The organism is Dialister hominis, assembly GCF_007164725.1.
Taxonomy (GTDB): domain Bacteria; phylum Bacillota; class Negativicutes; order Veillonellales; family Dialisteraceae; genus Dialister; species Dialister hominis.
In genome coordinates, this window is record NZ_AP019697.1 from 943,701 (window position 1) to 998,746 (window position 55,046).

The 55,046-nt window shown below is 44.7% G+C and carries 70 protein-coding genes and 1 riboswitch (2 of these 71 cut by a window edge); of the genes, 6 read left to right on the forward strand and 64 right to left on the reverse strand.

All coding sequences use genetic code 11. The features are described 5' to 3' along the window. From Dia5BBH33_RS04355 to Dia5BBH33_RS04540, 42 genes are all read right to left on the reverse strand, one after another. Window positions 1-1,004, reverse strand: partial view of a gp53-like domain-containing protein gene (locus tag Dia5BBH33_RS04355; protein WP_143332278.1) — the 5' portion only. It extends 40 nt beyond the left edge of the window; the window shows 1,004 of its 1,044 coding nt (coding positions 1-1,004); its start codon is at window positions 1,002-1,004; its stop codon lies beyond the left edge, outside the window. After that, window positions 997-1,647, reverse strand: coding sequence for a putative phage tail protein (locus tag Dia5BBH33_RS04360; protein WP_143332450.1), 651 nt, complete (start codon window positions 1,645-1,647; stop codon window positions 997-999). Before Dia5BBH33_RS04360 ends, Dia5BBH33_RS04355 begins: the two co-directional genes overlap by 8 nt. Beyond that, window positions 1,648-2,712: a baseplate J/gp47 family protein gene (locus Dia5BBH33_RS04365; protein WP_143332276.1), complete on the reverse strand. Its 1,065-nt coding sequence runs from the start codon at window positions 2,710-2,712 to the stop codon at window positions 1,648-1,650. A 1-nt stretch (window position 2,713) separates the two neighbouring features. Then, complete coding sequence (locus Dia5BBH33_RS04370; protein WP_143332275.1) at window positions 2,714-3,139, reverse strand: DUF2634 domain-containing protein; 426 nt, start codon at window positions 3,137-3,139, stop codon at window positions 2,714-2,716. Between the two features lie 2 nt (window positions 3,140-3,141). Then, on the reverse strand, window positions 3,142-3,573 hold the full coding sequence (locus Dia5BBH33_RS04375; protein WP_143332274.1) for a DUF2577 family protein: 432 nt from the start codon (window positions 3,571-3,573) through the stop codon (window positions 3,142-3,144). Further along, entirely contained in the window at window positions 3,570-4,571 is a 1,002-nt protein-coding gene (locus Dia5BBH33_RS04380) for an XkdQ/YqbQ family protein (protein ID WP_143332273.1), read from the reverse strand. The genes Dia5BBH33_RS04375 and Dia5BBH33_RS04380 overlap by 4 nt, the downstream gene beginning before the upstream one ends. 1 nt (window position 4,572) lies before the next feature. Then, a complete protein-coding gene (locus tag Dia5BBH33_RS04385; RefSeq protein ID WP_143332272.1) occupies window positions 4,573-5,316 on the reverse strand; it encodes a hypothetical protein in 744 nt (247 codons plus the stop codon). Then, window positions 5,316-7,460, reverse strand: coding sequence for a phage tail tape measure protein (locus tag Dia5BBH33_RS04390; protein ID WP_143332271.1), 2,145 nt, complete (start codon window positions 7,458-7,460; stop codon window positions 5,316-5,318). The genes Dia5BBH33_RS04385 and Dia5BBH33_RS04390 overlap by 1 nt, the downstream gene beginning before the upstream one ends. Before the next feature lie 4 nt (window positions 7,461-7,464). After that, window positions 7,465-7,617, reverse strand: coding sequence for a hypothetical protein (locus tag Dia5BBH33_RS11020; RefSeq protein ID WP_162501746.1), 153 nt, complete (start codon window positions 7,615-7,617; stop codon window positions 7,465-7,467). Window positions 7,618-7,643: 26 nt separating this feature from the next. After that, window positions 7,644-8,060, reverse strand: coding sequence for a phage tail assembly chaperone (locus Dia5BBH33_RS04395; protein WP_143332270.1), 417 nt, complete (start codon window positions 8,058-8,060; stop codon window positions 7,644-7,646). Window positions 8,061-8,068: 8 nt separating this feature from the next. After that, window positions 8,069-8,506: a phage tail tube protein gene (locus Dia5BBH33_RS04400; RefSeq protein ID WP_143332269.1), complete on the reverse strand. Its 438-nt coding sequence runs from the start codon at window positions 8,504-8,506 to the stop codon at window positions 8,069-8,071. Between the two features lie 13 nt (window positions 8,507-8,519). After that, a complete protein-coding gene (locus tag Dia5BBH33_RS04405) occupies window positions 8,520-9,680 on the reverse strand; it encodes a phage tail sheath subtilisin-like domain-containing protein (RefSeq protein ID WP_143332451.1) in 1,161 nt (386 codons plus the stop codon). A 13-nt stretch (window positions 9,681-9,693) separates the two neighbouring features. Then, window positions 9,694-10,179: a phage tail terminator family protein gene (locus tag Dia5BBH33_RS04410; protein ID WP_143332452.1), complete on the reverse strand. Its 486-nt coding sequence runs from the start codon at window positions 10,177-10,179 to the stop codon at window positions 9,694-9,696. Next, a complete protein-coding gene (locus tag Dia5BBH33_RS04415; RefSeq protein ID WP_143332453.1) occupies window positions 10,172-10,570 on the reverse strand; it encodes an HK97 gp10 family phage protein in 399 nt (132 codons plus the stop codon). The genes Dia5BBH33_RS04410 and Dia5BBH33_RS04415 overlap by 8 nt, the downstream gene beginning before the upstream one ends. Further along, window positions 10,560-10,913 carry a phage head closure protein gene (locus Dia5BBH33_RS04420; protein WP_143332454.1) on the reverse strand — a complete coding sequence of 118 codons (354 nt, stop codon included), beginning with the start codon at window positions 10,911-10,913 and terminating at the stop codon, window positions 10,560-10,562. Before Dia5BBH33_RS04420 ends, Dia5BBH33_RS04415 begins: the two co-directional genes overlap by 11 nt. Further along, window positions 10,910-11,215: a head-tail connector protein gene (locus tag Dia5BBH33_RS04425; RefSeq protein WP_143332455.1), complete on the reverse strand. Its 306-nt coding sequence runs from the start codon at window positions 11,213-11,215 to the stop codon at window positions 10,910-10,912. The genes Dia5BBH33_RS04420 and Dia5BBH33_RS04425 overlap by 4 nt, the downstream gene beginning before the upstream one ends. A gap of 18 nt (window positions 11,216-11,233) precedes the next feature. Next, window positions 11,234-12,394, reverse strand: coding sequence for a phage major capsid protein (locus tag Dia5BBH33_RS04430; protein ID WP_143332456.1), 1,161 nt, complete (start codon window positions 12,392-12,394; stop codon window positions 11,234-11,236). Window positions 12,395-12,412: 18 nt separating this feature from the next. Next, on the reverse strand, window positions 12,413-13,015 hold the full coding sequence (locus Dia5BBH33_RS04435; RefSeq protein ID WP_198419629.1) for an HK97 family phage prohead protease: 603 nt from the start codon (window positions 13,013-13,015) through the stop codon (window positions 12,413-12,415). Continuing rightward, window positions 12,999-14,252 (reverse strand): phage portal protein, encoded by a 1,254-nt coding sequence (locus Dia5BBH33_RS04440; RefSeq protein ID WP_143332458.1) that lies wholly within the window; start codon window positions 14,250-14,252, stop codon window positions 12,999-13,001. Before Dia5BBH33_RS04440 ends, Dia5BBH33_RS04435 begins: the two co-directional genes overlap by 17 nt. A gap of 14 nt (window positions 14,253-14,266) precedes the next feature. After that, entirely contained in the window at window positions 14,267-15,931 is a 1,665-nt protein-coding gene (locus Dia5BBH33_RS04445) for a terminase large subunit (protein ID WP_143332459.1), read from the reverse strand. Next, the gene (locus Dia5BBH33_RS04450) at window positions 15,928-16,290 is read right to left on the reverse strand and encodes a hypothetical protein (RefSeq protein ID WP_143332460.1); all 363 of its coding nucleotides are present in this window, start codon (window positions 16,288-16,290) and stop codon (window positions 15,928-15,930) included. The genes Dia5BBH33_RS04445 and Dia5BBH33_RS04450 overlap by 4 nt, the downstream gene beginning before the upstream one ends. A 159-nt stretch (window positions 16,291-16,449) precedes the next feature. Beyond that, complete coding sequence (locus tag Dia5BBH33_RS11470; RefSeq protein ID WP_198419623.1) at window positions 16,450-16,863, reverse strand: HNH endonuclease; 414 nt, start codon at window positions 16,861-16,863, stop codon at window positions 16,450-16,452. 128 nt (window positions 16,864-16,991) lie between these two features. After that, window positions 16,992-17,168, reverse strand: coding sequence for a hypothetical protein (locus Dia5BBH33_RS11155; RefSeq protein ID WP_162849333.1), 177 nt, complete (start codon window positions 17,166-17,168; stop codon window positions 16,992-16,994). Further along, entirely contained in the window at window positions 17,155-17,346 is a 192-nt protein-coding gene (locus tag Dia5BBH33_RS04460; RefSeq protein WP_143332461.1) for a hypothetical protein, read from the reverse strand. The genes Dia5BBH33_RS11155 and Dia5BBH33_RS04460 overlap by 14 nt, the downstream gene beginning before the upstream one ends. Before the next feature lie 125 nt (window positions 17,347-17,471). Further along, entirely contained in the window at window positions 17,472-17,909 is a 438-nt protein-coding gene (locus Dia5BBH33_RS04465; protein ID WP_143332462.1) for a DUF1492 domain-containing protein, read from the reverse strand. Window positions 17,910-18,022: 113 nt separating this feature from the next. Then, on the reverse strand, window positions 18,023-18,409 hold the full coding sequence (locus tag Dia5BBH33_RS04470) for a hypothetical protein (RefSeq protein WP_143332463.1): 387 nt from the start codon (window positions 18,407-18,409) through the stop codon (window positions 18,023-18,025). A gap of 3 nt (window positions 18,410-18,412) precedes the next feature. Continuing rightward, window positions 18,413-18,718 carry a hypothetical protein gene (locus tag Dia5BBH33_RS04475; protein WP_143332464.1) on the reverse strand — a complete coding sequence of 102 codons (306 nt, stop codon included), beginning with the start codon at window positions 18,716-18,718 and terminating at the stop codon, window positions 18,413-18,415. After that, the gene (locus Dia5BBH33_RS04480; protein ID WP_143332465.1) at window positions 18,702-19,091 is read right to left on the reverse strand and encodes a hypothetical protein; all 390 of its coding nucleotides are present in this window, start codon (window positions 19,089-19,091) and stop codon (window positions 18,702-18,704) included. The genes Dia5BBH33_RS04475 and Dia5BBH33_RS04480 overlap by 17 nt, the downstream gene beginning before the upstream one ends. 246 nt (window positions 19,092-19,337) lie before the next feature. Further along, window positions 19,338-19,535 (reverse strand): hypothetical protein, encoded by a 198-nt coding sequence (locus Dia5BBH33_RS11025; protein WP_162501759.1) that lies wholly within the window; start codon window positions 19,533-19,535, stop codon window positions 19,338-19,340. Window positions 19,536-19,832: 297 nt separating this feature from the next. Continuing rightward, a complete protein-coding gene (locus Dia5BBH33_RS04485; RefSeq protein ID WP_143332466.1) occupies window positions 19,833-20,333 on the reverse strand; it encodes a single-stranded DNA-binding protein in 501 nt (166 codons plus the stop codon). A gap of 1 nt (window position 20,334) precedes the next feature. Continuing rightward, on the reverse strand, window positions 20,335-20,550 hold the full coding sequence (locus tag Dia5BBH33_RS04490) for a hypothetical protein (RefSeq protein ID WP_143332467.1): 216 nt from the start codon (window positions 20,548-20,550) through the stop codon (window positions 20,335-20,337). Window positions 20,551-20,567: 17 nt separating this feature from the next. After that, a complete protein-coding gene (locus tag Dia5BBH33_RS04495) occupies window positions 20,568-21,377 on the reverse strand; it encodes a rolling circle replication-associated protein (protein ID WP_143332468.1) in 810 nt (269 codons plus the stop codon). Between the two features lie 230 nt (window positions 21,378-21,607). Next, window positions 21,608-22,048, reverse strand: a complete 441-nt coding sequence (locus Dia5BBH33_RS04500) for a hypothetical protein (protein WP_143332469.1) — start codon at window positions 22,046-22,048, stop codon at window positions 21,608-21,610. Beyond that, entirely contained in the window at window positions 22,033-22,449 is a 417-nt protein-coding gene (locus Dia5BBH33_RS04505; protein WP_143332470.1) for an HNH endonuclease, read from the reverse strand. Before Dia5BBH33_RS04505 ends, Dia5BBH33_RS04500 begins: the two co-directional genes overlap by 16 nt. 25 nt (window positions 22,450-22,474) lie before the next feature. Beyond that, entirely contained in the window at window positions 22,475-22,711 is a 237-nt protein-coding gene (locus Dia5BBH33_RS04510; RefSeq protein WP_162501760.1) for a hypothetical protein, read from the reverse strand. Then, on the reverse strand, window positions 22,708-23,124 hold the full coding sequence (locus tag Dia5BBH33_RS04515) for a hypothetical protein (protein WP_143332472.1): 417 nt from the start codon (window positions 23,122-23,124) through the stop codon (window positions 22,708-22,710). The genes Dia5BBH33_RS04510 and Dia5BBH33_RS04515 overlap by 4 nt, the downstream gene beginning before the upstream one ends. Window positions 23,125-23,313: 189 nt before the next feature. Then, window positions 23,314-23,553, reverse strand: coding sequence for a hypothetical protein (locus tag Dia5BBH33_RS04520; RefSeq protein WP_143332473.1), 240 nt, complete (start codon window positions 23,551-23,553; stop codon window positions 23,314-23,316). Next, the gene (locus Dia5BBH33_RS11030) at window positions 23,537-23,713 is read right to left on the reverse strand and encodes a hypothetical protein (RefSeq protein ID WP_162501761.1); all 177 of its coding nucleotides are present in this window, start codon (window positions 23,711-23,713) and stop codon (window positions 23,537-23,539) included. The genes Dia5BBH33_RS04520 and Dia5BBH33_RS11030 overlap by 17 nt, the downstream gene beginning before the upstream one ends. Window position 23,714: 1 nt before the next feature. Then, the gene (locus Dia5BBH33_RS04525; protein ID WP_143332474.1) at window positions 23,715-23,975 is read right to left on the reverse strand and encodes a hypothetical protein; all 261 of its coding nucleotides are present in this window, start codon (window positions 23,973-23,975) and stop codon (window positions 23,715-23,717) included. Next, entirely contained in the window at window positions 23,975-24,280 is a 306-nt protein-coding gene (locus Dia5BBH33_RS04530) for a LysM peptidoglycan-binding domain-containing protein (protein ID WP_143332475.1), read from the reverse strand. Before Dia5BBH33_RS04530 ends, Dia5BBH33_RS04525 begins: the two co-directional genes overlap by 1 nt. A 112-nt stretch (window positions 24,281-24,392) precedes the next feature. Continuing rightward, on the reverse strand, window positions 24,393-24,635 hold the full coding sequence (locus Dia5BBH33_RS04535; protein ID WP_143332476.1) for a helix-turn-helix domain-containing protein: 243 nt from the start codon (window positions 24,633-24,635) through the stop codon (window positions 24,393-24,395). 14 nt (window positions 24,636-24,649) lie between these two features. After that, complete coding sequence (locus Dia5BBH33_RS04540; protein WP_143332477.1) at window positions 24,650-24,895, reverse strand: helix-turn-helix domain-containing protein; 246 nt, start codon at window positions 24,893-24,895, stop codon at window positions 24,650-24,652. 160 nt (window positions 24,896-25,055) lie between these two features. Between Dia5BBH33_RS04540 and Dia5BBH33_RS04545 the strand changes: the two genes are divergently transcribed. From Dia5BBH33_RS04545 to Dia5BBH33_RS04560, 4 genes are all read left to right on the forward strand, one after another. Next, window positions 25,056-25,517, forward strand: coding sequence for a helix-turn-helix domain-containing protein (locus tag Dia5BBH33_RS04545; RefSeq protein ID WP_143332478.1), 462 nt, complete (start codon window positions 25,056-25,058; stop codon window positions 25,515-25,517). 5 nt (window positions 25,518-25,522) lie between these two features. Beyond that, window positions 25,523-25,951, forward strand: a complete 429-nt coding sequence (locus tag Dia5BBH33_RS04550) for an ImmA/IrrE family metallo-endopeptidase (protein WP_143332479.1) — start codon at window positions 25,523-25,525, stop codon at window positions 25,949-25,951. A gap of 21 nt (window positions 25,952-25,972) precedes the next feature. Further along, window positions 25,973-26,950 carry an exonuclease domain-containing protein gene (locus Dia5BBH33_RS04555; protein ID WP_162501762.1) on the forward strand — a complete coding sequence of 326 codons (978 nt, stop codon included), beginning with the start codon at window positions 25,973-25,975 and terminating at the stop codon, window positions 26,948-26,950. 97 nt (window positions 26,951-27,047) lie between these two features. Continuing rightward, window positions 27,048-28,163 carry a tyrosine-type recombinase/integrase gene (locus Dia5BBH33_RS04560; RefSeq protein ID WP_143332481.1) on the forward strand — a complete coding sequence of 372 codons (1,116 nt, stop codon included), beginning with the start codon at window positions 27,048-27,050 and terminating at the stop codon, window positions 28,161-28,163. A 145-nt stretch (window positions 28,164-28,308) separates the two neighbouring features. On the opposite strand, the gene Dia5BBH33_RS04565 is transcribed toward Dia5BBH33_RS04560, so the two are convergent. The 21 genes from Dia5BBH33_RS04565 to dapF form a co-directional block, all read right to left on the reverse strand. After that, window positions 28,309-29,592, reverse strand: coding sequence for an amidohydrolase (locus tag Dia5BBH33_RS04565; RefSeq protein ID WP_108849751.1), 1,284 nt, complete (start codon window positions 29,590-29,592; stop codon window positions 28,309-28,311). 8 nt (window positions 29,593-29,600) lie between these two features. Beyond that, window positions 29,601-30,845: an adenosylhomocysteinase gene (locus Dia5BBH33_RS04570; protein ID WP_143332482.1), complete on the reverse strand. Its 1,245-nt coding sequence runs from the start codon at window positions 30,843-30,845 to the stop codon at window positions 29,601-29,603. A 4-nt stretch (window positions 30,846-30,849) separates the two neighbouring features. Then, window positions 30,850-31,902 (reverse strand): S-methyl-5-thioribose-1-phosphate isomerase, encoded by a 1,053-nt coding sequence (mtnA, locus tag Dia5BBH33_RS04575; RefSeq protein ID WP_108849749.1) that lies wholly within the window; start codon window positions 31,900-31,902, stop codon window positions 30,850-30,852. Continuing rightward, window positions 31,899-32,693 carry an S-methyl-5'-thioadenosine phosphorylase gene (mtnP, locus tag Dia5BBH33_RS04580; RefSeq protein WP_108849748.1) on the reverse strand — a complete coding sequence of 265 codons (795 nt, stop codon included), beginning with the start codon at window positions 32,691-32,693 and terminating at the stop codon, window positions 31,899-31,901. The genes mtnA and mtnP overlap by 4 nt, the downstream gene beginning before the upstream one ends. Then, window positions 32,690-33,568, reverse strand: coding sequence for an Hsp33 family molecular chaperone HslO (locus Dia5BBH33_RS04585; RefSeq protein ID WP_022382257.1), 879 nt, complete (start codon window positions 33,566-33,568; stop codon window positions 32,690-32,692). Before Dia5BBH33_RS04585 ends, mtnP begins: the two co-directional genes overlap by 4 nt. A gap of 171 nt (window positions 33,569-33,739) precedes the next feature. Beyond that, window positions 33,740-34,381: a ribulose-phosphate 3-epimerase gene (rpe, locus tag Dia5BBH33_RS04590; protein WP_108849747.1), complete on the reverse strand. Its 642-nt coding sequence runs from the start codon at window positions 34,379-34,381 to the stop codon at window positions 33,740-33,742. A 5-nt stretch (window positions 34,382-34,386) separates the two neighbouring features. Then, window positions 34,387-35,256, reverse strand: coding sequence for a ribosome small subunit-dependent GTPase A (rsgA, locus tag Dia5BBH33_RS04595; protein WP_108849746.1), 870 nt, complete (start codon window positions 35,254-35,256; stop codon window positions 34,387-34,389). A 6-nt stretch (window positions 35,257-35,262) separates the two neighbouring features. After that, on the reverse strand, window positions 35,263-37,122 hold the full coding sequence (gene pknB / locus Dia5BBH33_RS04600) for a Stk1 family PASTA domain-containing Ser/Thr kinase (protein WP_022382254.1): 1,860 nt from the start codon (window positions 37,120-37,122) through the stop codon (window positions 35,263-35,265). A 3-nt stretch (window positions 37,123-37,125) separates the two neighbouring features. Then, on the reverse strand, window positions 37,126-37,866 hold the full coding sequence (locus tag Dia5BBH33_RS04605) for a Stp1/IreP family PP2C-type Ser/Thr phosphatase (protein WP_022382253.1): 741 nt from the start codon (window positions 37,864-37,866) through the stop codon (window positions 37,126-37,128). A gap of 187 nt (window positions 37,867-38,053) precedes the next feature. Next, entirely contained in the window at window positions 38,054-39,085 is a 1,032-nt protein-coding gene (gene rlmN, locus Dia5BBH33_RS04610) for a 23S rRNA (adenine(2503)-C(2))-methyltransferase RlmN (protein ID WP_022382252.1), read from the reverse strand. Window position 39,086: 1 nt separating this feature from the next. Further along, entirely contained in the window at window positions 39,087-40,442 is a 1,356-nt protein-coding gene (gene rsmB, locus Dia5BBH33_RS04615) for a 16S rRNA (cytosine(967)-C(5))-methyltransferase RsmB (RefSeq protein WP_108849745.1), read from the reverse strand. After that, complete coding sequence (gene fmt / locus Dia5BBH33_RS04620; protein ID WP_231939222.1) at window positions 40,423-41,418, reverse strand: methionyl-tRNA formyltransferase; 996 nt, start codon at window positions 41,416-41,418, stop codon at window positions 40,423-40,425. The genes rsmB and fmt overlap by 20 nt, the downstream gene beginning before the upstream one ends. After that, window positions 41,357-41,824, reverse strand: a complete 468-nt coding sequence (def, locus tag Dia5BBH33_RS04625) for a peptide deformylase (RefSeq protein WP_231939221.1) — start codon at window positions 41,822-41,824, stop codon at window positions 41,357-41,359. The genes fmt and def overlap by 62 nt, the downstream gene beginning before the upstream one ends. Window positions 41,825-41,877: 53 nt before the next feature. Next, window positions 41,878-44,250: a replication restart helicase PriA gene (gene priA / locus Dia5BBH33_RS04630; RefSeq protein ID WP_108849742.1), complete on the reverse strand. Its 2,373-nt coding sequence runs from the start codon at window positions 44,248-44,250 to the stop codon at window positions 41,878-41,880. 95 nt (window positions 44,251-44,345) lie between these two features. Then, a complete protein-coding gene (gene metK, locus Dia5BBH33_RS04635; protein ID WP_108849741.1) occupies window positions 44,346-45,530 on the reverse strand; it encodes a methionine adenosyltransferase in 1,185 nt (394 codons plus the stop codon). A 76-nt stretch (window positions 45,531-45,606) separates the two neighbouring features. Next, window positions 45,607-45,708, reverse strand: a riboswitch (SAM riboswitch). A 123-nt stretch (window positions 45,709-45,831) separates the two neighbouring features. Further along, the gene (gene coaBC, locus Dia5BBH33_RS04640; protein ID WP_144269403.1) at window positions 45,832-47,031 is read right to left on the reverse strand and encodes a bifunctional phosphopantothenoylcysteine decarboxylase/phosphopantothenate--cysteine ligase CoaBC; all 1,200 of its coding nucleotides are present in this window, start codon (window positions 47,029-47,031) and stop codon (window positions 45,832-45,834) included. 50 nt (window positions 47,032-47,081) lie between these two features. Beyond that, window positions 47,082-47,282, reverse strand: a complete 201-nt coding sequence (gene rpoZ / locus Dia5BBH33_RS04645; RefSeq protein WP_022382245.1) for a DNA-directed RNA polymerase subunit omega — start codon at window positions 47,280-47,282, stop codon at window positions 47,082-47,084. Next, entirely contained in the window at window positions 47,279-47,923 is a 645-nt protein-coding gene (gene gmk / locus Dia5BBH33_RS04650; protein ID WP_370797269.1) for a guanylate kinase, read from the reverse strand. Before gmk ends, rpoZ begins: the two co-directional genes overlap by 4 nt. A gap of 5 nt (window positions 47,924-47,928) precedes the next feature. Next, the gene (gene remA / locus Dia5BBH33_RS04655; RefSeq protein ID WP_022382243.1) at window positions 47,929-48,204 is read right to left on the reverse strand and encodes an extracellular matrix/biofilm regulator RemA; all 276 of its coding nucleotides are present in this window, start codon (window positions 48,202-48,204) and stop codon (window positions 47,929-47,931) included. A gap of 11 nt (window positions 48,205-48,215) precedes the next feature. Next, a complete protein-coding gene (locus Dia5BBH33_RS04660; RefSeq protein ID WP_232518091.1) occupies window positions 48,216-49,100 on the reverse strand; it encodes a YicC/YloC family endoribonuclease in 885 nt (294 codons plus the stop codon). Between the two features lie 48 nt (window positions 49,101-49,148). Continuing rightward, a complete protein-coding gene (gene dapF / locus Dia5BBH33_RS04665) occupies window positions 49,149-49,985 on the reverse strand; it encodes a diaminopimelate epimerase (protein WP_022382241.1) in 837 nt (278 codons plus the stop codon). Window positions 49,986-50,288: 303 nt separating this feature from the next. Between dapF and Dia5BBH33_RS04670 the strand changes: the two genes are divergently transcribed. After that, the gene (locus Dia5BBH33_RS04670) at window positions 50,289-52,007 is read left to right on the forward strand and encodes an Rqc2 family fibronectin-binding protein (RefSeq protein WP_108849739.1); all 1,719 of its coding nucleotides are present in this window, start codon (window positions 50,289-50,291) and stop codon (window positions 52,005-52,007) included. Between the two features lie 253 nt (window positions 52,008-52,260). Here Dia5BBH33_RS04670 and Dia5BBH33_RS04675 read toward each other — a convergent pair whose 3' ends face one another. After that, window positions 52,261-53,385 (reverse strand): IS1249 family transposase, encoded by a 1,125-nt coding sequence (locus Dia5BBH33_RS04675; RefSeq protein WP_143332484.1) that lies wholly within the window; start codon window positions 53,383-53,385, stop codon window positions 52,261-52,263. A gap of 666 nt (window positions 53,386-54,051) precedes the next feature. Between Dia5BBH33_RS04675 and Dia5BBH33_RS04680 the strand changes: the two genes are divergently transcribed. After that, a protein-coding gene (locus Dia5BBH33_RS04680; RefSeq protein ID WP_162501763.1) for a heavy metal translocating P-type ATPase crosses the window boundary here: on the forward strand, window positions 54,052-55,046 show its 5' portion. It continues 1,441 nt past the right edge of the window; 995 of the gene's 2,436 nt are visible here — the first part of the coding sequence; its start codon is at window positions 54,052-54,054; its stop codon lies beyond the right edge, outside the window.

A 55,046-nucleotide genomic window follows, 5' to 3' on the forward strand; every position in this document is an offset into this window, starting at 1 on the left:
TGTTTAACGTTATCTCTCCAGCCATTCAAGATAAATGATCTATTACTATCATTATCAACCGAAATGATGTAATAATTTGAGTCTGTTGTACTAGCTAACACCGACGCCGCAATACAATATGGATTTATGCTAAAAGCTATCGGGTACGATTGACTCGCATTACAAACGTAGAATCCCCACTGTATAATTAGCCCGCCAAACAGACTGCCAAAGCATACATACCCATTTGTATCAATTAAATACTTTACTCCGCTAGCATCTAAAAGCAGCTTTATAAGCTTTCCCAGTACTGAATCAGTGGTAATAGCATCCACTACGGTCCCAAGTGTCTTGCTTGCGAGGCTTGCCATAATTCCAGAGTGCCAGTCGGTAATCTGGGCAGATTCCGTCTCAGGGTGCAGTGTGTCATAGCTATTCGTTGTCTTATTCCACCGATGAAGAATAGATCTCAGCCCGTCTTTGATTTCCACCCAAAGGCCTTTTTCGTCCATACTTGCCGGCTTCCCTACCGTAGCGGTCACTTGCAGTCTATCGTCAAGGTCGCTCATGTGAGCGTAAACGATGGAGCCATCCACCAGCACAGCAATATTTGCAGAAGAGCTTACGATGAGGTTCACAACCAACCTGTTTTCATCTGTCGGTGTGTCCTTGTTTGGGATGTAATCATAATCGTTTCCGGCGTTACTGTATGCGTAGAGTGTTTCGGCCCCGTCGTCCAGCTTTGCAAACACGCCCAGCTCTCTGGAGACGAATCCTTCTTCAAGAGCCGTGTTTGACGTGTTAAATGTAAGGGAAATCTTTTCTTTACCCGAATCATCTTTCTTTACCACCGGGAGCTCCATTTTGGGAGCCTTCAAGTCGGTAAATTTGGTAATGTCATCGCTGTCTGTCAGAACGCCGCTGCCAAGCTTGCCTTTGGTAAAAGTGAGTGTGTGCCCGTTCTGGGACTGAATCAGCATCTTCATGCCTGCTTCGGTAAATGTTAAACTTGGAAATTTAGCCATGGTTTAGTACCCCCCCCGAAATAGATAATTTTCTATAATTATGGACTACTTGTCCTGCATAATGGATTGTGGTGTCAGCGGCCTCCAGATGGACACTGCTGTCCATATCGACTGTAATCTTTTTATAGTTCTGGACAATTCCGGCTGCATGGAAATATAAATCTCCAGAAGTGAACGTAACCAGTTTGTATCCCAGATGCGCCGGTAAATATTCTCTGATTGATTTCCGAAGATTATCATAATCAAGGATCTGCCCACCGTGATATAGGATCTCAATTCTGTATTCGTCTATGTAGCTTACGATTTCGGCTTTCTTATCAGCAACATAAGCATTGACCAGCCTGTCCATAAAAGGCTCATTGACAACGGATGGAGGAACCATTTTAGCAAGCACAACATCACGTCTGCTAATTAGGCTGCTTTTGCTTCTATCCTGATTGATCGCGTACAAGTCTTCCCAGAGATTTATCCCCCAGTCTACTGTTTTGACATTAAACTGCTTTTCTATGTCAAGCAGTACAATTCGCATTCTTTCATGCTCTCCGCTTTCCGCATCCAGCCCGGCTTTATATTCGGCACTTTTTGTAAGGAATCCTGGTAGATATAATGAAATGTCTACCGGCCTACTTCTGATTAAACTCATTCATTTTACCTCCAGTGTAAGCGTCCCAAGCCGTGGAACATGGTTATCATCTACACTAATGTTGCTGATTCCTCCGTTAATTGTGAGCGATTCATAGTCGCTGATAGCTCCTGTCTCAAGCATTATCTTCCCGATGTGCGCAATGGAAACATAATTCGAGTTGAACCCTTCTCTTCTGAAATATTCATTAATGGCTTCCGTAATTTTAGCAACATAATCTTCAGATGCTACAGTAACTTCAGCTGCCACGCTAACCTTCAGAATTTCCGGCGTTATAACTGTGACTGAAGCCCCGATTGGCCTTACTGTTTCAATGTAATTCTTTACTGCATTCAGTAACTCATCATTAGCTTGTTCATTGTTCGCATCCACGATGATAACCTTGACTGTTCCATTCCCATTCCAAAGCGGGATGCACTTTGCAGCACCTACTCCTCCGACAGATTCAGCCCAGTCAACGTATTCATTCGCATTCCCGGACGTAACCGGATGTCTCAGCCTGAACAGAAGTCTTTCTCTAAGTGAATCGTCCGTCTCCTCGTCATAGCCGTTATAAGCGTCTTCTTTATTAGTGACTGCGCTCACACCATAAATGGAAACAGGGATTTTGACGATAGTTCCTGCCTTTACATTCCCTTCTTTCCCAGCCGTCTGGGCCTCTGCTTTTACAGTGCATAAGCCATCTTCTCCGATAGTGCATGCCTCGGTTGTGATGAAGTTGATTTTCCCGTCTGTCGCAAAAAGTACTCCTGTGTTCACTTCGGTCCCTGCCGTTCCGGAAAGGGTAAGTACTACCACGGCCTTTGTCGCGGCTCTCCGCTTCATGCCGTTCCCTAGTTCATCTGCTAGAAGGTCAAGGTATTCCCCCCAGGATGACTGCGGGAACATTGCTTCTATCAGCAGCTCCATTTCTGCCTGGATGTTCTGAAATTCTACGGAGTTGGCCGCCAGGTCGTCGAATGCAAAAGTGCCTTCCACTTCGCTGGCATTATTCTTTCTGTATTTTTTATAGGCTTCAATGAGCCTTGCCAGGATTACTTCCCGGTCTTCTGCCTGAAATGCCATTTCACACCTCCACTTCTACTGACTGGCTTTCATAATCCGTATCAAGGGAAACGGTCAGCGTGACTTTTTTCTTATCCTGCTTCATGAAAACATCATTAACTGAACGGATGTGAGGATTTACCTGAAGAGCTTCTTTCACGTAGCGGTAAAGCTCCGTCCCTTCTGTCCCGTCATTCGGTTTCCCGATGAATTGTTCCAGCTCGGCCCCGTAATCATCGAAATAGGCCCGGTATCTGTACCGTTCTGTCATTAGGCATTTATATATCCACACCTTCAGCGCTGCATTACCTTCCAGTATGATGTACTGCCCATTGTCGTCGCGGATGAAATCATTCCTTTCAAAATCCCATGCAAATTCCCGAAATGTCTCATGAGACGCTTTTATAAGGTTATCACTCTGAGGCCCCGCTATAAATGGATTAGCCATAGTCAATTACCGTCCAATCTTACCAGTTTGCACAGCACCACAAACTGTGCCGTGGTCTTTTCATCTTCTGTGGTAATCGGCACCAGAAGAACCTTGTCCCCCGGTTTCCATGTGTCAGTCTTGGTCTGTGTGTCTGTGTAATCGTTGTCTATATCATGGGTATGGGAAGCGAATTCAGCATCTCCGCTCCCTCCTGCCCTTGGCTGTGTCTCACTTACAATGTGCCCTTTATGGGTTCTTGTATGTCCCTGCAGCCAATATTCATCTATGTAAATGTTCTCTTTATCCAGGATGAATCTATGATAGCTGATTTGGATTCCTGGAGGCGGCGAAATGATTGTCCCTATTCCTGCGGTCGGCTGCAGAGCCGCTCTTTTGGCTATCCGCCGGTGAAGCTCAATCAGACCTTTGTATGGATCTTCTGTCAGTTTCATTTCTCAGCCTCCCCGATGTATTCCAATGTCAGGTCCATTGTGTGAATCCCGTTTTCAAAATGGTGGGTATCCGATTTGATAGTGAATTTACCTTTGAGCTGTTCTTCCTGAACCGTAATGGCATACCCTGAAATACACTGGATATCTCCCAGGGCCTTCAAAGAAGATTCTTCCTTTGGCGCTTTGAGGAGAGCTTTTGCGGCAGTTACGTTGTCCACAGATTCACCGCTCTTCGGCGGCTGGATTTTATAAATCTTCTGGATTGTGCCATACTTTCCGATTTCATCGTCCGTTGTGAAAATCTGCCCCACTGAACCATCATCGTTGACTGCCACCACTTTGTCCACCATGTCTTCCAGTGACTCGGAGTGTTCTGCTGAAATCACATTGACGGAGCTGTCAGCGATGTAGTTTTCTATGGTCTCTCCTCTTTCCACTACTGTGATTTTCCCGCCTATCGAAATTGCCCTGTAGCTTTTCCCCTGTTCCGCTTTGGCTTTATCAAAGAGCATCTGCAGTACTTCGGTGCCGCTCTTGTCATCTGCAATGAAATTCACTACGGTCGGAATTGACGGAATGTTGTCGGCTGTTTCAAGTCCGATGCTTCCGCAGACCTGCTTCACTGCGCTGGTAACATCAATGTCTTTGAAGTTAGCCCGGATGTTGCTTTTGGCCAGATAAACCATGGTGTCGTAGCAGGTAAATTCAAATGTGAATGAATCGGATGCCCGCTTTCTGAAGAAAATTCTTCCGATGAAAATCGGTGTTTCCGTCGTTTCATCTATATCAGATGCTTCAATTGTTCCTCCCAGCAGCAGATTCAGCTGTACAAATGCAGCATCTTTCTCCGCCGTGTTGTATGCGATAGTGAATTCAAGCTTTCGTGCCGCCTGGTCCGTATCACCACTCCAGGTGACATGAATGACGTAGTTGGAAATATCTTGGCAACTTACTGCGTTCTCTGTTCCCGGTGGGTCTGTGTAGTACAGTTTCAGCATGCTAGCCTCCAAACCTCTTGATTAGCTGCCCGTTCTTCATGACTTCAGATGCTGTGATAGTCAGAACGTCGCCTGCAGTGATGCCGCCGGATTTTACGATGGCCTTATAGGTCTCTATCTGCCGTCTGGCATTTCCCACCGTCCTGGTTACCTTCTGAATTTTCTGCACGGCCTTCTGGGCAGTTTCCATGGCATCCGTCGAGTAGGCTGTGACGCTTCTGGTCTTCTCCGCTTCTTCAGTACGGCTCTTCAATCCAGTAACATCATTTATCAAGTCGGAGTCAGGCCGAACATACCGATATTCCTTCAGTTCAATAGAGAAATAAACATCTCCGGTTCCATCTTTCTCGGAATAGCTGAAATCATCAATGGTACATGGCATGGAAATAGCTGTTCCCGTGATATTGATTCGACATGGCTGTCCTGCTTTGGCCATCTGCGCAATTTTCTCCACGTAACCATAGGGGCTCATTGAGTAGTTCAGGGAGAAATCATAATCATTGTTCGGGAAGAAGGCCTGAAACTTTACGGATCTGAGGCCCGGCTTCCCCAGCATGTTGATTTCTCCGATGGAGTTTATGGTTACTGTAGAGTTATTGAATTTCTGCGAAACCTCGAAGGAACCCGGAGTGACAGGAAAAATGACCGCATCTCCTCCGCAGTAAAGTGTGAAAGAGCAGTATGAGCCCAGGGCGTTGAAAACGCTGTTCACCGCCCTCAGTGCGCTTTCGATAAAGCTTGCCATTAGACTGCCCCCTCATTCATGTTGATGGAATTCTTCGCCAGTTCGTAGTAAATGCGCTCTGCTATTCTTCTGGCCATTTCATTGATATCTCCCTGACTGTTAATCTGCGGATTGTAAATATTTACAGTGATGGAGGCGTTTCCGGAATTAGTTCCGGCCATTCTTCCCTGCCTGTAAGCCTGGTTCAGAGACTGCTCATGCGGAATCACTCTCGCTCCGGATGGAAGGTCCACCACTTCTCCACCACGGTCGTTGATAACTGCAGGTCCACCTCTCCAGTTTGGAGTACCGGTATAGAGCATGGGGATATTAAATCCCAAATGACCTCCACCCACTCCAGGCACCCAGTCCGGAATGTCTACGCTGATGCCGTTGATTCCTGAAATTACGGAATTGATGGCGCTCTTGATTCCATTCATAACCGAAGAGCACACTTCTTCAATCCCGCTGAAAATTCCGGAGAAGAAACTTACAATTCCATCCCACGCCGCATTCCACGCGCTGGCGAATGGCCCATTGATGAAATTCACGATGCCATTGAAAAGGTTTCTGAAATAAGGCCCTATGGCGTCCCAGTTTGCATAGATTAATGCGGCGGCCGCCGCAATGGTCATAATGGCCCACACCACTGGCCCGCCTGCAATGGCAGCAGTAATAAGTGCCCTTGCAACCGCAAGTATCCCTCCACTAAGAGCAGTAAGCAGTCGTACAGCTCCGACGATAGCCGAAGATGCTGCGCCTCCCAGCACTTTCACAATGGAAAATAGTCCGGAGCCTACCACCGGCAGTACCCTGGCAAGTCCTCGCACGGAGTACATAAGGAGCCGGTTTTGGATGGTTCCTCCATGAAGCGCGATACCGATATCTCCATAGACTTTGACCAGTTCCCCTGCCACTCCGATGGCTTTACCTGCTGCCATGTTGAATGCCACGAATCCTATAACAGCTTTCCCAACATTCAGAATCATCTGCTTCTGGCTATCATCCAACCCATTAATCCAGTCGGCGGCACCTTTAATGACATCGGTTATCTGCTTCATTGTTGGCGCCAGTAATCCACCTATGGAAATGGCAAGAGATTCCACACTGCCCAGCATGGACATGAACGAGCCCTTGGCAGTTTTATTCATGACGTTGAAAGCCTCTTTGGATGAGCCGCTGGCATTCCGGATGGCATCTTCCAGTGCTTTGTAGTCCTCTGGAGCAGTCTTTATGAGTGCCAGCAGTCCGGAATAAGCATCTTCGCCGGCAATGGCTTTTGCCAGTGCCACCTGCTGCGTGTTGCTCATCCCGCTCATAGCAGTCCTCATCTGCCCGATAATATTATCCAGTCCCACGAAGTTCCCTGATGCATCTTTGGTCTTGAGCCCCAGGAGTGCAATGGCGTTTGCCGCTTCTTTTGGCGGAGAAGCAAGTCTTGAAAGGGTAGATCTAAGAGATGTCCCAATGGTGGATGCTTCAATGCCATTATTAGCCATGATGCCCATAGCCGCTGCCAGCGATTCGATGTCTACGCCCAGGGCATTTGCCGGAGCTCCGGCATACTGCATAGCAGTCCCAAAAGCAGCCATATCCAGTTTTGACCTGTTGGCAGCCATCTGAATAATATCCGCTACCTTGGCGGCGTTGGCACCCATATCTCCTGTCATCATCTTGTATGTTGACATGGCGGATGTAATTACATCAGCCGTTGCACCAAGGTCTTCCCCTGATGCCACAGCCGCTGTCACGATTCCCGGCAGAGACGCAGTAGCTTGGTTGGCATTGAGCCCGCTGGCGGCCAATCTATCCATGGCCTTGGCAGCGTCATTGGCAGAAATCGGGAAGTCGCGGCCCACTTCAGCCGCCACCTTCCTCATCTGTTCCATTTCTTCTGCTGTAGCTCCTGCTTTCAGCCCTGCCATAGTGATAGTAGAGTCAAAGTCCGCAAAGGTCTTGAGCGCCAATGCTCCTGCTCCGGCCATTCCTTCAGCCATAGGGAGCATGGCCCGGCCAATGTTCTCAATGTTTCTTCCGGTCCGGCTGATTTCTCCGCCCAGACGTCTGTGCATCCGTCCGGTCTCTTCCATCTGTCTTCTGATTCTACCCAGTGTACCGGATACCTGGTCCTGCAGTCTCATAATGACATCAATGATTTTTGCCATCAGCTCACCTCCCCATGGTCTTATTCAGCCTTGCCTGTTCTTTCAAAGTTTCTTCGATTTCTTTTGCATAGAACGCCCGGAGCACTACTTTCTCCCCGAGGTCCATGTTGGCATACACTGACGGGAGAATATGATGTTTGGCATAGAGCCAGTACATCAGCTGCGTTTCCCCGTCAGTTTCAATCAGTTTTTTACTTTATCTTCCTGGTCTTCACCATCATCGAATCCGGAAAGCTTCTGCACTTCTCCGGAAGCGTCTGAGAGCTCACCGGCATTCAACAGCTTTGCCAGAAGGTCCTTTTTCGTTGCCGCCTTAAAGTGCTTCAGCACTTCCTTGTCCGCAAATTCCGGATTGGTCACGCCCTCGCATACATACAGCATGTTCATGGCGTATAAATCGCCCTGGCTGAGTTTGCCTTTCCCGTCCATTTCGAATGCAAGAGACTGGATCTCAGCCACCCTTTTGGGCGGGATTTCCTGTAGATGCAGGATGAACGGAGTCTGGAATTTCTTCGTGAGCCGCGGGATTTCATAGTCCTTTGTCGCTTCTTCTGTGACGGATGCAACATCCGCCTTCAACAGCGCTTCAGTAAGATTCATGGCCCCTCCTATTCATCTGCCGTATCCAGCAGGTCGAAATCAGTAAAAGTGAAATCATAGTCATCCTGGGCCAGTTTTTTAGCCTCCCAGTCCATGAGAGTCATCTTGTCAAAGGTGGCATCCCTGATGACTACCCGTTCTGACCCAATGGCATCCGGATCATCCAGTTTTGCTACGATTGTGCAGACAGTCTGATGGGCGTTCTTGATGTTTTCAGCCATAAGGTTCAGGAAGAAGGAGGACATGTGGTTCATCTTCACGTTGCCTTTTCCTTCCCATCCTGTCACTTTGTACTGTTTAGCCATTTTCTTGACCTGGTTCACTTCTTCCTTGGTCAGATTAACTTCTGCCTTGAAAGCAGTAACCTGGGCCATGTATTTGTCGTTAATCCACACTTCACCCTGGGTGCCGGACATGACCTGCTGGCTGTTAAATGCTTCTGCCATTTTCTAACCTCCCTCAGATGTTAATTGGAAGTTCAATGTCTTCCATAGCATCCAGAATCTTAATCTTTGCTGTCAGGAATACCTTCTTCTTGGTATCCAGCTTCTTGATTTCAAGGTCGCTCATCTTCGCCAGTTCATCCTTGGTATAAAGGCCATGGACAATCTGGTAATTCTTTACCGCATCCACGTCGATATCCACCTGAGAATAGTCCTTCTGCAGCAGACGTCCTCTTTCCAATTCAAGGAAATATCCCTGGATAGCGGAAATCAGAAGGCACTTGTTGTCGTAGTCATTGGTATATTTACCGATATAGCTGTCCTGCGCGGTCTTCCTGATGTCGTCGTAAATCATATCCATGATATCCACGGTCTTGATGGTCTGATAGGCCTCCAGCTTTCCCTGAGTGGTGGTTACCAGGGAGTTCATAGCACGGGACATCTTGAATTTTTCTCCGTCGAACCAGATGAAGAATTCGCCCTTGTTGACTTTTTCGTCGTTTTCATCCAGTGTGTGCCGGTCGCAGTCAATTACTTCAGCGAGCGGCGCATAAGTAGCGGATATGGTCATTGGAGTACCTGCGATGAGTCCCGCGATGCGCGCCGTGTATTCCGCCGGTGAATAGGTCTTGGTCTTCGTCTTGATTGATGTATTGCCGAAATCAATAATGCCTTCATAGTCTCCGGCATAGTTTGGAAGGACTGCCTTCACCTTCTTAAATTTGTTTTCCCGGTTTGTCTTCACCCAAGTGGCCACAGCTTCACACTGGACGTCGGTAATGGTCGGAATGGCCAGATAGTCCCAGCGTTCTGTTGCCAATACGGAAAGATCGTCGGCGAATTTATCGGCCTTGGTGTCGTTTTCCGCATTCTTCGCCACCAGCAGCACTTTGACCCGGTACGGTGTTTTTGTGTAACCGATTAAGCACTTTGTGATGTAGTCCTTGTTTTCGTCAGACAGTTCTGACGGGATATCATCGGTGGTGTAGATTGTAAATGGATTTTCAATTGCCTTGACCGTATCGTCTCCCACCGTGTGGTCGGTCTTCAGCTTTGTAATGGTATCAGCAGCTTCTTCCAGAATCAGCGCCACAATGCCGCGCTGGCTCCTCTGGATAGCTTCAATACCTGCTTCAATGAAGCTGATATTAATACTGGGCATACCAAGTTTCGCCATGAGTTATTTCCTCCTAACTGTTATTATCAATGAAATCATGGACGGTCTCATCTCCATTGAGCCCGTTCACTTCGATTTCCTCCATCATTTCCGCTCCGGATTCCGACTTCCCTGTCTGTTCCAGATAGATAATCTCAATGGTTATCTGCAGGATATCCTGTTCTTCCCCCACTCTGTCCGGAGTAACCCGGTCAACATGAAGGAAACGGCCTCCCACCTTCATTCCCAGAGCAAAATGACTTTGAATTCTGTCAAAAACATCAAGATAATGCACCTCATCCCTCATGCTGTCCTTTGGAAAATAGGTTAGCACGATGGAAAGGTGTTTCTCCATGAAATTTGTAGTCTGCGGGATGGAAACAGGGATGGCGGCGATAAAGAAACAGGGCTTTTTGAAATTTTCCAATGCTTCATCAGAGTACACAGTACACTTGAATTCATCTTTCAGAATCTGCGTCACTGTCTTTACGATATCAATCATCTTTACGATTTCAGCCAAGTTCCACACCTACCTTTTCCGCCAGTCTTCTTCCCATTTCGTCATAAATGCCAGGGCCTTCCGCATTCACGGTCTTTTCCATGAAGTGGGTGCCCTGCTTGTAGCCTTTTATCTTGCCATGAGGCGTCTTCCATACGTGACCGCGCTCCACCAGGTGGAAGTGAGGAGCCGTGCTGTAGATGTGGGCTTCCAGCGTTTTGGCGGATGTTCCCGCCATTTCCATCTTCCAGCTGTTCTTCAGCTTATGAGGATGTTTGGCATGCCCAACCGGGCTCGCGGCTTTGATTTCCCTTCTGAGCTTTTTGGCCCCTCTCTGAAGCTCCGCTTCGGCTTCCGCCGGAAATTCCTTCTGCACTTTCTCAATGAGTGCGGTGTATTCCTCAATCCTCATCTTCCGCACCTCTCTGCAGACGCCGGCACATGATTTCCAGTTTCACGTGAGCCATATAGACATCGGAGATGGTCTGGATTTCATACAGCACGCCCTGGTAGTAAATCAGCATGTTCGTGTTAAGGCCTTTCCTGTAGCGGATAGTGACCTTGATGGTCTCCTGTACCTTGTCCTTAAACTGCTCATAGTATTCTTTCCCACGAAAAGGCTCCATCCTTGCCCAGATGGAATGCCCTATGACATCTACTTTCTCTTGGTGCGTCAACCCGTATTCGTCTTCCTTGTCCACATACTGCAGAATGTGAATCTTTTTATCCATGGATCCGATTTCAGCATTAATCATGTCTTATCAGCCTCCGGATATGCCTCGCATTGGGCAATGTGTGTAAGAAGCGCCGTGACTGTGTGCGGCAGAACGTTGATGGCCCCGGGTTTAGAGCTGTATACAGCACGGTTCTCATACCAGTGAGTTACCAGCTGCTTCACACACAGCTCGCAGAGCGGACTCCCGTCCGCCCTCTTCCCGGTGGTCTTTTCGACGTAATCGCTGGCCGCACTGATCAGGGAGGAAATCAGTTCGTCATCGTCAGTGATATCTTCATCGACTTTGAGATAGTTCTTTGCCTGTTCCAGTGTTACGGCCATGATTTATTCCCTCCCGTCTCAGGCGGTAGCATTGCCTGCCAGCATAACCAGAGAATTAAAATCAACCGGTTTACCATCGGCAATCATGATTGACTTCCTTACAAGATCGTCGGTGTCATTGTCTTCATATATCTTCATGGCCACGCTGTAGTTGCTGTTGAGTACGTAGTCCTTCATGCGGTAAATGAAGGCGAACACGTCGGTTTTATTCAGTGTAGTAGAAAATGCCGGCAGGTAGTCGCAGAGCTCTACGTTGCGGCCCAGGAGGACTCTGGAAGGAACACCGTTGATACCTGCAGTCACTCTTGCAATGGGCTGGCCGTTGGAGTCGGTCATACCGATAAAAGACATAAAAGTAGCTTTGCTCATTACCCATACAGAACCTGCTTCATATGCCTGGGGAATGGCGGCTTCTGCCTTAATGAGGGTATTATAATCAAGCTTTGCGGCGTTGATGGTGACGCCCTGAGACTTATCCGCCAGGATGCCTGTGGGCTGACCGGAGCCGGTGCCGTTGATAATAGATTCTTCCAGAGCTACCACCATAGCCTCTGCCACATTGTTCACAATGATATCTTCAAATGCGGAAAGCGTCATGTTCTCGGTTTCAAGGGTTACAGCAACAGCACAGCGCAGTTTGAAATGGCTGAAAGTAATGCTGCCCAGCACCTTTTTCTGCTTTTCGGAAGTAGCCCCTTCTGCTACCCACTTAGCCACCGGCTTTACGTTGGATGTCGGGATGGCAAGGCCGGTCTTATAGGCCGTGCGGGTTACCAGGGGCAGAATATTGCCATAGGTACGAACCTTTTCAATAACGCGGTTCAGGGTAGTCGGCGGAATCAGCGCGGCTGCATCTGTGGTTGTAGCGGCATCGCGGAATTCAGCAGGAATCGGCGTACCCTTGGTTACATATTCCATGAATGCGGAACGGTATTCGTCGGATTCATATGGATTTTTCTTTACGGCGGCCTGGGGCTTGCTTCTTTTCTGCACGCCTTCCGGTTCCTTGTCGAACTGAATTCCCTGGGCAATCTTTTCACGCTCTTCGATTTCCTCATGTTCTGCATCCAGTTTTTTCAGTTCTTCCTGCAGCGCGTTCAGGTTCACCTTACCTTCGCCTTCCAGCGCTTTTCTGATTTCCATTTTTCTTGCTCTAATTTCAAGAAGTCTCTTATTCATTTTTTCTCTCCTTTTATTTTACAAAAAAGTTTCTATAATGAGCTTCTTTCGAAGTTCTTCACTCTTTTCCTTCTCCTGTAGTTCGGCAATCATGGCATTATGGCCTCTGGCTTCAATGCTTGTGCCATCGTATGCAGGGAAATCCACCGGACTGACGTCCATGATGAAATCAATGTGATCGATGGTCCTTGTCTGTGTCTTTGCCACCGAATCGTTTTCCCAGGAGTCTTTATCACTTGTATAAGCAAATGACATCTTGGAAATGTCTCCCCGCTTAATCAGCTGATAAATGTCCCTTCCTGTCGTGGTAGGCGCAATGTCCGCATCAATCTTGAGCCCCTTCTCATCCACATTGAGACGCAGGGTTCCGTTGGAAGTCCTTGCCAGGATCAATGCGGAGTCGGAGTGGTTATACCGCAAGATGACGTCGCTCATGTCCGTATTGGCATCAACGGCCCCAGGAGCGATGACTTCATAGTATTTCGTGCCGGAGTACGGACTCTCCCACAGCAGTGTTTTCTGATTGAAAACCAGTGCATAACCCTCGACATGAAGATTCTCCCCATCCGCATCATCAGCCGCCCTGAGCTGCATGCTTCGTACCTTAATCTTCTTTCTCATCCCCATCACCCCCTTTCGAATCATCATCGTCTTTACCCGTCTGGTAAAGCGACTGGTCCTTGGTCTTTACATAATTCAGGCTGACCACAATTTCCTCGCCTTCCTTGCCAGGCAGTCCGGCATATCCGAATAGCTCTCGGATTTCATTCCGCTTGATAGCTCCCGCCGGAATCATGGCCTCCGCAATCTTTACCTTGGAGGTGGTGCTCATGTATGCCAGGCGGTTCCCCTCGAATACGATTTCATTCCCGAATCCTCTTTCCTTGGGAGTGAAGATTTTTTCCGTGAATTCCTGTGACAGCTTGATTGCTATCGGGGCAATGACGCTTTCATAGAATGCCTGATACTCTTCTTCCTTAAACTTTCCGGAGACGATTTCTTCGGAAACTCCGAAGTACTTATACAGATTGTCCCTGGCAAACTTCATCTGTCCCGACTCGAAGGTCTGTGTATCTGTAGTCAGCTGCTGGAACTTGCCTCTGTTATCCAGTGAACCGATGCCGGAACCGTTGGACGGCCCTGCAAAGCTGTCCACGAATTTCCGCCACATGCTTTCCTGGTCTTCCGGCCTCACGGTACCAGTCCACTGGATGATGCCGCGGAGCTTGTGAAAATTCTTCACCACGTTGATGACTGCCGTCTTCACTGCCTTCAGGAGGTTGATATCCTCCCTCAGAATCTTTCCTTCTGGATCTCCAAAGACGTCATCCCGATTGAAGTGTCTCCGGATGTGAATCATCTCTTCGTAGGGAACCGTAGCTTGTTCCCCGGTTCCGAATGTGAAACGGCAGTAAAGGTTACCCTTCTTGTCCTCAAAAAGCTCCAGATTATTGAAATTCAGCGGCCAAAGAGCCTCCACATTTCCATTCATGTCTCTCTGGATGTACACGAAGAGGTTATTGTAGCAGTAATACTGGGCCACAATCTTTTCAATGAACTCCGATGCCGTCATGATCCAGTTCGGCCTGGTAGAAAGGATATACTGCAGCTTGCTGTCCGCATTTTTCACAATATTTCCGTTCTTCAGGACTATGTGGCGCGGATGGAGCTTTCCGGCATGACGCGCAATGGTATCAATGCAGTTTCTTCCGGTGGCGTTGTCATAGGCTTCCCCGTCGAAAGGAACGTAGTCATTTGACCATCCGTTTAGCAGCTTTGCCCTGGTAAGTCCATCCTGGCCGCCGGTGATTCTGCCAAAGATGTTCCGGATCATGCTTCTTAGTTGGATTTTTCTCAAATCTTCACCCCCTCTCAAATCATGTTCATGTAGTCTTCTTTGTAAGTTTCATAAGCAGTGTAGGCATCCAGCAGGGAAGCAAAGCCGTCGATGCGCTTTCTTGGGTTGCTTGTCTTGCATGGCTGAATGTTGTCATTTCGGTCCACATCCACTGCTACATTGGCCATACACCATTTCAGGATAGGGTTGTTGTTGTAAATCACCCTTTTGGCCTTCAAATCAGCCGCCAGGTTCTTCATCGGCCCGGAGAGTGTCTTTTTCCCCTGGGCCACAGGCACCATGATATCTTCTCCGAATCGTTCAGTCATGGACTGCACCAGGTACTGGGCAGACCACCGGTCATAGCCGCACTTGAACAGGTAGATATCATCCTTCTCCATTTCATCCACGAACCACTGCAGGATAAGGCGGTAGTCATTGCGGAAGCCTGGTGAAGTCTGCAGCCACCCTTTCTTCTTCCATATGTCATATGGCACCTGGTCTTCCCTCACCCGCTTTTCCAGAAGATCTTCCGGTATCCAGTACATCTGCTTCACGTAGATGTTCGGATTGTCCTTCACGCAGAAGAAAATAGTGGCGCATGTTAGGTCTGTGGTCTCGGAAAGGTCGAATCCTCCTACCCCGTACCGCGGATGAAGAGACCGGATGTCATACTTTTCTTCATTGTTCAAATCATCGAATGAGAAGAAAGCTTCGCCGCCGGTCTCACGGATGTTGAAATCCTTGCACAGCAGGTTCTTCACGCGGAGTGCGTCATGCTGTGCCTGGTATACTTTCTGTGCCAGGGTTTCCTTGTTTTTGATGCTGCCCAGTCCCGGATTGGCTTTCTGCCATTTCGCCGGGTCTGTCCATTCTTCCCTTTTGTCCAGTTCATAAACGAAGGGAAGAATGGTTTCATCTTTGTACCCTTCCCTATCCTCATAGCCTTTTACGATTCTTTCGCATTCATCGTATTTTAGGTCGAAGATGTTATCCCGAACCGTTCCGGCTGTGGATGTGATGATACATACCGGCTGTTCCCTGGCAGTCATACCGTCTATGAGGACGTCATAGAGGTTCTTGTCCTTCAATGCATGGAGTTCATCTATCAGCGCTCCATGAACGTTTAAGCCATCCAGCTTATCCGAATCACTTCCCAGCGCTTCGAATGAACCTTCATTGAACCTTGACCGGATGACGGATACGCGGAGGTCCAGTTTCTTGTGAAGCGCCGGCGACTTCTTCACCATGGCGCACGCTTCCTTCCAGATGATCTTCGCCTGGTCCCTCTTCGTGGCGGCGCTGTAGATTTCCGGCCCCGCTTCACCATCCGCAACCAGAAGGTATAGCCCAAGGCAGGATGCGAAAGTGGATTTACCGTTCTTTCTGGCCACGATAAGGATGAGCTGCTTATATTCACGGAGCCCCGTGTTTTTATCCACAAAACCGAAAAGCGCCGCCGTGATTGCCTTCTGCCACAGTTCCAGAATGACCGGTTTCCCTGCCCACTGCCCCTTGGAGTGCTTGCAGAATGTCTGTATGAAATCAATCACGTACTGCGCTTTGTCGTCATCGTAGATGTATTTGGATTTTTTGTCGTGCAGCTTGTCCACCAGGTGCTTCATGACTCGCCGCACCTTATCGGATACCACTACATCTCCGGATAGAATCTGCCCATAGTATTTCTCTATGTAGTTCATCGCTTCATCCGGCTCCTCAGGAACTCTCCCAGCTCATCCTCTGCTGCAGGCTGTGCAGACTCAGGGAGGCAGGAAAGCAGTGTTCGGATGACGCCGGTATAGTTTTTTATCATGGTGGAGTAGGCTCTTGACTCCGTAGACTCTTTTCTGCCAGTCTGGTTCTCTCCATTGGAATATTCCTCTACGAATCCAACTTTCTCAAGATCTTCATCCAGTTTTCTGAGGTTCACTTCCATGTGTGCCGCGAAATCAATGAGCGGCGTAACCACTTTTTTGTGGTCCTCATCCATGGCTGAAAATATGTCATTCAATTCTTTGATTCTTCGTTTAATTTGGTTTTCCGGCTTGATTCTTCTCACTACTTTCACCTTCTCCCTTTAGAATTTTATTAAATTTTTAAAACATTATAAGTGCATATTGTTAACTACACCCCCTTCGCGTGCGGCGTTCGTTTTACGCGAAGGCCCGCCCCCGGAGTACTTTTGTTAACTTTTTACTTCCCAAGGTGGGGGGGGTAGTCATCCGTTGTTATGATTTACGATTCCAATCGGATTCCCATCATCATCAAAGCGGCACTCACGGTCCAGCCCCTGGCTGTGCACAGCGTTGTGGCAGTAGATGCACAGCAGCTCCAGATTATCCCACCCGTAAACTGTGCTATCGTCCGTCACGTTCTCCGGGTTGAGATGTCGTTTGTGATGGACGATGAAATGCGCCGGCTTTCCTGTTCCAGCAAAGGACCGGTTGTGACAGCGCTCGCAAATATAGTGCTGTGACTCTGCATACGCTCTGGCAACCGCACGCCAACGCCTCGAATTGTAAATACCTTTTGAGAAATCCTTTGCCATTTCCGAATTCCATTTCCAAAAAGAAAAACCATTCCGGAATTCCGAAATGGTTTTTGATACGTAAGAGCACGAGCCTATCGACATCAGCTCGTGCTCTTACGTGAAAACCCTGAATAAAGAAGGAGGTGACAACCGTGTGCGATGAACTCTTCCTTCAATCTCACACTATCATTATACCCTATCATTTACTCTATTTTACTATACTCTTTCAGTCACTCTGTTTTCATCATCCGTTTGGCCCGCTCCGGATTCCTTTTGACGATTTGTGAAAACTCGCGAATGATTTCCCATTCATCGTCAAAGGCCCGAAGCTGTCTCTGCTTTCGTACGCCCTTCGCAGAAACGCTGCCCACCGGTCTTCCGGCGCCTTCCCTTTTACCGCCTCTCACGTTTCTTCACCACCCATCCGTAGAAATTCACCGCCGCCAGGACAACCATCGTAATCAGCAGCAGGCAGTCAAGGACATGTAGATTATGGAAATCCACAGTCCTCAGCGCCGCCAGATTGCATGCCAGCAGAATGATAAGAAACCATTGCCCCATCGTTTGTCTTGAATCATTACTCATTGACTTAGCTCTCCTTTCTGTATTCTCTATATTATAGCCTTTTATTGTTTCTTTGTAAATACGTTTTATCTATATTCGTCCAATTTAAAAAGCAGGCTGCCTCACCGCAGTCTGCTTTTCTTATGTTAGTTGAAATCGGATTCTCTGAAGAATGGCTCCAAATCCACCAGTGCTTCCCCATGGATTTTGTAGATGTTCGACTCTGCGAAATTCATTTTCTCTGCAATGTCTCCCCAGCGTTCGCACTGGATATACCTTCTTCTGAGAACTGCCCGCCGGACTCCGTCTTCTTCCTTGCTTATGAGCTCTTCTCCCTTGTCCCTTTTCTCGATAAGCTCCAAATAAGCCTTGTTCACCTTGGCATGATAGGCCTCCAGTTTTTCCACGATTTCCTCCAGATTGGCGCAATGGCCGCTCTGTACCTTTTCTCCCATCTGGACGCCTCGAAGGTTATGTGCCTCAAACTCCAGCCGCCGGAGCTCTTCCTGCAGGGAAAAGTAATCGGCCTGCTGTTTTCGTATAGAGTTCAAAAATCCTTTCAGCTTCTCTATGTCTCCCCTCACCGTTTCCTCCTTCGCAAATTACCGATGCCTGCCATTCACCATGAACATGCACAAGGTGAAAGTCGCCACGATACTCCCTACAAATGCCCCGAAGATAAACCACACCGCTTCCATCACTGCGCCGCCTTCCTGGCTCTTGCCCTTGCCTGCGCTGTCCTGCCCCCTTTGGCCCGAAGAGCGTCCAGCTGCTTTTCTGTCCTTCTGATGGTCGGCGCATCTTCTGCTTTGGCTGCCTGGATTGCGGCAAGTACTTCTTCCATGGTAAGTCCATTCTGTTCCTGCCATCCATCCTCCATAAACTGCTTCATCAGTTCACGGTGCCTTGCCCTGGCCTCTGCCCATATGTGCTCTATGACCTGGTCATGCCATTTGGTATCCATGATGCCTTTCTCATCGGATTCAAGCCAGTACACGACTTTCAATGTGCCGCTGTATGGGCCCACGCCTTTGGATGTGATGACTTCCCTTTTCCGGTTCCCTTTGTACAGCCTTGTAATCATGGCCTACCTCGGCCTCCATTCATCTGCCATCAGGATTTCTATTTCCTTGATTTTCTCCTTGAGCGCATCCATATCAGCGCGGTCGAAGTAGCCGCCCACCACTGTACCAGTGCCCTCCGTTACCTCACGGAGCCCGTGGATAAAGGTCCCCACATCTGCCCAGCAGTCTTTGATGTGCTCTTTCCGCCGGAGAATGAAATCATTTTCCGCATTGATTTCATTGGTTCGGTTTTCCAGGCACATCCATGCGGATACGGCACCACAAGCAAAGGATACGGCTATGATTATCAGCTCATCCATGACGTCCATTCGTTCTTCTCTCCTTTTCCGCACGCAGCCGACTCAGCAGCTTTTCCCATTCTTCTTCATCCATGTCCATCCCGTACCCCAGGTCACTGTGCCCGGTGATATCGTCAATCATGATGTTAATGTATTTCATATCAAGGCTTTTAATCAAAGGGCTGATGTAATCGACCGTAAGGCTTACGATATATGTCATCCTGCCTAATGCATAGCGTTCAGCGGAAACAAGCATTTCCTGAAAATCATCGTCCATGGGCACCGACTTGCAACTTGCTTGAGACTGACTTGAAACTGACTTGCTATAAAGTTCAGACTTGCTTCTGACAACAGGAGTTATTCCAAAGTCCTCCCAGCTCAATGCTCTGTCATCTTTTCTCATGTATGCTCCTTCCTATGTTCGAACGATTCCGCGTTCACGATTCAACACATCTGCCATCTCCTTCGCAAATTCATAATCAGGGTAGATGCCTTTCACAAGAGGTTTCGGGTCCCAGTTGCAAGCAACTACAAAAAGTCCATTCGGTAACTCGACCGGCACCCACGGCCGCAGCCTATAGAAATCCTCGTCTGTCATGTTGTTCAACATATCAATGCCATCCCTCAATCTCCACTCCGGCTTCTTCCTTCAGGATTTTTGCCATTTCATCAGGCTTCCGAACTTGTCATGAATCACCATGGCCGGCACAGCCAGCATGAGGTTGAATGCCATCTTGCATCCTTTTCCTGTGGCCTCTTCTTTTATTCGGTCAATGTCAGACTGCTTTATGTATACCATGGGATCTTTCTTTTTGATTTCCAGTCTCCGCCTTTCCTGCCTATTCATTTGCTTTCCCTCGCAATCTCTTTTACCGCTTTTCCTTTCTGCTCCTCATATTTCCTGCCTGTTCCTTTGTAAAAACCATTTCACATGGGCAAAAGCTGGTTTCGCAAGGCAAGAATCCAGGCTCACACCCGTATTCCTTCTTTTCCCTCCGTAGGATGGCAGCATTCTTGAACACTCTGTCCAATTCCCATTCCAACCAGCCTGAGCTTTTCTGCTTTCTGGTATAAAGCGTCATTCCTCTTTCTTTACGCAGATTTCTCCACTCTTCTCTTGTCATTTCTTACCTCAGCTTGTCTCTCAATTCCGGAGGCACGCAGCCGGAAAGGGAACATTTCCTTGTCCTAATGGAAGGTTTTCCTGCTCCATTGGCGGCTTCTCCGGTCTGGCTTCTCCAAACTGTTCGAAGTCTCCGTGGTTTCCTCCCTGCTGTCCGCCGGAGTACTGTTCATTGCCATAGGACTGCCCATTGTTGGAAGGAGCCTGCAGCTGTCTGCAGATGGTTTCTGCCACCACTTCGGTGACATACCGCTTTGTACCATCCTGGGCATCATAGGAACGGGTTGAAATACGGCCTGCCACGAAGACGCGGCTTCCTTTCTTGAGCTCACTCCTCACGGCTTCCGCCAGCGTTCCCCATGCCACGATGTTTATCCAGTCTGTGAGCTCTCTCTGCTCTCCCTGTGGCGTGGTGTAGATGCGGCTCACCGCAATGGAGAAAGACGCTACCGTCCTTCCCGTTCTTGTAGCACGAATGATGGGATCTCTCTCCAGGTTTCCTAAAAGCTGTACTGCATTCATTTCATTTTTCCTCCTGCCATGATAAAACTTCCATCAGATTTGCCAGATTGGTCCTCCTTGATTTCGTCGGCTTCAGCGTACGGCCTCCCAGCATTTCGCTTCCATGGCCATAGATGTACATGAGGGCGATGGCGGCCAGTCTGGCATTGGAAATATTCTTTTCTCTTTCCGCCGCGTCCTGCACTTTGATTTGTGATTCTTCCCTTTCGATGTTCATTTCTCTGCATCCAGTTTCTAAATCCGAAGCGGATAATTTCTTCTTACGTTTGTCCGGATCATGGTGTATGTCTGGTATGGGTAGCCTTCTTTTCCGAAGGTGTCCCGCTGGCTGTCTTTGATGATTTCATAGCCTTTGATAGGCTTCGGGTTTTCTGACCACCATCCGGCATAGATGATTTCTACTTTTTCCTTTGGTTTTCTCAGGTTACGGCTGGTGGAGTACCGGTGCTTGAAGATGGGTTCTCCTTTCTCCCTGCCTTCCACTCCGTTCTTCACGATGTAGGCGGCAAGCTGATGCCATTCGTGGGAACGATCAAGGTGTCGGATGTTCACCCGGGGAAACGGGCAGGCTGCGGTGCCCACGGTGTCCTGCCATGCTTTCTCTATGGCTGCCTCCGCTCCGTCGAAGTCCTTGTTCAGAACCATGTGCAGATGAATTCCACCTTTGGCCCCGATGGATCCTGTCTTGATACTTTTCACTTCTTTTTCATGCTTCCTGTAGATTCGCTTCACTCTACGCATGAAACGGTCCACGTCCTTCCTCACCTCTTCTGCTGACTTTCTTGTCTTGGCCGGATAGGTGAAGGTACACCACAGGTCATCGGGATTGAAGTTCTCCTCCAGCAGACCATATACTTTTCTCTCTGCCCTCTTGTTCTGCCAGCGCATGACCTTTTCTTCTGTGGGATGGATTCTCACTCTGTGCTGGTCCTTTGTCCCTATCCTCCCTGATATGTATTTATCAATCGTGATGGTAGGTCCTGCTATCATTGTCTTTTTCACGTAAGCAGGTCCTTTTTTGTAATTCGTACTACGTTTCCGCATCCCTGCACCCCTCAAACGATTCTTTTCGATGGTTCTTCATTTTCTCCGATGGCTCCGCAGTATATTTATGCAGAATGTCCTGAAAATGAATACCTTTAACGAGGACGCCAAGACGCCGCATACTTCATTTTTTTCGGCCCGGCGTCATGGCTTTTTTATTCTTTTGTTCGGGGTGCGTTAGTGCTATACTATATATAGTGTTGTAGGGTTACACCCCTTTGGGCCCGCGCTTACCAGAGCGCCGGGCCCTTTTTATATCTGTACCGGCATGCATAGTATCCTCCGGTCCAGTGTCCATACCTGCATTTTTCGCAGTGCCGATAGCACACGTTGCCATCTTTCAGCGGGCAGCGTACTCCGCCTCGTATTCCCTGGAAGCAGATACGGCAGATGAGCTCATCCTTTCCGGATGGCACCACCGCATCCAGGTCTGCCAGTATGGGCTGTCTCTTTCCTGCCCGAAGCCAGGCGACTCCCGTTTCCTCTTCGGCGCCCTGGATGGTGAGCCCTCTTCCGGTGTCGGTGATGAATTTCCCTTTCTTTCCTGTCCACTGGATGGCGTCCACCGCCATGAGGCGCATATCCTTCAAGGTATTTCTGATTTCCAATTTCTCCGGAATGACTTCCCCATTCCTGCCACTGACTGGGATGGTCTTCAGAATGCGGCCCACTTCGGCTTTTTCGGCAGGCAGCCGTTCCGCTTTTTCTTTTCCATTTCTTCTTCGGCTACCCGGTAAAGAGCTTCCAGCTCTTCCCTGTGCTCGCTTCGCCATTTCTCCACCTCCCCGCAGGAAAGGTAGGACAGGAATTTCGCTTCCAGTTCCTTTCTTTCCTTCCTGGATGCGCTGTGCACCCTGTCGTGCAGCTGGAAGGAAAGAAGGATCAGGTTATCTTCCCTGTCTCCGCCTCCGTGTGATCTCCATTCAACGTGGTGAATCTGCCCGCCGTAGGCCGGCGGGAGTTCTCCGATGATGTTGAAATATTCCCTGGCCCGGGAGATGTATCCTTCCCTGTCCCGCACCAGGGCTTTCAGTTTTTCGTAATTATTCTTTGAAAGTTTGAACCTCCACAAACCGGCTCCTCCAATCCCGCATCATTTAGGCCCGCCCCTCCAGATGGAGCTTTACCAGGCCTTTTCTTTCGGCATACGATTCCAGGTCTTTCTCCGCTTCTTCCGGAGTCATCCTTCTGGGCAGGGAGTTGATGGTTCTCCATTTCCCCTCTTTGATCTTGTAGCTTCCCCGGTAATAGGCTTCGCCCCCTCTGAACCATTCCTTCACCACATACCTTTTCCCATTGTCCTCTTTCCACATCTGATAAAACGGACTTCTCATGCTTTATCCGGAGTTCCTTTGTTATCAGCTCCTCCGAGTACGTCCGGTTCTGATTCGATGATTTTCAGCACATGGATCCCGACTTCGGCTTCCATATACCCTATGGCATCCCTTAGGCTTTCGAAGGCCTTGTGAAATATAAGTTTTTCCCATTTCGGCTTTCCTTTTTTCTCGCCGCGAATGTACGGAGGCACCTGGAAGACTTGGAACCTTCCCCCTTCCAGCTCATTACATCTTTTCGGTGTCAGCAGGTCCGGGTCTTTCCATATCTCTGCCATGGATTCTTTCATGTCCCTTCTTATCATCCAACCCGGTTTCGGTGTGTGAAGCAGTACCAGGTAGTATTCCTTACCTGTCATGGCTCTTACCTTCAGCAAGAGTACTTTCCTCTTCTCGATTTCTACGATTCCCATGTTTCCTCCTTCCTGCCACGTGGGCCGCGCCAGGCATTCTTCTCCCGGCACTATCTCTTTTCCACAGAAGCAACATATGTATGATTTCTTCTTACTTACTTTGCTCATAGGTGTTTTCTTCGTGATATAATAAATAAAACAGTTTTCCTTTAGGACTCTGACGTCTGGTACACGTCAGAGCCCTTTTCTTTACCCCAAATGACCTTTGATAATGATTTCCTTCAGCATGGTAATAGGCGCATCGGATTCCACGCAGATTGTCTGCGGCCCTGAGAAATACCGTTGGATGGTAACTGCTACGATGTCCCCGTCCGGGCCTTTCTTCGGTTCGAAGCGGCTTACATCTACGCCGGCTTTGACGCACATGCCCAGTAACATGTCCAGGCAGTACTCTTTTAAGTCGTTGTCCCCTTCAATTTCTTTGTTCATGGTCTTCCTCCAGTTCTTTCAATACTTCGTGAACTATGCTCAGACAGCCCAGGGCAAAATGATACATCCGGTTATTCCCCAGGGCGTTGTACGTCATGGCGTCTGATTTCAGAGTTTTGTCCCAATCAAGGAGCTTCTCCTTCAGCTTTTCTTCATCCATTTCACTTCCCTTTCCCCAGGCGTCCTTTGGTAATAATGGCCGCTACCATTTCCATGGCCGACATTCCTTCAAAGCGTACTGTTTTTTCGCTCCCGTCGACATAGCAGATGATGGCGGCGCCAATGGCTTTGTCCGCTCCGTAGGCAGGGAGAATATCAAACACCTTGACGCCGGATGCATAGCACATCTGCAGGAGATGATGTATGCAGTTTTCCTTCTTCCGGTTCTCTACCGCAATGAGTTCATCCTGTTCTTCGGTCATCACAGCTCCCTCGCTTTCTTCACGTGGATAATGAGCTCCGTCCCCGGCTGCAGGTGCCCCGGGTCTGAAATCCGGTTGTCATGCATCACCTGCCATGTGAGCTTACTCATATCCTCCTTGTCCGTGGCCGCTTTTGCCACGATGCCCCATAGCGTGTCACCTTCTTCTACGGTGGCCCGGTACTCCACCAGTTCTGTGTCTAGGCTGTCTCTGTAGCAGCCATAGCCTACGGCGCCAGCGGCCAGGAGGCCGCAGAGTATGCATCCGATGCGCGCCCAGCGGATTCTTCTGATTAGTGATTTCATGATTCTTTCTCCTTTTCTATGAAATCTTCCTTGCCCTCTCCCTCATCCTCCAGCGGAGGCCATGGCCTCCGCTGGAGGTAAAGTCCGATGAAGAGGATAGCGGTGAATTTCCTTATTCTCCGGTCTGCTTTGCCAGCTCTCGAAGGTCTTGTCCCTCATGATCTGCCAGGAATTTATTGAATGTAACTTTTCTCACAAGCACTCTTCTTCCCATTCTGAGGCTTGGGAGCTCTTCGCTGTTAATGAGTGCGAAAACTGTTCCCTTATCAACAACGCCCAGTCTCAGCCTTACTTCTTCCGTGTCCATAAGGCGGTCTGTGTCATCAGGGAACATTTCAAGTTTTTCAGATCTCATTTTGTTCATCTCCTTTATGCATCCTTTGCAGTTTCTTCAGAACGCATAAAACGAATAAACTCGTTTTTACGACCAAAAAAAATATTATCCGGTGTAATTTTGTAAACAGAAGGGATTGCCTGAATAAAGGAAAATGGAGCATTAGAACTGTCTTCTTCAAGTCGTGCCAATGTCTGGTAATGAATGCCAAACAGTGCCGCAGCTTCTTTCTGCGTGTACCCGATGTTAATCCTCGCTGCTTCGAGTGTAATCTTTAGCATGTCTATCACCTCCGTTCATTGGCTTTATGATAAACGAGTTTATTCGTTTTGTCAATCCATGAAAACGAATTTCAGTGTTTTAATTTTCTATTTTTTCTTGTTTTTAACGCCTTTATTCGTTATAATGTAGCTAAAGAAGCGCTGGAAAGGGGAATGTAAAATGCCTAGGAACAAGCTTTCAAAGTTTGACAAGAGTCTGCGTGAACAGATTTCAACCAACTTAAAAAAATACACCGAAAATTTGACACAGTACCAGTTATCGGACATGACCGGCATCCCGGTTTCCACTTTATCCGGATATTTTGCGATGAGATCAACTCCATCAGCAGGTAATGTGCAAAAAATCGCTGATGCTCTGCATGTTAAAAAATCAGATATTGATCCACGCTTTTCTTCAGATTTCTTAAACAGCAATAAAGATTCTGAACTTACAGAGAAAGATGAACGGGAAATTGAGTCCGATTTGGAAGATATGATGAATTCTGTTTCCTCTGCTGCCTATGAAGATAATGCTGATATTGAGGATATAGAAGCATTCACTGCCACAATTAAAGCTGCAATGATCCAAGCCAAAAAGATTGCTAAAAAGAAATATACGCCTAAAAAGTACCGAAAGGATTGAATAGTATGGAAATAGAGCGGAAAATCCGCCAGCTAATCCATCAATATAAAACTGATAATCCGTTTGCGCTGGCGGAGGCTAAAAACATTCATGTTATTTATGGAGATTTAGGCGGTAAACTTGGTAACTACTTAAAATATAAACGGTCAAAATTCATTCTTATTGATGACAAGCGCACTCCCCAGGATATGCTTAACTTTGTATGTGCACACGAATTAGGTCATGCACTTTGCACTCCAGATGATAATACTCAGTGGTTAAAGACATATACAATGAGCATTAATGCAAATAAAGTGGAGCATGTAGCCAATCGTTTTGCTGTGGAATTGCTACTAAATGACGAATACATTTCCAACAATAAAGATCGTTCTCTTTATGACTTAGCTAAATGTCGTGGAGTACCAGAACAATTTATACAACTGAAAAATGAATAGTGTGAAAGATGGTGTATGATCATGTCAATTGAAATTTCTTTGAATGGCAGCTCTGTAATGGAAAATAAACGAAATAAAGGCCGTTCGCTTTTAACACTTCCAAAAGATTACATCGTGGTGGACCTGGAAACTACAGGATTAAATTCTTCTTTCGATGAAATCATTGAAGTTGCCTGTATTCATTTCGTAGATGGGCATGAAGTTAGCACATTCCACTCTTATGTACAGCCTGAGCCTTTTGATGATGATGGAAAAAATGTATATATTGACGATTTCATCAGCGAACTAACTGGCATCACCAATGAAACGCTACAAAATGCACCAAAGTTCAAAGATATTGCAGAGCAATTGTTTGACTATCTTGATGGTGCATTTATTATTGGCCATAATGTGAATTTCGATATTAATTTCCTTTATGACAATTTCGCTGCCAGTTTGGGAAAAGAATTCCATAATGACTATATGGATACAATGCGTCTGGCCAGAATCGTTATGCCGGACCTACAGCACCATCGTCTAAAGGATCTATGCGAAGTTTTCAATATCACAGAAACGCAGCACAGAGCGATGAATGACTGTGAAATTACCCAGGAAGTTCTCTCCCACCTGTTAGCCATCGTGGAAGGAAAGAAAATAGATTTATCTATCCACAAAACACATCATAATGTTTCTCTAGCTTCTTTAAAAGGTAATGTGTCATTAAATGATAAGACGCACCCTTTCTACGGAAAGCATTGTGTCTTTACCGGTACTCTCAAAAGGTTCCTTCGAAAAGATGCAGCCCAGATTGTGTGCAACATTGGCGGGAAGTGCGATGATAATGTTACTAAAAGAACGAATTTCCTTATCATTGGAGGATTGGAAAATAATCCTTCAGTAAAAGGCGGAAAGAGCGGGAAAATGAAAAAAGCAGAATCCTTAATCCTAAAAGGACAGGATCTGCAAATTATCAGTGAAGAAACTTTCTATGATTTATTAAGTGATTATATTGATGAATAAAATATCGCTTTTCTCATGTTCATCTCATAAAAATCGCTTCGAGCTCCTCGAACTCACCATTTCGACTGTTCAGAGATTCTAAAGGTGGTGAAACGTAATGAATTCAATCCGGAAGCGCGGTTCCAAATATTACTACCATGTTTACGTGCTGGATGAGAATGGGAAACGTGTTCGGAAGGAATATGCCGGCACATCTGACCGGAATGAAACAATCCGGATCATGCATGCTGCCCAGGCTGAAGCTGACCGGATGGGCAAACTTGCCAGCAAAATGACAGTGGAAAAGTTTTTTATGCTCTGGGAATCGGAAGAGCTGTCCGCCGGAAACTATAAAATCAATACTGTCAGAGCTTACAAATCAGCCATTACTCATTACATTCTGCCATCTCTGGGGAAAGAAGAACTGAAAGATGTAACGCCCAGGGAGCTCCAGAATCTTCTTAATAAGCTGAGAGATAACAGATTCTCCCGCTCCACAGTGAATACAGTCTGCTCCGTTTTGAAAAAATCCTTTACTTATGCCACAAGTTTTTCCGGCCTCATCCCTTTGAATCCTTCAAAAGACATTGTTCTCCCCCGCTTCTTTTCCCCTGAGAAACATGAAGAAGCAGTCTGCTTTACTCCGGAAGAAATGGATAAAATCTTTGCGCACTTTCCGCCTGGGCATGACTTTTATATGATGATTGCCCTCTCATACTATGCCGGCCTCCGCTTAGGAGAATGCTGCGCTCTTTCATGGAATGACGTAAACATGAAAGACATGACCATCCGAATCAGCAGAACACTAGTCCAACAGGGGAAGGAATGGACCTTCCAGGCTCCGAAAACGGAGAATTCCATCCGCACTATCTACTTTGGCAGTAATCTTTATAAGATTTTTGAGTCCCAGAGATTCCGCCAGCTCCAGAACCGCCTGAAATATGGCCAGTGGTACACCAATAACAATCTGGTAGCTCCCCATGAAAATGGAGAAATCATGACTCCGGACAGCATGCGCTATTTCGGCAAGTGGTGTCATAAAACATTCGGGAAAGGCACCTTCCATTCTCTTCGTCACACATATGCATCCCAAATGCTGGAGGCAGGAGCTGATGTTGAACTGGTAAGCAAGCAGCTTGGTCATTCCAGCATCGTCACCACTACAAAGATTTATTCCCACATCCTGGAAAAGCGCCGGAAGAAGCTTGTTTCTATCATTGATAATGCATTGTAACATGTTCCCCTATCCCCTTTGCCACACTTTTCATGAAACTGTGGCAAGATTTGTGGCAATGCTTGATTTAGCTAGATTTTATCGACTATTACAGTTAATTTAATGTTATCGGAAGTAAAGATAAATCTATCCCTACCCGTCAAATTCAGCCTGCAAACGAAAATAATTTATCCGTAACTCTGGAAACTTCGCGCTTCATCCTTTCAACATCAATGGTGAGCAATTCCTTATGGCGCATTACGACTTTGCCATTAATCATTACGGTATCGACATCCATTGAGTTTCCAGAATATACAGCCAGCGAAATGCTGTTGAATCCGGGCATCCAGTTGAAGCCTTCACGATTTACGAGGATGATATCTGCAAGGCTTCCCGATTCAAGAGTGCCAAGATTGTCATAGCCCATGCATTTAGCACCATCAACAGTAGCCATGTTCAAAGCTTCCAATGCATTGATGGCTAATGGATCGCTATCCTTCACCTTATGAATGAGTGCTGCCAGACGCATTTCTGCAAACATATCAAGCTTGTTATTGCTGGAAGCCCCATCGGTTCCGAGCCCCACCGTTATACCTGCAGCCCTCATCTTTGTTACTGGAGCGATTCCTGATGCAAGCTTGAGGTTGCTTGTCGGATTATGTGCGACATGTACATCTTTCTCCTTCATGATTCTGATATCGTCGTCATTCACATGTACACAGTGTGCTGCCAGTGTCGGGAGGTCAAATAATCCCAGATCATTCATCAATGCGATTGGGGTCTTTCCATACTCCTTCAGGCAATTGTCAACCTCGCCTTGCGTTTCGGACAGATGGATATGAATGGGAATGTTGTATTTCATGCCTGCATCCCTGACCTTCCTGATGTAATCAGGCGGACAGGTATATGAAGCATGCGGTCCGAGCATAACCTTGAATCTTCCGTCTCCTGCATGATCCCAGTTTTTAAAGAGCTCAATGTTCTCTGCCAGTCCCTTGTCCCCATTGGGTCCGATTCCTGCCAGTCCTCTGGCCAGGTTCCCTCTCATTCCGGCCAGATCGGCAGCTTTTGCACAGGAATCCATGAACATATACATATCGCAGAAAGCTGTTGTTCCCCCGCGGATCATTTCCGCGAAGGCAAGCATGCTTCCCCAGTATACAATATCATCATCAAGATGATCTTCAGCCGGCCAGATCTTATTCTGAAGCCAGTCCATCAGTTCCATATCATCAGCATAGCTCCTGAATAAAGTCATTGCCACATGAGTATGTGTATTGACAAGACCAGGAAGGCAAAGCATATTATTTCCTTCGATAACTTCATCATAGTCTGCCGGATCAGGATTATCGGGAAATTCTTTGATATACTTTCCATCAATCACGATATTCTGGTTTTCCACAATGGAATTGTTCCTAAAAACTGCTGCATTTCTGATAAGTGTTGACATATTCCCTCCTAGTCAAGTCCCAGATATTTTTTCTGTTCTTCAGATAAGCTGTCAATCTTGTAGCCCATTGACTGAAGTTTGATTTGAGCAACTTTGGTATCAAGTTCATGAGGAAGTGTATATACTGCCGGTTTCATATCCCTGCCATGGCCTAAAAGGTACCAGACTGCCAATGTCTGCATAGCAAAGGACAGATCCATGATTTCAGCCGGATGTCCATCGCCGGCTGCCAGATTGACAAGGCGTCCTTCTGCCATTAAGAATACAGTCTTGCCATTTGGCAGTACGTATCCTTCAATATTCTTTCTGGCTTCATATTTCTTCGTGCAGATGCGCTCAAGGTCAGCACGGCTGACTTCGCAGTCAAAATGGCCTGCATTGGCACAGATAGCGCCATCTTTCATCTGTATGAAGTGTCTTTCTGTAATGACATCGATATCGCCGGTTACAGTCAGGAAGATATCCCCTACTTTTGCAGCCTCATCCATCGGCATGATTTCAAAACCATCCATGACTGCTTCAATAGCCTTGATCGGGTCGACCTCTGTTACGATGACATGAGCGCCGAGTCCTTTTGAACGCATGGAAACGCCCTTGCCGCACCAGCCGTATCCGGCAATGACTACAGTTTTGCCGGTAATTGTCAGATTCGTGCTTCTGATAATTCCATCCCAGGCCGACTGTCCTGTCCCGTAACGGTTATCGAAGAGATATTTGCAGTAAGAATCGTTTACCGCAATCATCGGGAATTCCAGATCGCCAGCCTTTTCAAGGATCTTTAAACGATGGACGCCGGTTGTTGTTTCTTCCGAGCCGCCGATTAAGTTGACCTGGGCATCCTTGCGGGTCGTATGAAGCAGATGAACAAGATCGCCGCCATCATCGATGATGATATCAGGTTTATGATCGAGTGCCTTATTTAAGAAAAGCGTATATTCCTCGTCAGTGCAGCCGTGCCATGCATAAACGGTGATTCCGTTATCAACCAAAGCAGCCGCAATAGGATCCTGTGTTGAGAGCGGATTGCTTCCTGTGCAGATAACATTGGTGCCTGCAGCTTTTAGTGTAAGTGCCAGGTAAGCAGTTTTGGCTTCAAGATGAATGGACATGACCACTGTCTTGCCCTTGAAAGATTGATCAGCGGAGAATTCTTCTTTCAGTGTATTCAAAACAGGCATAAATTTCTCTACCCAGGCAATACGCTGTTTGCCTTCTTCAGCTAAATTAATATCACGTATCATTGATTCATTCATTGTTTTAACCTTCTTCCTTGTAAAATCTTTTAATATTATCTGTATATGGCGGGACAATAACGCCTTTTTCAGTGATAATCCCTGTTATCAGATGATTGGGAGTCACATCGAATGCCGGATTGAATACAGGAACATCCTTGGGGGCCAGCTGGATTCCCTTGTATGTCCTTACTTCATCCGGATTTCTTTCCTCAATAACTATTTCACCGCCGCTTTTGATAGAGGTATCAAATGTGGAAAACGGTGCAGCCAGATAAAATGGTATGTGGTGGTAAGAAGCAAGGACAGCAAGTCCATATGTACCAATTTTATTGGCGCCGTCTCCATTAAGAGCGATCCTGTCAGCTCCGACGATAATGGCATCAATATGTCTTGTATTCATGAGCATGGCAGCCATATTATCCGTAATCAGACAGCACGGGATTTCATTTGCCATGAGTTCCGTTGCGGTTAAACGTGATCCCTGCAGAAGGGGCCGCGTCTCATCGGCATATACACATGAAATCTGGCCTCTTTCATTAAGCTCCTTGATAACACTGAATGCCGTGCCGTCCCCCGCCGTAGCAAGTGCACCCGTATTGCAGTGTGTCAGAATGTTAAGGGCAGTTTTGCCTTTAAATAAATCAGCTCCGTGTGAACCAATACGCCTGCACATATCCCGGTCGGAATATTCAATGTCTTTTGCTTTGTTCAGCAGTTCTGCCCCGGCTGTTTCCAGGCTCTCTGAATGAGAATAAACTTCTTTCATTTCAGAAATCGCCCAGGACAGATTAACAGCTGTAGGACGAGCTGCTTCAAGTTCATCCAGCGCTGCATAAAAACGTTCCGTCAAACCAGTGTCAGAATATGCCCTGCATTCCCTGAAAGCCAGGACAGATGCGTAACCGGCCGCCACGCCAATGGCAGGCGCGCCTCTGACAGCCAGTGTCTTGATGGCAGAGACGACATCCTTATACGAATAACAGTCGATATAAACAATTTCATCGGGTAATTTTGTCTGGTCGAGAAGAATCAGGTGATCTTTATCCCATTTCAATGACCAAAGACCTTGCTTCATAACTGAAATCCTCCAAAGTCTTTGGCGGCATGTCTGCAGTCGCAGTCAGTATCAGGATCAAATTCCTGAGAAAGGATCGTAATGATCTTAACAAAACTCTCAATATTCTGATTCATGCATTCAACAACTTCGCGATGCGTCAAAGATTGTTTCGAAATGCCTGCAGCGAAATTTGTTACCATGGAAATGGTAGCGTAGCACATTTCAGCTTCCCTGGCCAGCTGACACTCCGGCACATTTGTCATACCGACAACATCAGCCCCCCACATCCGGTATGCTTTGATTTCAGCGGGAGTTTCAAATCTGGGGCCTTCTGTACAGATATAGGTTCCCTCTGGATGGATGACGATTCCCTCACGGTGTGCAGCATCCAGGACAGCAGCACGAAGATGCGGGCAATATGGATGTGTCATATCAATATGGGCAACTCCATGCAGTTCGCCGTCATAGAAAGTACCGATTCTTGATTTCGTCTGATCGATGAACTGATCAACCAGTACCAGTTCGCCGGGCTTGTAATCGGGATTCAGAGATCCAACTGCTGTTGTCGATACGATGGAAGATACCCCCAGCGCCTTTAAAGCATAAATGTTGGCCCTGAAGTTGATCTTATGCGGCGGGATCGTATGATTCACACCATGCCTTGCCATAAAGACGATCGGCTTATCCTTGAAATATCCTAATTCATATTTTGCTGTCCCATATGGAGTTTCAATTGTTTCGCTATGGAGATCAGTTAATATTTCAGGGTTATAAACACCTGTACCACCAATAAAAGCTAATTTATTCATTGAATACCCTCCCCTTTTTCATCGTTAAACCATTTAACTAAAGTTGATCTTGGTATATTGTATTTTTTACCACAATAATGGCAGCAAACTTCTGTAACTTCGTCTTCCAGCAATTCATTTCTTTCCGTTTCGGGAAGCAGAAGCAGCGAATTTCTTATATGATCCAAATTGCAGGTGCACTGAAATTTGATGACCGATTCGCCAATGGGAAGGAAGCCTTCCTTATCTATCAGGAAGCTTAAAGATGATGCATCCTCTTTGTCTCCAAAGATTTTCCATCCCTTGCTGTTCAGTATAAACAAATCATCATATAATTTCTTGTTAGCCTGAGGCGTCATCTGTGCCAGGAAGCAGGCAACTCTTTCCAGCTTTCCGTCTTCTCCTAACTGAAATTGGATATCCAGATAAGAATCTGTTTGGTCTGATTCGTTCAGGTAAGAAGTAAGACATTCAGAAATACTATTGCATGATGCGTTTACTGTGCTGATATATGGCTGTTTCAGCAGGGAATACCTTGTGACAAACAGCTGTGCATTTTCACAAACGAGACGTTTCTCTTCAGCAGGATCGTATTTATCGAAAGCCTCTGCTTCAGGATTTTCTATAAATCCCCTTACATAATGACCTTCATAAGCATCAGCCCGGATAATTCCCAAAGGCGAATGCGTTACCCACTTCAGAGAGATTCCTTCGTGATTTTTGAAATCAGTTGCCAGTGCGGCAGTTGCAGCGAGAATTTTGCCAATGATTATTTCAGAAAATAATGAAAGATTGTGTATATTCCCAGCTTCTTTTGCTGCATCAGTAACATCTGCAACAGTGATTCGGAGTCCTTCATGATTAAGTAAGTGTTGGATAGAATTTTTAGTGATCAATTCTTTTTCCTCCTAAAACCAGTCCCAGAAATTATCAATTGATATAGACCAGATTACAATACTCTTAAAGTATTAATCGTATATATTTTACCATTATCATATGACAAAATAAAACCTGTACCTCTGATTTAAATCAATAAGGTACAGGTTTTATTTTAATCGGGGAATAATTCACACCTTCAAAGACTCAATGGCATCTTTTCTGTCTGGCTGATTAAATACTGATGAACCAGCAACAAGTATATCTGCCCCGGCATTTTTCAGTAATCTGGCATTGTCCTTGTTAACGCCGCCATCAATTTCTATTAAAGTGGAAAGCTCCTTGTTTATGATGAAATCCTTTAAACGTCTTACTTTATCAAGGGTATAAGTAATGAATTTCTGACCGCCAAATCCCGGATTCACGGACATGATAAGCACATAATCCAATAGTGGAAGAACTTCTTCTATAGCTCCTATCGGTGTACCCGGATTCAGTGCGATACCGGCCTTGATATTCCTTCCTTTGATGTTCTGTATCATTCTGTCCAAATGAGGAACTGCTTCTACATGGAAGGAAATGTACTGGACAGAGATAGATTCCAATACATCCAGATAATCCTGAGGATTATAGGTCATAAGATGTACATCAAGCGGCAAATTGGTTACTGTCCGGATAGACTTAATCACTGGCGGGCCGAATGAAATATTTGGTACAAAATGGCCATCCATAACATCCAGGTGAAGGAGGTCTGCTCCGTTTTGCTCCACATCGCGGATTTCATCCTCGAGTCTGACAAAATTGGCAGCTAATACTGACGGTGCTATTTCCATAAGAACTATCTCCTGTTCTTTTCTGAATTCAATTCACTAAGAAGTTTGATATAATTATTATATCGTTCCAGCTGGATATCTCCGTTTTGCACTGCATCCCGGACAGCACAGTCTGGTTCCTTGTCATGCATGCAGTCATTGAATCTGCATTTGCCCAAATAAGGCCTGAAGTCCTTAAAAAGATAGGCTGTTTCTTCCGGCATCAGATGATTAAGGTTAAGCAGCGTGTATCCGGGGGTATCCATAAGAAGACTGTGATCAGAGTATCTGACTAATTCCGCATGACGGGTTGTTGTTTTTCCCCGTCCTGAATGACTGCTGACTTCCCCGGAGATAAAATGAGAAGAGCCCAGAATATAATTCAGAAGACTGGATTTCCCGACACCTGAAGGGCCGGAAAAAGCAATGATTTTCCCCTTTAAAAGCATCTGAACATTTTCAAGTCCGTATTTTGTTTCTAAAGAGGTACAAATACAGTCATATCCGGCATTTACATAGTAATACCTGACAGAAAGTGCATGAGATGGATCCAGATCATATTTATTAATAATGATGGCCGGATTTATCCCTGCATATTCTGATAGGACGATCATCTTGTCCAATAAGTATTGATCCAGATCAGGACTTTTGATTGCAGAAACCAGGATAAGCTGGTCAACGTTGGCTATAGGCGGACGATGAAGAACCGTCAGCCGGGGATAGACATCCTTAATCAGCATCTGCCCTGAATCATCCAGCTCGCAGTCAACATAATCTCCAACCAGTATATCGGTTTTCTTTTTCAGCTTTCCTCTGGATCGGCAAGAGGCCGTCTCATTGTTATCCAGTAAAACATTAAAGTAGCCGTTTTGGTTCTTAAGTACAATGCCATTCATAGCGGATTAAAGCTCCCTGTCTTGAACGACAGAACCATCAATAACAACCTGAACCCTGACATTGCCTACACCAGAGACATCCTTATTGATCGTGCTTCCTGCATTAACCTTCGCATTATAGACCGTATGCTTTCCGGTATCATCAGTTACATAGATTTCTACCTGACGTGCATTGCCTTCTTTTGGAATTGTAATATTGACTGTCCCGTTTTTCTTCTGGCTCTTGGATTTTGATCCAATCGTAAGATTAACGACATTGAAATTCGTTTGTTCTCCGCCGGCCGGATCCTGCGAAACTACAACTGCATTGGGAGCATCAGCTGCTGTACCGTCAGAAGAAGTTATTGTACCTACGGAAAGTTTCATGGAAAGCAAGGAATTACGCGCATCAGATAACGACATTCCGGTCAAATTCGGAACACTTACCTTTTGACGCATGTTGATAACTATATTGATCCGCGTCCCCTTTGTTGCCTTTGCGCCGGAATCCGGGCTTTGGGAAATAATAACATCGGAAGGCTTGTCCGGATCATTTCCATTTTCGACTGCTCCCAAAGACAATCCCATCTTGTCAAGACGTTCTTTCGCCTGCTCCAAAGTCAGACCCTTCAGGTCTGGAATAAGCATGGTCGAACCGCCCTTGCTTACAGTCAGATGAATGATCCTCTGTGCTTTCACATTGGTACCGGCCGGAGGCGTCTGGGAAATGACCTGTCCGGAAGGTACATCATCACTCGCAATTTCATCTACAGAAACCTTCAGATTCAGTTTTTTCAGAGATGTTTCAGCGACCTCTACCGGTTTTCCCACCACGTTCGGAACGGAAATGTTTTCAGCACTCCAGAAGTTGCCGAAGGTAAAGAATGCCCAGGCAAAACAGATTGCAAATAAAGCTACCATCGCAATCCAGATGTACTTCTGCGGAAGATTGGCAATAAAAGTAGCCACTTTCCCATCTTTTTCCAATACGATCGGCTTTTGTTTTGTAGGAAGAGGACGAGTCAGCGCAGTAAAATCATGAGACGCCGGCTTGTTGTAGATTGAAGTCGTAAATCCCTGCGCAATTTTCAATTCCGAAATGAAATCAGAAACGGAATCATATCTTTTATCCGGATCCCGCTGGAGGGCTGTAAGAAGGCATTCTTCCAGCATTGGCGAAATTGCCGGATTATATTTTGTCGGCCTGGGAATATCTCCCTGCATATGCTGAAGAGCAATACTTACCGCTGTCTCACCTTCAAACGGCAGATGATGAGTCAGCATTTCATAAAGAACAATTCCCAAAGAGTAAATATCCGTCTTGGCCGTTATCTTATCACCTGCAGCCTGTTCAGGCGACAGGTAATGAACGGAACCCAGGATGGACTGTTTATCTATAACAGTGGATGAGTTGATTGCTCTTGCAATGCCGAAATCTGTTACTTTGACCTTTCCATTGGTGGTCAGCAGTATATTATGCGGCTTGATGTCACAGTGAATAATGCCATTCGCATGTGCTTCTTCTAGTGCATTGCCGATACTGATAGCAATTCTGACAGCTGTATCAATGGGAATATTGGGGTGTGACTGGATATATTGCTTCAGTGTCTCCCCTTCGACATATTCCATGACGATATAGTGAATATCGCCATCACAGCCGACATCATAAATTCCCACAATGTTCGGGTGTGTTAATTTTCCTGCGGATTGCGCCTCATGTCTGAATCTTACAATGAAATCATTATCCTCAGCAAAATTGCTATGCAGAATCTTAACGGCTACGATGCGATCCAAAAGGATATCTTTGGCCATATAAACATCAGCCATGCCGCCAGAGCCGATTTTCTTTATAATTTCATATCTGCTATCTAGAATTTTTCCGGTCATAAATTACTCCAATGTTTCTGTAAACTGAACCAGAATAAGAGACACATTGTCTTTTGCTCCTGCATCATAAGCTTTTTCCATTAAATCCTTGTCTAACTTTTTTAAGTCATCCTGTGTTCTTCTTGGATTATCAGCAATAACAGACCTGATGACGTTATCATCAATCATACCCGTCAAACCATCTGAGCAAAGTAGAACCAAAGAATCATTATCCAACTTAAAATGCCCGGTATCCACAGTCAAAGATTTTTCAATTCCGACTGCCCTGGTAATTTCGTTTTTCCGGGGATGAAAACGCATATCTTCCCTGGATATTTTTCCTTCATTGACAAGTTCCATAACAAATGAATGATCCGTAGTGATTTGTTTCAGTATATTATCGTGCCAAACATATAAACGGCTGTCTCCTACATGAGCCCAATTCAAGGTATCGCCGATCACTGAAGCAGCTATCATTGTTGTACCCATAGAAAGAAACTGATCGTCATCCTGCTTCCGGTCCAATATGGCCTGGTTAGCCAGCAGTATAGATTCCTTTAAGTTGGATTCAGAGAGTTCAGCGGGCTCAAGGCGCTCCAAAAAATTACCAGCACTCTCGACAGCAAGTGTGCTGGCAATCTGGCCGCCTTCATAGCCGCCCATACCATCTGCTAATATATAAACATTTTCTACATCCAGATTGATCGCGTCTTCATTAACTTTTCGGACTAATCCGGTTCTTGAATCACCCAATGTAAGTATCATAGAAACCAATGCCTGTCCATGTTTTCTGCAAATATGCATGAAACCTAAAAAATTATAAAGCAATCCATTAAATAGAAACTTTCGTAAGATACGTTTGAAACTATTTCTTCACTAATACTATCATTATGCAATACCATAGTCAATTTTAGCAGAGCGGCATATGAATAGAGATGAATAACAGTCTCGCTCAGTTCTTCAGATATCTTCTCTTCAGCTGGCCGCAGGCTGCCTGAATCTTATCACCCATCTGTTTCCTGACTGTTGTCGTCCTGCCATGCTTTTCCAAAATCATTTGGAATTTTTTCACTTCATCAGCTTCCGGCGGATATAACTGAATATGTTCAGTGCCATTAACAGGAATTAAATTAATGTGACAGTTCAGATTTCCTATAAGTCTGCATAATTCATTTGCATTATCCGCAGAAGCGTTCACATCTTTTATAAGTATGTATTCGAATGTAACCCGGCGGCCCGTTTTGTTATAGAAGTATCTGGCGGCGTTAATTACATCCTCAATTTTATAAGAGTTGCTGATAGGCATGATTTGATTTCTTATCATATCATTCGGCGCATGCAGCGAAATTGCCAAAGTGATCGGCAATCCTTCTTCCGCCAGACGATAGATCTGTGGAACGATACCACAGGTTGAGAGAGTGATATTTCTAAGACTGATGTTCAAGATATCGGGATCATTGCAGAGTCTGATGAACCGCAGCACATTTTCATAGTTTGTCAGAGGTTCGCCTGCTCCCATCAATACGATGGAATGTACAGGAATATCAAAATGCTGCTTGAAAGCAAACACCTGCGCCAGTATTTCTGAAGCATCAAGGTTGCGCTTCATTCCATCAAAGGTGGAAGCACAGAAGACGCATCCCATCGCACATCCTACCTGCGTAGAAGCACAAATGGAATTGCCATAATCATGATGCATGCAGACGGTTTCAACCAGGGAGCCGTCAGAAAGCTTGAGCAGGAGTTTAGTCGTGTTTTTATCATCCGACTGCAGCTGATTGATAATCTGCGGTTTGCTGATTACTGTATTTTCCTTGAGCCATTCTCTCATTGCACCCGGCAATTGTTTCATCTCATCAAAATCATATACATATCTGTGATATAAATAATCCTGAATCTGCTTGGCCCTGAATCTGGGAAAACCATTTCTGACAATCCAATCTTCTGTTTCAGCAAGTGTATGGCCCCAAATATTCCAACTCATATTATCTCCTTTTCATTTTAGCGATAAAGAATCCATCGCTATGACATTCATCCGGCCAAAGCGTTGCCATACCGTTTTCATATTCTTTTCCATTTGGCAATTGGAAACCTTCTAATTCAAAATCAGTAAAGTTGTCTATAAACCACTTAACAACAGATTCATTTTCCTGTTTATTCAGTGTACAGGTACTATAGACCAAGACCCCTCCATGCTTAACATAATGAGCTGCAGTAGAAATTAACTTTTTCTGCAGGATGGGGAATTCCTTTATATCGGCCTCTTTCCTGTTCCATCTGATTTCCAGTTTATGTCCAAGTACACCCAGACCGGAACACGGGGCATCCAAAAGTACTTTGTCATACTCTTCATTGCAGGAATCATTCAGGACGGTTGAATCCTGTACTTCTGCATGAATAATTTTGATACCTAACTTATGTGCACTTTCTTTTATTAGCTGAACCCGGTGGTCATATAAATCCCATGCATCAATATGGCCCTCATTGTTCATTAATTCAGCCATTTCCGTCGTTTTGCTTCCCGGGGCGGCACACATATCAAGAACCCGCTCTCCTGGTTCAGGAGACAATACAACTGGCGGAATCATTGATGAGACAGATTGAACAGATGCATAGCCCTTGTTTAGGATTTCAGCAAAAAACTGGTCAGCCCCATGTTTAAGGATGATAGCTGGCGAATAAAAATCACTCTGCTGGGCTTCGACACCTTTTTCAGATAAAAGCTTTAAAACGGATTGTGTATCAGTTCGTAAAGTATTAACACGTATGGAAGTATCAGGTACTTCGTTAAAGGCCTTCAATATTAAATCTGTTTTCTCCGGTCCTAATTCTTTCTGCCATTTTTGTACCAGCCATCCAGGCATATTATAGAAGAGTTCATCATACAAAAGCGGATTGCTTTCCCGTTTTGGCAGTTCAAACTGTTCCTTCTTCCGGAGGAAATTTCTAAGCACACCATTGATGAACCTGACATTCCCGGGGTGTGTAATCTTCTTTGCAATTTTAACAGTTTCATTGACTGCGGCAGATTCCGGAATCCTGGATAAATATATCAGCTGATAGAGCCCAATACATAACAGGATCCGAACTGCAGGATGTATCTTTTTTACAGGATGGCTGCTAAGACGGCTGATAATCCAGACAAGATAGTTGTATTTTCTAAGAGTGCCGTAAACCAATTCTGTCAATAAATGCGCCTCAGGCCCCTTCAAATGATTCTTTTTGAGTGCCGTCTGAAGTCTTAGATTCGAATAAGCGCCTTTTTCCAAAATATCATAAAGCGCCTGATATGCCAGAGCCCTTGCAGAAGGAGCCTGAGCATTAGTATTCAAATGATTCATCCGTGGTCACCTTGTACCCGTTAATAAAGTCTGATGCGCTCATCTTTTTATGATTTTCGGGCTGAATCATGAGAAGCCCTATGGCACCGTCACTGCATTTAACATGAAGCATTCCGTCGGAAAGAGAGAAGATCTTCCCTGGGGCATCATTAGAACTTGATTCAAGCAGAACAGCCTCGTGAATTTTAATCCGCTTTCCCCTGAAGAAAGTATATGTACCCGGATTTGGATACATTCCCCTGATCAGCCTGTCTATCGTGCGGGCAGAATCATTCCAGTTGATATGTCCCATTTCCTTCGTCAATTTTTCAGCATATGTTGCTTTGCTTTCATCCTGTTTTACAGAAGCAGCCAGTTTAGCCGGCAGATCATCCAAAACATCGATCAACAGTTTTGCTCCGACATTGCTCAGTACGTCAAAAAGATCTTCTGATGTCATATGCGGAGTAATGGATACGCTTTTTTCCGCAATAATATTGCCAGTATCCATTCCTGCGTCCAATTGCATGATCGTTACTCCGGTTGTTTCTTCTCCATCAATGATCGAACGCTGAACAGGTGCGGCGCCGCGATACTTAGGAAGAAGCGATGCGTGCACATTAATCACGCCATACTTGGGAATATCAAGAACAGCCTGCGGCAAAATCTTTCCGTAAGCTATTACAATAATCAGATCAGGATTCAGAGCCCTTAACACATCAAGCTCTTTTTCATCCTTCAGGGAGTTGGGCTGATAAATAGTAATATCATGTTCCAATGCGAATTGTTTTACCGCAGAAAACTGTACTTTATTTCCCCTTTTATTGACCCGGTCCGGCTGTGTATAAACAGCTTCAACCTCATACCCCTGTTTATAGAGCTCATTTAATGATGGTATTCCGAAATCCGGTGTTCCCATAAATACGATTTTATAATTATTCATCTGTCTTAGGTCCTTTATGAAGTGAAAGAGCCTTTTCAATGAAAAGGATGCCATTTAAATGATCAGTTTCATGCTGGATGCAGCGTGCTAATAACCCGGATGCCTTTTTTGTTTTTTTCTTGCCATGTATATCCTGATAATGCACAATGACATTCGAATAGCGTTCCACTTCCCCAAAGAGTTCAGGAACGGATAAGCATCCTTCTATGTCGGTATTCTTCTCATCCCCGATGGGGCTCCATTCCGGATTGATGTAAGCTTCAAAGCCGGATTCACCGTCATCAGCAACAAACACCCTTTTAGACACCGCAATCTGCGGAGCAGCAAGACCTACACCGTTAGCTTCATACAGGGTCTTTTTCATATCAATAACCAGGAATTTCAATTTTTTATCAAACACTTCAACAGGAGCTGCCACATTCTTTAATATCGGATTTCCCGCACTAATAATTTTACTCAACTTATGATACCTTCTTTCTCTTAATCTTCGAGTAAATCCAATTATTTAATTCTTTATATTGGATCTACGTCTATAATTATATCATTTTCTTTGAATATTACCGAATTTCTCATCAAATTTTTCAAATCCACAAAATTACTGCCTTTTATCAATATGGATATGAAATATAAGTTTCTGACCCGTTTGATTGGTTCCGGAAACGGTTCCGTAAAGGATACTTTTGCTTTCAGTTTCTTATTGGCCTCGCAGAGGAACCGGTAAATGGTATTTGCCTGATTGACCGCAGTATTGTAATCCTTATTAAAACATGTAATTTTCAGTAATTTCAGAAATGGAGGATAACCGAGCATTTTACGGAATTCTACTTCCTGCTCATAAAATTTCTCATAATCCTGCCTGGCGGCTGTTTCAATCACATAATGTTCAGGATTATAGGTTTGCAGGATAACTTCTCCGCGTTCTTTTCCCCGGCCGGCTCTGCCTGCACACTGGGTAATCAGATTAAATGTCTGTTCGGCTGCCAGATAGGTCGGCATATTCAGGATGCTGTCCGCAGATAAGATTCCAACAGTATTGACATTTGGAATATCATGTCCCTTTGCGACCATCTGCGTCCCAAATAATATATCTATTTTATCATTTTTGAAATCATTTAGGATTCTTTGTGCACTATTTTTTCTTGATGTACTGTCAAGGTCAAAGCGCTGGCTTCTGGCCTGCGGAAAATCTTCCTTTAACTCTTTTTCTATCAACTCAGTCCCCCAGCCTAGATAGCGGATTTTCCTGTTTCCGCATTTGGGGCATTTATACGGAGGAATACTGGTCGTGCCGCAGTAATGACACTTCAATAAGTTCTCTTCTTTATGATATACAAAAGATACGTCACAGTTAGGGCACTTAAAAACATAGCCGCATGATGAGCATATCAGCGTAGATGCAAATCCTCTTTTATTTAATAACAGAATCGCTTTTCTTTTATTCTCCAGTGTCTTTTCAAGCAGCTCCCTAAGCGGCATGGAAATCAATCTTCCGCTGTTACTGTAATCTCCTCTCATATCGTAAATCAATATTTTGGGCAAGGGAGTGTTGAATACCCTGTGCTTTAATTCAATCAGCCTGATCTTCCCGCTTAAGGCCGCATAGTAAGTTGCTATCGATGGCGTTGCCGCCCCCAGGACAATAGGGCAGTTAGAGATCTTGGCCATCATCTTGGCTACGTCCCTTCCATTATATCTGGGGCTCTCTCCTTGTTTATAGGAAGAGTCATACTCCTCATCAACAACAATCAGTTTCAGATTTTTAAATGGCAGGAAAAGCGCAGAACGTGATCCAATAATAATACGGCTTTCTCCGTTGACGATTCTCTGGCGGTTGTTATATTTCTCTCCTTTTGATAATTTGCTATGCATAAAAACGACATCATCGCCAAACACAGATGCAAAATAGGAAGTGAGCTGATTGGTTAATGAAATCTCCGGAACCAGTATCAAGGCCGATCCGCCTTTTTCAAGAGCGTGTTTCGCACACTGAAGATACACCTCGGTTTTCCCACTCCCGGTGACACCTTTTAATAAAACGCCTTCGTAAGAAGATTTATCAATAAGCTTGGAAATCTCATTGATTGCATTAAACTGTTCTTCAGTTGGATTTTTTTCATTGCCTCTGGTATTTGAATCCGTTATCAGGGAATAAGTATCCTTCGCTTTATAAATTACTTTTGCAAAGCCTTTATTGCAATATGCACGGACGACCGCATCAGAAATCCCTTGTTCTTTTAAATTCCTGACGGGGATTGCCTTTTCGGTTTTAAGAAGCCCCCATAGCAGTTTTTGTTTGCTGCTGCGAATCAGATCACTCTCTTTCGGAGTCGAGACGAATTCAATCCACCGCTCAACAGGTGCTGCATGTACGCTGGATAATAGTTCTCTCCTGATCAGATAAGATTGATCAAGACATTCTTTAAGATGACCCCCGAAAATAAGCTCAGCATCTTTTTCATGCAGTGATTTGACGGAATGATCTATCAACGATGAGAATTCTGAGCCCGCCGGAATATTATCCCACAAAATCTCATATGTATATTCCCTTTGAATGCCTACCTTATCAATCAGGAAAAGTCTCAAAGCCTCAATCAGAGGACACATATAATACGCGGCTATCCAATAAGCCAAAAGGAGCATCTGCTCAGTAAACCAAGGTTCAGTGTCCATGACATCCAATATATATTGAAGCTTATAATCAAACTGATCTGGGTCGGCATCGGTTATGGATAGAATGATTCCTTCTTCATGCTTGCCTGCAAAGGAAACCAGACATCTGGTACCAGCCTTAACGGATGCAAATTTTTCTGGGACGATATAAGAAAACGTTTTATTTAAACGCTTGCTCACTCGATTGATAATCACTTCAGCAATGATTGTTCTCATAAAATTTTATCTCCGATCAATCGACTCAAAAAAATAGTGGTTACTCTTTAAGAGTAACCACTATTCTATCATATTTCAAGAACCCTTGATATGAATTATAAACCAGCTTCTTTTCTAAGAACGTCCGCCTTATCGGTGTGTTCCCAGGTCAGATCAATATCTGTTCTGCCAAAATGTCCATAAGCTGCTGTTTTCTTGTAAATCGGACGTCTCAGATCCAGCATATCAATAATTCCGGCAGGTCTTAATTCAAAATTCTTCCTGATGAGTTCAATGATTCTTTCATCACTGATCTTTCCGGTTCCGAAAGTATCAACAAAAATGGATACCGGTTCAGCTACGCCAATAGCGTATGCCAATTCAATTTCGCATTTGTCAGCGATACCTGCTGCAACAATATTTTTTGCAACATAACGTGCCGCATAAGCAGCTGAACGGTCAACCTTTGTCGGATCCTTACCAGAGAAGCATCCGCCGCCGTGACGAGCCATGCCGCCGTAGGTATCAACAATAATCTTTCTGCCCGTAAGACCGGCATCTCCCTGCGGTCCGCCGATAACAAAACGACCGGTCGGGTTGATCAGGTACTTGGTGCTGTCGTCAATAAAATCAGCCGGCATAACAACCTTGATTACATGTTCAATGAGATCTTTCTTGATCTGATCAAGTGAAATTTCCGGATTATGCTGTGCAGAGATTACAATGGTATCAATATATACAGGCTTGCCGTCTTCATATTCAACAGTAACCTGTGTCTTGCCATCTGGTCTCAGATAAGCGAGTTCCCCATTTTTTCTGACTTCTGCCAGTCTGCGGGAAAGTCTGTGAGCCAGAGCAATAGGCATCGGAAGGTATTCCGGTGTTTCATTGGAAGCATAGCCGAACATCATTCCCTGATCGCCAGCGCCGATATCATACTGGTCAGCCTTGGACTCTTTTGCTTCAAGAGATTTATCAACGCCCATAGCGATATCCGGAGACTGTTCATCAATGGAAACGTTGATGCCGACACTATCAGCATCAAAGCCATAATGTGCATCTGTATAACCGATTTCACGAATCGTATCTCTTATAATTTTAGGAATCGGTACATAGGCCGTTGTTGTGATTTCACCAAAGACATGTACCTGTCCAGTCGTAACCGTCGTTTCACAAGCAACTCTGCCATTCGGATCCTGTTCCAGGATTGCGTCAAGAATTGCATCAGAAATCTGATCGGCAATTTTATCAGGATGTCCTTCTGTTACAGATTCAGAAGTAAATAATACTTTCTTAGCCAATTAAAATCCCTCCTTAGGATTAAATATAAAGGTAATTGGGTAATAAAAAAACTCTCCTGCAGAAGGAGAGATAGTCCTCTCATCTGTCAGCTGCTGCTGTTGGAATTAGCACCGGTTCTAAAAAGAATGGTTGCTGCGGCTTCCTCGGGCCAGTTCCCTCTACCGCTCTTGATGAGTTATTTTCATATGTTTCTATTATAACGGGAATGTCATTATTTAGCAATAGATTAAAAATAACAATTAGATAACATAATCAAAAGAGACCCTCACTTTTAGAAGGAGAGTCTCTTTATTTTAACTGTCAATTTATGCCTTCGACAATTTTCTCGATAATAATATGTCCCAAATCATCTTTGGTCATTTTCGGATATTGCTCAATATGACCATCTTTATAGATAAGAGCTGCTATATTGGTTGAAACATTGAATCCTGCGCCTTGCTGTGCAACATCATTCGCCACAAGGAGATTCAGGTTTTTCTTTGCTAATTTAGCTTTACCGTATTCGATGACATCCCTGGTTTCAGCCGCAAACCCTACCAGGAACTGGTGTGTCTTTTTCTGGCCTAATCCGTAGAGTATATCCGGGTTCTCTGTGAGTTCTATATTGAGATGATCATGCTGTTCTTTCTTTATTTTATTTTCGGCCCGCACGGCTGGACGATAATCAGATACAGCTGCAGCCATGACAAGTGCATCACAATCGTCATACTGGGCATTAACTGCCTTTTCCAGTTCCCTGGCATCATGAACGTAAATCATATGAACACCGACTGGTTCAGGAAGCGCATGTGTACAACTTACAAGAGTAACATCTGCATCTTCCAGTGCGGCAGCTCTGGCAATGGAATATCCCATTTTACCGCTTGAGCGGTTGCTTATGTACCGGACGGGATCGATATCTTCCTGAGTTCCGCCGGCAGAAACCACAATTTTCTTCCCCTTCAGCAAATGCTTGCTGTAGAGTGCCTTGTAAATGTGCTCCATGATCACATTCAGCTGCGGGAAACGGCCTTTACCCGTAACATTGCATGCCAAATGGCCGGATTCCGGTTCAACGAAAATATATCCTAAAGATTCCAGTTTGCGTATATTAGCCTGGACAATGGGATTCTCATACATATTAGTATTCATTGAAGGAACAAATACTACTTTTGCCTTCGTTGCCATAATCGTAGTAGACAGCATGTCATCAGCGATCCCATTGCCTACTTTTCCAATGATATCAGCCGTTGCAGGCGCAATCACAAATACATCTGCAAGACGGGCAAGAGCAATGTGCTCAACATCCCATTTATTAATATTTGCGAACATATCAACAGTAACATCATTGCCGGAAAGTTCTCCAAAGGTAATCGGAGTAACCAGCTTAGCTGCATGTTCTGTCAAAATACAATGAACATCAGCTCCATTCTGTCTGAGCTGACTTACAAGCCCTGCTGCTTTATAGGCAGCTATGCCGCCGCAAACACCAACAACTATGTGCTTATCTTTAAACATTATTAGCCCTTCCGTCAAAATTCAGGAATAGAAGTGTTACCACCCTGCTTGTATTATTTCCCGAATGAATAGGTAATCTTTGAATTGTAGATTTCTTCCAATGCTATCGTAACAGTTTTTTTATCAGCTGCATTTGGAATCAATGCAGGCTGTCCGTCGGTAAGTTCTCTGGCTCTCTGAGCCGCCAGAGTTACCAATGTATATTTGGAATCTACTTTCTTAATAAGACTGTCGATTGAAGGATAACACATCATTTTAAAGGTACCTCCTTATTGATATATTGTTTGAAAATTGTTTCAATCTGCCCCTCATTATGGCTGAGTTTGCATTTCTCTGCCTCCAGAATAGCAGATGTCTTATGAACTGCGTCCTCTAAAATATCATTAACAACAATATAATCATACTGATGAGCCATTGCAAGCTCGCTTGTTATTTGAGCCAGACGCTTTTGAATCACTTCTTCAGAATCTGTTCCTCTGTTATGGAGACGTCCTGATAAAACATTCAGCGAAGGTGGAACAATATAGATAAATACTCCGGTAGGATAACGCTTTTTTACCTGCATCGCGCCCTGGATATCAATTTCAAGAAGTACAGACTGTCCTTTATCGATTAAATCCAAAACATACTTTTTGGGAGTACCATAGTAATTATCATACACTTTTGCATACTCCAAAAAGGCGTCTTCTTTGATCAGTTGTTCAAACTGTTCCTTGGTTCTGAAGAAATAACTTTCTCCCTCGACTTCACATTTTCTGGGCTCCCTGGTAGTCATTGATACAGAGTAATGCAAATCTGGATACAACTCACGAATTGCACTGCAGATGGTCCCCTTCCCTGCACCGCTGGGACCTGAAACCACAAGCAATATACCCTTATCGGTTTTTCCTGACATGTCCATCAATTATCATCCATTCCTTCACTGATCGCCGTATCTTTATTCATAAGTCTGTGCGAAATCGTTTCTGGCTGTACAGCTGATAAAATAATCTGACCGCTGTCCATAATTAAAACAGCACGTGTTTTTCTTCCATAGGTTGCATCTATTAATTCGCCCTTATCTCTTGAATCCTGAATCATTCTTTTGACCGGAGCAGATTCAGGGCTGATGATTGCCATTACACGTGCAGCTGCTGCCATATTACCAAATCCAATATTAATTAAAGAAAAACTCACTTTTAACTCTCCTATTCAATATTTTGTACTTGTTCTCGAATTTTTTCCAATTCTGTCTTAATCATTATAACACAGTCAATGATATCATTGTCATTCGTTTTTGAACCCATCGTATTGACTTCCCGGTTAATTTCCTGCAGGAGAAAGTCAAGCTTTTTGCCAACAGGCTTAGTTTCATTAAGTATTTTCTGGAACTGATCCAAGTGGCTGGAGAATCTGACAACTTCCTCTGTGTAATCGGTTTTATCAGCGAAGATAGCAACCTCTTCCAAAATCCGTCTTTCATCAATTTCCTTATTCTGGTCATCAAAGATTTTCTCTATCCTGCTCCTTAAGCGGGTTTCATAACTCTTAATGACATCGTTTTGTCTTGCCACCAGATAATCATGCTTCCCGCGCAGCCAGTCGATCCTTGACGTCAGATCTTCCTTCAGGTTGCATCCTTCTGTTTCTCTCATACTGACCAGTTCCTGGACAGCTTTTGCTATAGATTCTTTGAAAAGGGAAGAAACTTCATCATCTGAAATTTCCTTTTTCTCCGCTTTAAGCCACTCATCCTTAAACAGCAAGACATCAGATAAATCAAGAGGGCTCTTCAACAGCTTTTTATTGTGCGCAACTTTCGATAACACCTTGATATAATTTCCAAGGGCATCCTCATCCACATGAATCAAATTTCCATCAGGGGTTTCAATTTCCTTAATGGAAACATAGACATTAAACTTGCCACGTGAAGCATTCTCTTTGATAACTTGTCGTGAGATGTTCTCCAGATTATTTTGATTCGAATAATCGCTTCTGAAATTAATTTCAAGAAAACGGCTGTTTACAGACTTTATTTCCGTAACAATTAGAAGATTATCACTTTTAGCAGTACCTGTGCCAAAGCCGGTCATACTTCTCATAATACAATCTTCCTCCTATGCTCCACTAAACAGCCCGTATTAAAGGCTGATATCCCCTTCAAATACTTTGACTGCCGGTCCCGTCATATACACATGATCCTTGCTGCTGCCTGCCCAGTCAATGTGGAGACTGCCTCCATCAAGATCTACGTCGGCGCTCTTATCGGCAAAACCATTCAAAATAGCTGCTACGACAGCTGCACAAGTCCCCGTTCCGCATGCCAGGGTAATCCCGGTGCCTCTTTCCCAAACCCGCATTCTGAAGTGATTCCCGGAAAGTTTTTGAGCGAATTCCACATTGGTTTTATTTGGAAAATGTGCATCAATCTCTAATTGATGACCTTCTCCAGGAAGGTCAATCGCATTTACATCATCAACAAAGATAACACAGTGCGGATTGCCCATAGATACGCAGCTAACCTGATAATGTTTGCCTGTCCCGCCATTAATCAACGGCTTATCTACAACAGTCCCATCCCCAAAACCGAGAACAGGAATTTCCTTCGCTGATAAGTGCGGTACGCCCATATCAACGCGGACATTTCCATCATCTAATAATTCAGGGTATAAGATACCTGCTCCGGTTTCTACAGATATTTTCTTTTCATTGACCAAGCCCAGTTCGAAAGCCCATTTTGCAAATGCCCGTATGCCATTTCCGCACATTTCTGCTTCCGAACCATCGCTGTTAAATATGCGCATCTTTAAATCAGCGGCTTCTGAAGGTAGAATAAAAATAACACCATCAGCACCAACTCCGTAATGACGGTCACATATCAATTTGGCCTGATCAGAAATCGATTTTATATCAGGATTTTCAGCAGCGTTGATAAACACAAAATCGTTTCCACAAGCCTGCCATTTGGTAAAATGCATAGTGTGCCCTCCAAATATATAGTAACTGGATATTCTTGAAATATTTTCAACCAGTTTTGGTGCTCATTTAAAATTGTACCATTATCAGCGAAATATTATCAAGGTTAAAATCCCTGTTGATTGACTGATAACTCGATATTTCTCTTATTTTGGCCTGTTTTGAAGATGCCTGGGAGAATTTCTCGGAAATTGGATATTAACATACAAGAAATTATGGATGACTGATGAATTTCAATGCCAGTTCTCCATCCATGATATACTTGTTCTAACGACTCATTACGATTGACATAGAGGAGGAAAATTATGCAAATCGATAGTAGTACTCTTTATCTATATGTGAAAGGATTGAATAAACTTTTAATTTCCTCACAAATACGTCAGATTCATCAGATAGATCAGAAAATATTCGACCTGGAACTATTTCGTCCAAATAGTTCTCCCCTGCATTTGATCATTAATCTTCATACCCCGCCTATATTTTATATTTCATCTAAGAATCGGCACCCGCAGTACATCGCATCACAAACATTCTGCATGACCCTTAGAAAGTATCTTGAGGGCGCCAGAATTTCATCCATCCGGCAGCTGGATATGGACAGGCTGGTTGCCATATCGGCAGATCGGATTGAAACAGCCGGAGAAATTATTACAAGGACGTTGTATCTTGAATTAATTCCATCAACGCCAAATCTAATCTTGTCTGAAAATGATATTCTGATCGATGCCTGTTCAAAAGGGAAAAAATTAAACCGCAGGATCATTCCAGGGGAAAAATATACTCCGCCAGAAAATTCAAACAGATTAAATTTCATGGATTTTTCTGAAACAGAATTAATTAACATTCTGACATATTCACAAAATACTGCCGTTTCTCTGAAAGAATGGATCTTTTCATCATTCAATGGCTTTTCAAGGCCGCTTCTTGATGAACTGCTTTACCGTTCAGGGCTGACAGAATCAACATTGACTTCCAGTTTGAGCGAAGAGGATATAAGAAAATTGGCATGTGAGCTGATTTCGATTATTTCAGAACTGAAAGAATCGGACACCCTGCATGTATATCGTGTGAATGGAAAGCCTCTTGTATCCCCCATTCTTCTCACATCTTTGAACGGGCCTCATGAGGATAAAGATATTGTATCGTGGATGGAATCTTATATGCTGGAAAGCAACAGTACGATTGCTTCCACCTCACAGGAATGCAGAAAACTCCTGAATTCACTGATAAAGAAAGAAACACGTAAAAAAGAGAAAATTTCTTCTGAATTAGAGGAAACCAATCTTACCGAAACGTATAAATTATGGGGAAACCTGCTGTCGATTCATTCCAATGAAAAAGTAAATGGCAGAAAATCTCTGACCGTGCCGAATCTTTTTAGCGATCCCGTTTCTGATGTAGACATCCCTCTCGACCCGCAGCTGTCAATCAATCAGAACAGCCAGATCTATTTCAAGAAATACGCTAAAATGAAAACAAGATTCAAGATAGGTATGGAAAAAGTAAGTGAATGTGAAAAGCGATTGGAATACCTCCAGGAATTGAAATACTTCCTGGAAGAAGCTAAAACGAAGGATGATATTTTATCTGTTCAGAAGGAATTGAATATATTCTCGGGCAAAAGGAATCTGCATAAGGAACTCTCCAAGAAGAAAGCTTCAGTCAATGAAGATCATTTTACACAGCTGACTATAGATGGTTTCAAAGTACTCATTGGCCGCAACAACACACAGAATGATTCGCTTACCTTCCATAAGGCGGCAAAAACCGATTTATGGTTCCATGTAAAGGATCTGCCTGGATCCCATGTTGTTCTAGTCACCAATGGAGAAACAGTCCCTGAGGATACTATCAATAAAACAGCCTCCATTGCAGCATTCTACAGCAAGGGAAAAGACTCAGGCAAAACAGCTGTCGATTATACATACATTAAGTATGTAAAAAGAATGCCTAACAGTACACCGGGCCATGTCATATTTACACACCATAAGACAATCATGGCAGAGCCTAAGGAATTTAAATAAAAGCTGATATTTTCAGCCCCGGAAGGGGATGTGACAAAATCCGATAAAACGCTATTTTCCCTTTTCTCGAACGAAGTTCGGTTTAAGGGTGTTTGAGCTCGCCCCGTAGGGGGAGCTGGCGACGGAGTCGCCTGAGGAGGTTCATCTCTTCGAGCGAAGCGAGGTTTTTAGGTGTTCATATAAAATCAATACACATCGATGCTGGATAATCCTATAATGAAATTTTGGGTTATAGGACAAAACGTGTTGGTAATTAATCCCAGCCATGGCTGGGATTAAATCCAGAATTATGTAATTCGTCCCACATTATGGCATCACCCCAAGCTGGGATTGAATCTGCCAGTCTTTGTTGTGAGCTTATGCTATTATAGATAGTAGAAATGCTTTTATCGGTCGGCATAACCTTGAGTATTTCTGAGAGTGAAAGCGGTTTCGGTGAGTGCATGTAACACCACCAGAAAACCGCTTTTATTCGTCTTTCAACGGATAATCCACGATGGTTTCTGAGCATCGCTCGAAGCTGTGCATTTACACCGCCCTCTATGAGATTATTTGTCGCCGGATAAGGACTTGGGAATTCATCAGCCTCTTTCAGATAGGTGAAAAGATTCCCGGATTTTATCAGACTAATGAGCGATGTTTTTGCCTTTATAAGGCGTTCGTGGGTGTGTCGCATTACGCCTCTATCGTCCATTGTCATTTCTTTTAGAAATTCCTTATGCTTCATTGTCCAAGATTCAAATCGGCTTACCCATTTTTCTGCTTTTTTAAGAGTTTTTATCTCCAACAAATCCCTGGCAAGCATATACAGCTGGGCACCGGCAAGGGTTCTTGGACGAGTCGTTGTGTAACGTCGTATCTGGCAAAATACATGAAATATGCAGCGCTGCAGTCTGGCATTTGGCCAGACTTTTTTTAATGCCTTTTGGAAACCCGGACCACCGTCAGAAACGACTATACGTGGTTCAGCAATACGACTCATTAGGGCTTCCCAGGCAAAAGCACGTTCATATCTACATAAATACCATCCTAATACATGATGCTCATCACAACAGATCAGAATGCAGGCTTTTCTGGCAAGATAAATGCCATCAACATATACAGTTTCCCTCGGCTCTTCAATCTTCGGCGGCATGGCCCAGATATCCCAAAATTTTGCTGTTTTTCTTCGGAAATTACGCCCTTCACCTGTCATATCCTTCTGTGTATCCTTGCTGAATAACCAATCAAGAAACATACTGAAATCCTTCGCATCACGATTAATAGGAAGAGTAAATACATTCCCACATTCTCGGCACTTCCAGCGTTGTGTTCCTGCCCGTGTTTTTCCATATTTGTAGCAGGTAAAACCACAATAACGACATCTAACTTCTTTCATAAAATAACCTCCTAGAAAATAATTCATTTCCTGGGAAAGATAAAATACCATTTTAGCCCGTATTTACAAGGTGTCTGAGACTTTTTACCAACACGTTTTGTCCACCCTTTAAGAATCACTGAAAATCTTAAAATGCCGATGGAGCCCGATAAATACGGGTTTCATCGGCATTAAAACCAACACGAAATGTCCTATAAGCCGAAATTTTCTAATAGAAAAAGGGGCTGTGGCGAAATGGTTACACATTTTGTCACAGCCCCTTTTTTATTTCCCCCACCACATGCAATTTCCAATTTCCGGCATGGCAACTTGAAATTTTAAAGTATTTCCCTCAGAAATTTTTAACTGAATTCGTTGAATGCTAGAATGAGTTTAAAGAAATATACGGAGGTGTCAAAAGTGAACGATACTGAGAATAAAGAAAAAAATAGTCTTGAATTCCCATCAAAAAATAATCACTTGCCTAATGCTGATAAAGATTCCAAAGATTTGCCGCATGGCAAAATGCATATTCACTCTGCTGAAGAAATGCGCCCTTACATTGAGGATGCGGAAAGCGTTAAAAGAAGCTCTTCAGATATAGTAAAAGATGAGAGGCGTATTTTTGGACATTTCCATAACAGCAGCCTGCCAGCGGATGCCCATAATCCCAAAGGCATCTCTTTTATGACAAATGAAGAGTGCGATTACTGCGGCAAAGAGCTGGATCAATGTCATTGCGATCTTTTAGACAAGAATCTTTCCAAGCTGGAATACCACTTGAATGGATTGGATTGTATGGAATGTGCAGCCATTATCGAAGGAAAAATACGGCAGCTTCCCTTGATCCTTTATGCAGCCGTTTGTTTTAGAGATAAGGATCTCTACCTGATTGCAAAGGCACCTGAAGATATCATTTACCCGCAGTTAGAGAAAGTATGTGCAAGTGTAGATGAAAATATTAAAATCATGAGACACTCAAATCCTGGTAAAACATCTTATAAGACCAAGACGTACGAAATGCCCACATTAGATTGTGCTGCATGTGCTCTCAAATTGGAGAAATTAATCAATAAACAGCCTGATGTTATTTCGGCTTCTATCTCTTACGCAACCAAGACGCTTAAATTGACAGCGGAAGATCCGGACTCCCTGATTCCTGAATTAACAGAAAAATGCAACGAAATCGAATCTCCTACAGTGATTCAAAAGCCGCATGCCAAGCTTGAGGAGAATAGTTCCCATGGAATCCTTGACTGGATCAAGCAGGATAAAGTACAGCTTGGAATAGGCGGAATCATTTTCGGAGCAGGCATGATCCTGAATTACAACCTGATCAATCTTCCTGTACCTCAGGGAATCATTGACATTCTGTTTGTTATTTCTTACATCATTCTTGGCGGTGAAGTACTGCTTAATGCGGTAAAAAATATCATGCACGGAGAATTTTTCGATGAAACATTTTTGATGTCGATAGCAACTTTGGGCGCCTTCGCCATTCATGAGTTCCCTGAAGCAGTAGGTGTTATGTTCTTCTACCGCATTGGCGAATACTTCATGGATCTTGCTACCGATCAAAGCCGTGAACAGATTATGGAAGCAGTCGATTTAAGACCGCAGATGGTAAACTTGATTTCTTCTGAGAATAATGTAACGGAGATTCCTGCTGAGGATGCCAAAGT

What these genes read in the sequence shown, in the direction of transcription:
- Dia5BBH33_RS04360 (WP_143332450.1), bottom strand. Translation starts at nt 1,647, where the DNA reads ATGAGTTTAATCAGAAGTAGGCCGGTAGACATTTCATTATATCTACCA.
- Dia5BBH33_RS04365 (WP_143332276.1), bottom strand. Translation starts at nt 2,712, where the DNA reads ATGGCATTTCAGGCAGAAGACCGGGAAGTAATCCTGGCAAGGCTCATT.
- Dia5BBH33_RS04370 (WP_143332275.1), bottom strand. Translation starts at nt 3,139, where the DNA reads ATGGCTAATCCATTTATAGCGGGGCCTCAGAGTGATAACCTTATAAAA.
- Dia5BBH33_RS04375 (WP_143332274.1), bottom strand. Translation starts at nt 3,573, where the DNA reads ATGAAACTGACAGAAGATCCATACAAAGGTCTGATTGAGCTTCACCGG.
- Dia5BBH33_RS04380 (WP_143332273.1), bottom strand. Translation starts at nt 4,571, where the DNA reads ATGCTGAAACTGTACTACACAGACCCACCGGGAACAGAGAACGCAGTA.
- Dia5BBH33_RS04385 (WP_143332272.1), bottom strand. Translation starts at nt 5,316, where the DNA reads ATGGCAAGCTTTATCGAAAGCGCACTGAGGGCGGTGAACAGCGTTTTC.
- Dia5BBH33_RS04390 (WP_143332271.1), bottom strand. Translation starts at nt 7,460, where the DNA reads ATGGCAAAAATCATTGATGTCATTATGAGACTGCAGGACCAGGTATCC.
- Dia5BBH33_RS11020 (WP_162501746.1), bottom strand. Translation starts at nt 7,617, where the DNA reads ATGTACTGGCTCTATGCCAAACATCATATTCTCCCGTCAGTGTATGCC.
- Dia5BBH33_RS04395 (WP_143332270.1), bottom strand. Translation starts at nt 8,060, where the DNA reads ATGAATCTTACTGAAGCGCTGTTGAAGGCGGATGTTGCATCCGTCACA.
- Dia5BBH33_RS04400 (WP_143332269.1), bottom strand. Translation starts at nt 8,506, where the DNA reads ATGGCAGAAGCATTTAACAGCCAGCAGGTCATGTCCGGCACCCAGGGT.
- Dia5BBH33_RS04405 (WP_143332451.1), bottom strand. Translation starts at nt 9,680, where the DNA reads ATGGCGAAACTTGGTATGCCCAGTATTAATATCAGCTTCATTGAAGCA.
- Dia5BBH33_RS04415 (WP_143332453.1), bottom strand. Translation starts at nt 10,570, where the DNA reads ATGAGGATTGAGGAATACACCGCACTCATTGAGAAAGTGCAGAAGGAA.
- Dia5BBH33_RS04420 (WP_143332454.1), bottom strand. Translation starts at nt 10,913, where the DNA reads ATGATTAATGCTGAAATCGGATCCATGGATAAAAAGATTCACATTCTG.
- Dia5BBH33_RS04425 (WP_143332455.1), bottom strand. Translation starts at nt 11,215, where the DNA reads ATGGCCGTAACACTGGAACAGGCAAAGAACTATCTCAAAGTCGATGAA.
- Dia5BBH33_RS04430 (WP_143332456.1), bottom strand. Translation starts at nt 12,394, where the DNA reads ATGAATAAGAGACTTCTTGAAATTAGAGCAAGAAAAATGGAAATCAGA.
- Dia5BBH33_RS04435 (WP_198419629.1), bottom strand. Translation starts at nt 13,015, where the DNA reads ATGAGAAAGAAGATTAAGGTACGAAGCATGCAGCTCAGGGCGGCTGAT.
- Dia5BBH33_RS04445 (WP_143332459.1), bottom strand. Translation starts at nt 15,931, where the DNA reads ATGAACTACATAGAGAAATACTATGGGCAGATTCTATCCGGAGATGTA.
- Dia5BBH33_RS11470 (WP_198419623.1), bottom strand. Translation starts at nt 16,863, where the DNA reads ATGTCGATAGGCTCGTGCTCTTACGTATCAAAAACCATTTCGGAATTC.
- Dia5BBH33_RS04460 (WP_143332461.1), bottom strand. Translation starts at nt 17,346, where the DNA reads ATGAGTAATGATTCAAGACAAACGATGGGGCAATGGTTTCTTATCATT.
- Dia5BBH33_RS04470 (WP_143332463.1), bottom strand. Translation starts at nt 18,409, where the DNA reads ATGATTACAAGGCTGTACAAAGGGAACCGGAAAAGGGAAGTCATCACA.
- Dia5BBH33_RS04475 (WP_143332464.1), bottom strand. Translation starts at nt 18,718, where the DNA reads ATGGACGTCATGGATGAGCTGATAATCATAGCCGTATCCTTTGCTTGT.
- Dia5BBH33_RS04480 (WP_143332465.1), bottom strand. Translation starts at nt 19,091, where the DNA reads ATGAGAAAAGATGACAGAGCATTGAGCTGGGAGGACTTTGGAATAACT.
- Dia5BBH33_RS11025 (WP_162501759.1), bottom strand. Translation starts at nt 19,535, where the DNA reads ATGAATAGGCAGGAAAGGCGGAGACTGGAAATCAAAAAGAAAGATCCC.
- Dia5BBH33_RS04485 (WP_143332466.1), bottom strand. Translation starts at nt 20,333, where the DNA reads ATGAATGCAGTACAGCTTTTAGGAAACCTGGAGAGAGATCCCATCATT.
- Dia5BBH33_RS04490 (WP_143332467.1), bottom strand. Translation starts at nt 20,550, where the DNA reads ATGAACATCGAAAGGGAAGAATCACAAATCAAAGTGCAGGACGCGGCG.
- Dia5BBH33_RS04495 (WP_143332468.1), bottom strand. Translation starts at nt 21,377, where the DNA reads ATGCGGAAACGTAGTACGAATTACAAAAAAGGACCTGCTTACGTGAAA.
- Dia5BBH33_RS04510 (WP_162501760.1), bottom strand. Translation starts at nt 22,711, where the DNA reads ATGAGAAGTCCGTTTTATCAGATGTGGAAAGAGGACAATGGGAAAAGG.
- Dia5BBH33_RS04515 (WP_143332472.1), bottom strand. Translation starts at nt 23,124, where the DNA reads ATGGGAATCGTAGAAATCGAGAAGAGGAAAGTACTCTTGCTGAAGGTA.
- Dia5BBH33_RS04520 (WP_143332473.1), bottom strand. Translation starts at nt 23,553, where the DNA reads ATGAACAAAGAAATTGAAGGGGACAACGACTTAAAAGAGTACTGCCTG.
- Dia5BBH33_RS11030 (WP_162501761.1), bottom strand. Translation starts at nt 23,713, where the DNA reads ATGGATGAAGAAAAGCTGAAGGAGAAGCTCCTTGATTGGGACAAAACT.
- Dia5BBH33_RS04525 (WP_143332474.1), bottom strand. Translation starts at nt 23,975, where the DNA reads ATGACCGAAGAACAGGATGAACTCATTGCGGTAGAGAACCGGAAGAAG.
- Dia5BBH33_RS04530 (WP_143332475.1), bottom strand. Translation starts at nt 24,280, where the DNA reads ATGAAATCACTAATCAGAAGAATCCGCTGGGCGCGCATCGGATGCATA.
- Dia5BBH33_RS04535 (WP_143332476.1), bottom strand. Translation starts at nt 24,635, where the DNA reads ATGAGATCTGAAAAACTTGAAATGTTCCCTGATGACACAGACCGCCTT.
- Dia5BBH33_RS04540 (WP_143332477.1), bottom strand. Translation starts at nt 24,895, where the DNA reads ATGCTAAAGATTACACTCGAAGCAGCGAGGATTAACATCGGGTACACG.
- Dia5BBH33_RS04545 (WP_143332478.1), top strand. Translation starts at nt 25,056, where the DNA reads ATGCCTAGGAACAAGCTTTCAAAGTTTGACAAGAGTCTGCGTGAACAG.
- Dia5BBH33_RS04550 (WP_143332479.1), top strand. Translation starts at nt 25,523, where the DNA reads ATGGAAATAGAGCGGAAAATCCGCCAGCTAATCCATCAATATAAAACT.
- Dia5BBH33_RS04555 (WP_162501762.1), top strand. Translation starts at nt 25,973, where the DNA reads ATGTCAATTGAAATTTCTTTGAATGGCAGCTCTGTAATGGAAAATAAA.
- Dia5BBH33_RS04560 (WP_143332481.1), top strand. Translation starts at nt 27,048, where the DNA reads ATGAATTCAATCCGGAAGCGCGGTTCCAAATATTACTACCATGTTTAC.
- Dia5BBH33_RS04565 (WP_108849751.1), bottom strand. Translation starts at nt 29,592, where the DNA reads ATGTCAACACTTATCAGAAATGCAGCAGTTTTTAGGAACAATTCCATT.
- Dia5BBH33_RS04570 (WP_143332482.1), bottom strand. Translation starts at nt 30,845, where the DNA reads ATGAATGAATCAATGATACGTGATATTAATTTAGCTGAAGAAGGCAAA.
- mtnA (WP_108849749.1), bottom strand. Translation starts at nt 31,902, where the DNA reads ATGAAGCAAGGTCTTTGGTCATTGAAATGGGATAAAGATCACCTGATT.
- mtnP (WP_108849748.1), bottom strand. Translation starts at nt 32,693, where the DNA reads ATGAATAAATTAGCTTTTATTGGTGGTACAGGTGTTTATAACCCTGAA.
- rpe (WP_108849747.1), bottom strand. Translation starts at nt 34,381, where the DNA reads ATGGAAATAGCACCGTCAGTATTAGCTGCCAATTTTGTCAGACTCGAG.
- rsgA (WP_108849746.1), bottom strand. Translation starts at nt 35,256, where the DNA reads ATGAATGGCATTGTACTTAAGAACCAAAACGGCTACTTTAATGTTTTA.
- pknB (WP_022382254.1), bottom strand. Translation starts at nt 37,122, where the DNA reads ATGACCGGAAAAATTCTAGATAGCAGATATGAAATTATAAAGAAAATC.
- Dia5BBH33_RS04605 (WP_022382253.1), bottom strand. Translation starts at nt 37,866, where the DNA reads ATGATACTTACATTGGGTGATTCAAGAACCGGATTAGTCCGAAAAGTT.
- rlmN (WP_022382252.1), bottom strand. Translation starts at nt 39,085, where the DNA reads ATGAGTTGGAATATTTGGGGCCATACACTTGCTGAAACAGAAGATTGG.
- rsmB (WP_108849745.1), bottom strand. Translation starts at nt 40,442, where the DNA reads ATGAATCATTTGAATACTAATGCTCAGGCTCCTTCTGCAAGGGCTCTG.
- fmt (WP_231939222.1), bottom strand. Translation starts at nt 41,418, where the DNA reads ATGGCATCCTTTTCATTGAAAAGGCTCTTTCACTTCATAAAGGACCTA.
- priA (WP_108849742.1), bottom strand. Translation starts at nt 44,250, where the DNA reads ATGAGAACAATCATTGCTGAAGTGATTATCAATCGAGTGAGCAAGCGT.
- rpoZ (WP_022382245.1), bottom strand. Translation starts at nt 47,282, where the DNA reads ATGATGTGTTATCCTTCAATCGACAGTCTTATTAAGAAAGTAGATTCC.
- gmk (WP_370797269.1), bottom strand. Translation starts at nt 47,923, where the DNA reads ATGTCAGGAAAAACCGATAAGGGTATATTGCTTGTGGTTTCAGGTCCC.
- Dia5BBH33_RS04660 (WP_232518091.1), bottom strand. Translation starts at nt 49,100, where the DNA reads ATGACCGGCTTTGGCACAGGTACTGCTAAAAGTGATAATCTTCTAATT.
- dapF (WP_022382241.1), bottom strand. Translation starts at nt 49,985, where the DNA reads ATGCATTTTACCAAATGGCAGGCTTGTGGAAACGATTTTGTGTTTATC.
- Dia5BBH33_RS04670 (WP_108849739.1), top strand. Translation starts at nt 50,289, where the DNA reads ATGCAAATCGATAGTAGTACTCTTTATCTATATGTGAAAGGATTGAAT.
- Dia5BBH33_RS04675 (WP_143332484.1), bottom strand. Translation starts at nt 53,385, where the DNA reads ATGAAAGAAGTTAGATGTCGTTATTGTGGTTTTACCTGCTACAAATAT.